Origin of the sequence: Variovorax sp. YR566 (assembly GCF_051992195.1) — a bacterium.
In the GTDB taxonomy this organism is placed as follows: Bacteria; Pseudomonadota; Gammaproteobacteria; order Burkholderiales; family Burkholderiaceae_C; genus Variovorax.
In genome coordinates this window covers 4738278-4795948 of the sequence record NZ_CP197092.1, presented here as the reverse complement: position 1 = coordinate 4795948, position 57671 = coordinate 4738278, and the positions used below count along the sequence as shown (strand labels likewise).

The 57671-nt window shown below is 67.2% G+C and carries 49 protein-coding genes (2 of these 49 cut by a window edge); 34 read left to right on the top strand and 15 right to left on the bottom strand.

What is annotated here, in order from left to right; genetic code table 11:
* From ACTG4X_RS22435 to ACTG4X_RS22420, 4 genes are all read right to left on the bottom strand, one after another.
* A protein-coding gene (locus tag ACTG4X_RS22435) for a transglutaminase family protein (RefSeq protein WP_093050830.1) crosses the window boundary here: on the bottom strand, positions 1-338 show its 5' portion. The gene continues 631 nt to the left of window position 1, outside the view; 338 of the gene's 969 nt are visible here — the first part of the coding sequence; its start codon is at positions 336-338; its stop codon lies beyond the left edge, outside the window.
* Between the two features lie 11 nt (positions 339-349).
* Complete coding sequence (locus ACTG4X_RS22430; protein WP_093050827.1) at positions 350-1171, bottom strand: basic amino acid ABC transporter substrate-binding protein; 822 nt, start codon at positions 1169-1171, stop codon at positions 350-352.
* 35 nt (positions 1172-1206) lie between these two features.
* Positions 1207-3957, bottom strand: coding sequence for a circularly permuted type 2 ATP-grasp protein (locus tag ACTG4X_RS22425; RefSeq protein WP_097198795.1), 2751 nt, complete (start codon positions 3955-3957; stop codon positions 1207-1209).
* A gap of 62 nt (positions 3958-4019) precedes the next feature.
* Positions 4020-7529 carry a transglutaminase family protein gene (locus tag ACTG4X_RS22420; RefSeq protein ID WP_097198796.1) on the bottom strand — a complete coding sequence of 1170 codons (3510 nt, stop codon included), beginning with the start codon at positions 7527-7529 and terminating at the stop codon, positions 4020-4022.
* A gap of 144 nt (positions 7530-7673) precedes the next feature.
* Between ACTG4X_RS22420 and ACTG4X_RS22415 the strand changes: the two genes are divergently transcribed.
* From ACTG4X_RS22415 to ACTG4X_RS22400, 4 genes are all read left to right on the top strand, one after another.
* A complete protein-coding gene (locus ACTG4X_RS22415) occupies positions 7674-10118 on the top strand; it encodes a DNA internalization-related competence protein ComEC/Rec2 (protein WP_440531958.1) in 2445 nt (814 codons plus the stop codon).
* Between the two features lie 145 nt (positions 10119-10263).
* Positions 10264-11112, top strand: coding sequence for an oxepin-CoA hydrolase, alternative type (locus ACTG4X_RS22410; protein ID WP_093050817.1), 849 nt, complete (start codon positions 10264-10266; stop codon positions 11110-11112).
* Between the two features lie 98 nt (positions 11113-11210).
* Positions 11211-12707: a circularly permuted type 2 ATP-grasp protein gene (locus ACTG4X_RS22405; RefSeq protein ID WP_093050814.1), complete on the top strand. Its 1497-nt coding sequence runs from the start codon at positions 11211-11213 to the stop codon at positions 12705-12707.
* Positions 12708-12721: 14 nt separating this feature from the next.
* The gene (locus ACTG4X_RS22400; protein WP_093050811.1) at positions 12722-13678 is read left to right on the top strand and encodes an alpha-E domain-containing protein; all 957 of its coding nucleotides are present in this window, start codon (positions 12722-12724) and stop codon (positions 13676-13678) included.
* 34 nt (positions 13679-13712) lie between these two features.
* Here the strand turns inward: ACTG4X_RS22400 and ACTG4X_RS22395 are convergent, their stop codons facing one another.
* Positions 13713-14135, bottom strand: a complete 423-nt coding sequence (locus tag ACTG4X_RS22395; RefSeq protein ID WP_093050809.1) for an Lrp/AsnC family transcriptional regulator — start codon at positions 14133-14135, stop codon at positions 13713-13715.
* A 146-nt stretch (positions 14136-14281) separates the two neighbouring features.
* Here ACTG4X_RS22395 and ACTG4X_RS22390 point away from each other — a divergent pair, with 146 nt between their 5' ends.
* Both ACTG4X_RS22390 and ctlX read left to right on the top strand, forming a co-directional pair.
* A complete protein-coding gene (locus ACTG4X_RS22390; RefSeq protein ID WP_097198798.1) occupies positions 14282-15331 on the top strand; it encodes an ornithine cyclodeaminase in 1050 nt (349 codons plus the stop codon).
* Positions 15331-16275 (top strand): citrulline utilization hydrolase CtlX, encoded by a 945-nt coding sequence (ctlX, locus tag ACTG4X_RS22385; RefSeq protein ID WP_440531957.1) that lies wholly within the window; start codon positions 15331-15333, stop codon positions 16273-16275. Before ACTG4X_RS22390 ends, ctlX begins: the two co-directional genes overlap by 1 nt.
* Here the strand turns inward: ctlX and ACTG4X_RS22380 are convergent.
* The 3 genes from ACTG4X_RS22380 to ACTG4X_RS22370 form a co-directional block, all read right to left on the bottom strand.
* On the bottom strand, positions 16272-17915 hold the full coding sequence (locus tag ACTG4X_RS22380) for a phosphoethanolamine transferase (protein WP_097198799.1): 1644 nt from the start codon (positions 17913-17915) through the stop codon (positions 16272-16274). The genes ctlX and ACTG4X_RS22380 overlap by 4 nt on opposite strands.
* A 95-nt stretch (positions 17916-18010) precedes the next feature.
* Positions 18011-19507, bottom strand: a complete 1497-nt coding sequence (glpK, locus tag ACTG4X_RS22375) for a glycerol kinase GlpK (RefSeq protein ID WP_097198800.1) — start codon at positions 19505-19507, stop codon at positions 18011-18013.
* Between the two features lie 19 nt (positions 19508-19526).
* Positions 19527-20297, bottom strand: a complete 771-nt coding sequence (locus ACTG4X_RS22370; RefSeq protein ID WP_093050798.1) for a DeoR/GlpR family DNA-binding transcription regulator — start codon at positions 20295-20297, stop codon at positions 19527-19529.
* A 122-nt stretch (positions 20298-20419) separates the two neighbouring features.
* Here ACTG4X_RS22370 and glpD point away from each other — a divergent pair, with 122 nt between their 5' ends.
* From glpD to ACTG4X_RS22290, 16 genes are all read left to right on the top strand, one after another.
* Positions 20420-22078, top strand: coding sequence for a glycerol-3-phosphate dehydrogenase (glpD, locus tag ACTG4X_RS22365; protein WP_097198801.1), 1659 nt, complete (start codon positions 20420-20422; stop codon positions 22076-22078).
* A gap of 25 nt (positions 22079-22103) precedes the next feature.
* Positions 22104-23177, top strand: a complete 1074-nt coding sequence (locus ACTG4X_RS22360; RefSeq protein WP_093080145.1) for an ABC transporter ATP-binding protein — start codon at positions 22104-22106, stop codon at positions 23175-23177.
* A gap of 2 nt (positions 23178-23179) precedes the next feature.
* On the top strand, positions 23180-24250 hold the full coding sequence (locus ACTG4X_RS22355) for an ABC transporter ATP-binding protein (protein WP_440531956.1): 1071 nt from the start codon (positions 23180-23182) through the stop codon (positions 24248-24250).
* Positions 24247-25137 carry a carbohydrate ABC transporter permease gene (locus ACTG4X_RS22350; RefSeq protein ID WP_093050786.1) on the top strand — a complete coding sequence of 297 codons (891 nt, stop codon included), beginning with the start codon at positions 24247-24249 and terminating at the stop codon, positions 25135-25137. Before ACTG4X_RS22355 ends, ACTG4X_RS22350 begins: the two co-directional genes overlap by 4 nt.
* Entirely contained in the window at positions 25134-25946 is an 813-nt protein-coding gene (locus ACTG4X_RS22345; protein WP_019656045.1) for a carbohydrate ABC transporter permease, read from the top strand. The genes ACTG4X_RS22350 and ACTG4X_RS22345 overlap by 4 nt, the downstream gene beginning before the upstream one ends.
* Before the next feature lie 12 nt (positions 25947-25958).
* Positions 25959-26267: a DUF2160 domain-containing protein gene (locus ACTG4X_RS22340; protein ID WP_093050783.1), complete on the top strand. Its 309-nt coding sequence runs from the start codon at positions 25959-25961 to the stop codon at positions 26265-26267.
* Between the two features lie 106 nt (positions 26268-26373).
* Positions 26374-28107, top strand: coding sequence for an ABC transporter substrate-binding protein (locus ACTG4X_RS22335; RefSeq protein ID WP_093050780.1), 1734 nt, complete (start codon positions 26374-26376; stop codon positions 28105-28107).
* A 184-nt stretch (positions 28108-28291) separates the two neighbouring features.
* A complete protein-coding gene (locus ACTG4X_RS22330; protein WP_440531955.1) occupies positions 28292-29272 on the top strand; it encodes a dialkylrecorsinol condensing enzyme in 981 nt (326 codons plus the stop codon).
* Entirely contained in the window at positions 29262-30395 is a 1134-nt protein-coding gene (locus ACTG4X_RS22325) for a beta-ketoacyl-ACP synthase III (RefSeq protein ID WP_093080153.1), read from the top strand. The genes ACTG4X_RS22330 and ACTG4X_RS22325 overlap by 11 nt, the downstream gene beginning before the upstream one ends.
* A 2-nt stretch (positions 30396-30397) precedes the next feature.
* Entirely contained in the window at positions 30398-30793 is a 396-nt protein-coding gene (locus ACTG4X_RS22320) for a hypothetical protein (RefSeq protein ID WP_093050769.1), read from the top strand.
* Positions 30790-31770, top strand: coding sequence for a BtrH N-terminal domain-containing protein (locus tag ACTG4X_RS22315; RefSeq protein WP_093080158.1), 981 nt, complete (start codon positions 30790-30792; stop codon positions 31768-31770). Before ACTG4X_RS22320 ends, ACTG4X_RS22315 begins: the two co-directional genes overlap by 4 nt.
* Positions 31770-32678, top strand: coding sequence for an ABC transporter ATP-binding protein (locus tag ACTG4X_RS22310; protein WP_440531954.1), 909 nt, complete (start codon positions 31770-31772; stop codon positions 32676-32678). The genes ACTG4X_RS22315 and ACTG4X_RS22310 overlap by 1 nt, the downstream gene beginning before the upstream one ends.
* Positions 32679-32683: 5 nt before the next feature.
* On the top strand, positions 32684-33841 hold the full coding sequence (locus tag ACTG4X_RS22305) for an ABC transporter permease (protein WP_440531953.1): 1158 nt from the start codon (positions 32684-32686) through the stop codon (positions 33839-33841).
* Positions 33838-34113, top strand: a complete 276-nt coding sequence (locus tag ACTG4X_RS22300; protein WP_256328860.1) for an acyl carrier protein — start codon at positions 33838-33840, stop codon at positions 34111-34113. The genes ACTG4X_RS22305 and ACTG4X_RS22300 overlap by 4 nt, the downstream gene beginning before the upstream one ends.
* On the top strand, positions 34110-35189 hold the full coding sequence (locus tag ACTG4X_RS22295; RefSeq protein ID WP_440531952.1) for a beta-ketoacyl synthase N-terminal-like domain-containing protein: 1080 nt from the start codon (positions 34110-34112) through the stop codon (positions 35187-35189). The genes ACTG4X_RS22300 and ACTG4X_RS22295 overlap by 4 nt, the downstream gene beginning before the upstream one ends.
* The gene (locus ACTG4X_RS22290) at positions 35186-35674 is read left to right on the top strand and encodes a hypothetical protein (RefSeq protein ID WP_093050754.1); all 489 of its coding nucleotides are present in this window, start codon (positions 35186-35188) and stop codon (positions 35672-35674) included. The genes ACTG4X_RS22295 and ACTG4X_RS22290 overlap by 4 nt, the downstream gene beginning before the upstream one ends.
* Positions 35675-35687: 13 nt before the next feature.
* On the opposite strand, the gene ACTG4X_RS22285 is transcribed toward ACTG4X_RS22290, so the two are convergent.
* The 5 genes from ACTG4X_RS22285 to ACTG4X_RS22265 are packed head-to-tail and all read right to left on the bottom strand — an operon-like array spanning position 35688 to position 41409.
* Positions 35688-36308, bottom strand: coding sequence for an HD domain-containing protein (locus tag ACTG4X_RS22285; protein ID WP_440531951.1), 621 nt, complete (start codon positions 36306-36308; stop codon positions 35688-35690).
* 5 nt (positions 36309-36313) lie between these two features.
* Positions 36314-37426 (bottom strand): lytic murein transglycosylase B, encoded by a 1113-nt coding sequence (gene mltB / locus ACTG4X_RS22280; RefSeq protein ID WP_307616747.1) that lies wholly within the window; start codon positions 37424-37426, stop codon positions 36314-36316.
* A gap of 53 nt (positions 37427-37479) precedes the next feature.
* Positions 37480-39501 carry a transglutaminase family protein gene (locus tag ACTG4X_RS22275; protein ID WP_440531950.1) on the bottom strand — a complete coding sequence of 674 codons (2022 nt, stop codon included), beginning with the start codon at positions 39499-39501 and terminating at the stop codon, positions 37480-37482.
* A 13-nt stretch (positions 39502-39514) separates the two neighbouring features.
* Positions 39515-40492 (bottom strand): DUF58 domain-containing protein, encoded by a 978-nt coding sequence (locus ACTG4X_RS22270; protein WP_093050743.1) that lies wholly within the window; start codon positions 40490-40492, stop codon positions 39515-39517.
* A complete protein-coding gene (locus tag ACTG4X_RS22265; RefSeq protein WP_093050740.1) occupies positions 40489-41409 on the bottom strand; it encodes an AAA family ATPase in 921 nt (306 codons plus the stop codon). Before ACTG4X_RS22265 ends, ACTG4X_RS22270 begins: the two co-directional genes overlap by 4 nt.
* Before the next feature lie 80 nt (positions 41410-41489).
* Between ACTG4X_RS22265 and ACTG4X_RS22260 the strand changes: the two genes are divergently transcribed.
* From ACTG4X_RS22260 to cydX, 12 genes are all read left to right on the top strand, one after another.
* Positions 41490-42443 (top strand): histone deacetylase family protein, encoded by a 954-nt coding sequence (locus ACTG4X_RS22260; RefSeq protein WP_093080179.1) that lies wholly within the window; start codon positions 41490-41492, stop codon positions 42441-42443.
* Positions 42444-42489: 46 nt separating this feature from the next.
* Positions 42490-43770, top strand: coding sequence for a mechanosensitive ion channel family protein (locus ACTG4X_RS22255; protein ID WP_440531949.1), 1281 nt, complete (start codon positions 42490-42492; stop codon positions 43768-43770).
* 135 nt (positions 43771-43905) lie between these two features.
* A complete protein-coding gene (locus ACTG4X_RS22250) occupies positions 43906-44655 on the top strand; it encodes an electron transfer flavoprotein subunit beta/FixA family protein (protein ID WP_093078509.1) in 750 nt (249 codons plus the stop codon).
* Between the two features lie 2 nt (positions 44656-44657).
* A complete protein-coding gene (locus ACTG4X_RS22245; protein WP_307616743.1) occupies positions 44658-45590 on the top strand; it encodes an electron transfer flavoprotein subunit alpha/FixB family protein in 933 nt (310 codons plus the stop codon).
* 74 nt (positions 45591-45664) lie between these two features.
* Positions 45665-47455: an acyl-CoA dehydrogenase gene (locus ACTG4X_RS22240; RefSeq protein WP_440531948.1), complete on the top strand. Its 1791-nt coding sequence runs from the start codon at positions 45665-45667 to the stop codon at positions 47453-47455.
* 79 nt (positions 47456-47534) lie between these two features.
* Entirely contained in the window at positions 47535-48497 is a 963-nt protein-coding gene (locus ACTG4X_RS22235; RefSeq protein ID WP_440531947.1) for an NAD(P)H-dependent flavin oxidoreductase, read from the top strand.
* 59 nt (positions 48498-48556) lie between these two features.
* Complete coding sequence (locus tag ACTG4X_RS22230) at positions 48557-49669, top strand: acyltransferase family protein (RefSeq protein WP_440534416.1); 1113 nt, start codon at positions 48557-48559, stop codon at positions 49667-49669.
* A 156-nt stretch (positions 49670-49825) separates the two neighbouring features.
* On the top strand, positions 49826-51514 hold the full coding sequence (gene cydD / locus ACTG4X_RS22225) for a thiol reductant ABC exporter subunit CydD (RefSeq protein WP_440531946.1): 1689 nt from the start codon (positions 49826-49828) through the stop codon (positions 51512-51514).
* A complete protein-coding gene (locus tag ACTG4X_RS22220; protein ID WP_440531945.1) occupies positions 51511-53223 on the top strand; it encodes an amino acid ABC transporter ATP-binding/permease protein in 1713 nt (570 codons plus the stop codon). The genes cydD and ACTG4X_RS22220 overlap by 4 nt, the downstream gene beginning before the upstream one ends.
* A gap of 44 nt (positions 53224-53267) precedes the next feature.
* Complete coding sequence (locus ACTG4X_RS22215; protein ID WP_093050710.1) at positions 53268-54887, top strand: cytochrome ubiquinol oxidase subunit I; 1620 nt, start codon at positions 53268-53270, stop codon at positions 54885-54887.
* Positions 54884-56038 (top strand): cytochrome d ubiquinol oxidase subunit II, encoded by a 1155-nt coding sequence (cydB, locus tag ACTG4X_RS22210; RefSeq protein ID WP_093050707.1) that lies wholly within the window; start codon positions 54884-54886, stop codon positions 56036-56038. Before ACTG4X_RS22215 ends, cydB begins: the two co-directional genes overlap by 4 nt.
* 20 nt (positions 56039-56058) lie before the next feature.
* Positions 56059-56208 (top strand): cytochrome bd-I oxidase subunit CydX, encoded by a 150-nt coding sequence (cydX, locus tag ACTG4X_RS22205; RefSeq protein WP_093050704.1) that lies wholly within the window; start codon positions 56059-56061, stop codon positions 56206-56208.
* An 11-nt stretch (positions 56209-56219) separates the two neighbouring features.
* Here cydX and ACTG4X_RS22200 read toward each other — a convergent pair whose 3' ends face one another.
* Complete coding sequence (locus tag ACTG4X_RS22200) at positions 56220-56801, bottom strand: GbsR/MarR family transcriptional regulator (protein WP_093050701.1); 582 nt, start codon at positions 56799-56801, stop codon at positions 56220-56222.
* A 49-nt stretch (positions 56802-56850) separates the two neighbouring features.
* On the bottom strand, positions 56851-57671 hold the 3' portion of the coding sequence (locus ACTG4X_RS22195; protein ID WP_440531944.1) for an AraC family transcriptional regulator. Its footprint extends 205 nt past the window's final position; 821 of the gene's 1026 nt are visible here — the last part of the coding sequence; its start codon lies beyond the right edge, outside the window; the stop codon is at positions 56851-56853.

The following is a 57671-nucleotide window of genomic DNA, read 5'->3' as shown; positions in this document are numbered from 1 at the left end:
AAGGTGGCGTCCTTGCGGAAGCGGAAGCGTTCGCGCACGCTCTCCCAGGGCAGCTCGCGCGCCACGGTGGCGGGCAGCACGGGCACCGAGGTTTCGACCACGCTCTCGGCCGTGACGACGAGCCGGTCGTGCGTGGCCTCCAGCGCGAAGAAGGCGCGCGTGTTGCCGTACAGGTCGGCCACTTCGCTGCGCTGCGCGGGCGCGGGCTCGATGGCGAGCTTGTGGCTCACGAGCCGCTGCGAGTCGGTGGCCAGCGGCTTCAGGTGGGCGAGGTGCTGCGCCGTCTCGACCGGCGGCGCGTACTCGTAGCGCGTTTCGTGGGTGACGTGTAGCAGCATGATGGGTTGGCCTACTTCGACTCGGCGCCGAAATGCGAAGCGTAGATCTTGGCGTAGGTGCCGTCGGCCCGGATGCCTTCGAGGCCCTGGTTGATCTTGGCGAGCAGTTCGGTGTTGCCCTTCTTCACGGCAATGCCGTACTTCTCGACCGGGAAGTTCGCATCGCTCACCGTCTTGAAGCCGCCTGCAGTGTTGTTGGCGATGTAGTGCACCACCACGCCGTTGTCGGCCACCACGGCCTGCACGCCGCCGGCTTCGAGTTCCTTGAGCGCGAGCGGCGTCGATTCGAAGCGCTTGATGGCGGTGCTCGATTTGCCCAGCAGCTTGCCCACGACCTCGTCGCCCGTGGTGCCGTTCTGCACGCCGACCTTCAGGGTCTTGATGTCATCGAACTTCGTGACGGGCGAGTCGTTCTTCACGGCGATCAGCTGCCTGGCGTCGAAATACGACTGCGAGAAATCCATCGTCTGGCGGCGCTCGTCGGTGATGGTGATGGCCGACACCAGCAGATCGCGGTCGCCCTGGTCGAGCGCGTTGAAGATGCCTTCCCACGGCGTGTTGACGAACTTCACCTCGATGCCGGCTTTCTGCGCGACCGCTTTCACCACGTCGATGTCGAAGCCCACGATCTCGCCCTTGTCGTTCTGCGATTCGAAGGGCGTGTAGGCGGCGTCTGTACCGACCACGAGCACGCGGGCGGCGGCCGGCGGGGGCGGTGCGCTGGCTGCGGCAGGCGCGGCAGGCTCCTGTTTGCTGCAGGCCGCGATGGCGAGCGCCGCGAGCATACCGGCGGCGGTGAGTGCGAAGCGGCGGTTGATGGCGATGCCTGACATGGATATGCCTCCTTGGAACTGTCTTTGTCTGGGAATCAGGCTCCGACCGAGCGCAGCGATTCGGATGTCAGCGTGAAGTAGCGTGTGCCGATCGCATCGGACACATGGTAGGCGGCCGTCTCGCAGTTGGCGAGCAGCTCGACGAGGGCCGGGTAGTTGGCTTCGGGCCCTGCGGCGCAGAGGTGTTCGAGCGTCCAGCCGGCCGGGTCGGGCAGTTCGTACGACAGCGCGGTCAGCTTGCCGGGCGCGCTGCCGGCCAGCCGTGCAATGCGCCCGCGCAGGGTCTGCGTGACCCATGCGAGCGAGCGCGGGTTCTCGGCGTCGAGCACCAGCAGGTCGACCATGGTGGCGACGTCGCGGCGCTGCTGGTAGCGGGCGTGGAAGGTGATGGTGCTGTCGAACAGCGCCACCATTGCCTCGAAGCCACTCACTTCGTGCACGGCGCCGTTGTCGAAGCCGGCCTCCAGCGCATTCGACAAGAAGCCCAGTCGCTCGATGTGGCGGCCGATGGACAGCAGCCGCCAGGCGTCGTCGCGCGTCATGCGGTCGGTCTGCGCGCCGGTCATGGCGGCCAGCGCTGTGCTGGCGGATTCGAGGGCGCGCAACGCGGCACTGCTGGCAAAGCTGCCCTCGCCAGCCTGCTCGGCCGCGCGGCGCAGGAAGTCGGTCTCGGCGCGCACGATCTGGTTCCAGTTGTCCTGCGACAGGCGCTCGCGCACGGCGGCGGCCGCTTGCCGGATGCACATCAGGCTGAAACCCACGCTGCCGCCGCGCTCCACATCGCCCAGTTCGGCGATGAGCGCGCGTTCGAACACGCGGCGCGATTGCGGCGCGCTCGGCACTTCGGCCGGCACCAGTGCATTTCGCAGCGCCATGCGGTGCAGCCATTCGAGCAACGGGCGCGAGGACTGGTCTTCGCTGCCCAGCAAGTTGAGCGTGAGGCGCGCAAGGCGCACGGCGTTTTCGGCGCGCTCGGTGTAGCGGCCGAGCCAGAACATGTTTTCCGCTGCGCGGCTGGTAACGGGCGCGCGGTGCCGCGCGAGCGATGCCGGCGTGGCGTGCGGCTGCAGCAGCGTGGTGCGGTCGACCTCGCCGTGGGTCTGCACCCACACGTCGGCGCTGCTGCCGCCGCGCTGCATCGACGCGATCTGCGCATCGGGCCCAGCGAGCCGGGCCAGGCCGCCGGGCAGCACGCGCCACGACTGCGCGCCGTCGCTCACCGCGAACACGCGCAGCAGCACGGCGCGCGGCGCGATGTGGCCCGGGCCCATGTCGTTGGCCCAGGTGGGCATCTGCGACAGCGGCTGGTAGCCCTGCACGGTGTGCACGTCGCCTTCTCGCACGATGCGGCCGGCCCATTCGTCGAGCTCGCGCCGGCCGAGCTGGCTGCCGAGCACGGCGTCGAAGCTGGCGCGGCCGTCGAAGCCGGGGTAGGTGGGCTTGATGGCGCAGTCGGCCAGCTGCGGCAGCACCGATTCGAGCGCGGCGCGCTCGCCGCACCACCAGGTGGGCAGCGCGGGCAGCTTGAGTTTTTCGCCGATCAGGCGGCGCGCCAGCCCCGGCAAGAAGCCGAGCAGCGCGGGCGATTCGAGGAACGCCGAGCCCGGCATGTTGGCCACCAGCACGTTGCCGGCACGAATGGCCTGCAGCAGGCCGGGCACGCCGAGCGTGGAATCGGGGCGCAGCTCCAGCGGGTCGAGGAACTGGTCGTCGAGCCGCTTGATGAGGCCGTGCACCGGGCGCAGGCCCTGCAGCGTCTTGAGGTAGAGCCGCTGATCGCGCACCGTGAGGTCGCTGCCTTCGACCAGCGTGATGCCCAGGTAGCGCGCGAGATACGCGTGCTCGAAGTAGGTTTCGTTGTACGGGCCGGGCGTGAGCAGCGCGATGTGCGGCGGCACGCCGGCCGGGCACATGCGCTGCAGGCCTTCCATCATGGCGCTGTAGGTGGCGGCCAGGCGTTGCACGTGCAGCGCTTCGAAGGCCTGAGGAAACTGCCGCGTGATGGCGAGGCGGTTTTCGAGCAGGTAGCCCAGGCCCGAGGGCGCCTGCGTGCGCTGCGAAACCACCCACCAGTTGCCGTCGGGGCCGCGCGCGAGGTCGAAGGCGGTGATGTGCAGCCAGGTGTCGCCCGGCGGCTTAACGCCGTGCAGCGCGCGTAGGTAGCCGGGGTGGCCGCGCACCAGTGCCGGGGGAATGAGCCCTTCGGCCAGCAGCTGCTGCGGGCCGTAGACGTCGGCCATCACCCGGTCGAGCACGCGCACGCGCTGCAGCACGCCGGCCTCGATCTGGCTCCAGCTTTCGGGCGAGACGATCAGCGGGAACAGGTCGAGCGACCAGGGGCGCTGCGGGCCATTGGCGTCGGCGTACACGTTGTAGGTGACGCCGTTGTCGCGGATCTGCCGTTCAAGGCTGGCCGCGCGTCGGGGCAGGTCGTTGAAACCGCCCGGGCCGAGCTGTTCGAAGAAGGCGTTCCAGGCGGGCGTGAGCGGCGGTTGTTCGCCGGAGGGGCCCTGTGTCTGCGTCTGGGATTGAGACTGCGACGACTGCGATTGGGACTGCGACTGCCCAGCGGCCGGTGGTCGTTCGACCGCGGCGTCGTACAGCAGCGGGGCGGGCGCAGGGGCTGGCGCAGCCCCCGGCACTGGCCGTACAGGCGCTACCGCGGTGGCCTGCCCACGCAGTTCATCGAAATGGCCGGGCATGGCCGGCGGGGCGAGCGCCGACGCCAGGGCCGCTGGAAACTCCAGTGCCTGGGCGTCGAACAGGGATTCGTTCAAAGGTTCCACAGGAGGGGGATTGTCACACTGCCTTCACGGGTATCCGTTTGGGCAGCGTGCTAAATGTCCCCTTATCGCCGCAGATCCAGCGTGAACGGGAATTCGCGGCTGCCCGGCAGCTCGATGGTTGCCGGGGGCGTGCGCATGAGTCCGGGCGTGTGGCCGGTGCGGGTAAAGCGCGAGTGGCGGCGGCTTTCCGCCTCGTAGGCGTTGACCGGGAAGGTGTCGTAATTGCGCCCGCCCGGGTGGGCGACGAAGTACTGGCAGCCGCCCAGGGAGCGCTTCATCCAGGTGTCGACCAGGTCGAAGGTCAGCGGCGCGTGGGCCGGGATGCTCGGGTGCAGGGCCGAAGGCGGGTTCCACGCCTTGTAGCGCACGCCGGCCACGAACTCGCCGACCACGCCGGTGGGCTGCAGCGGCAGCACCTTGCCGTTGACGGTGATGACGTGGCGGCTCTCGTTCAGGCCGGTCACGCGCACCTCGATGCGTTCGAGCGACGAATCGACATAGCGCACCGTGCCGCCGGCCGAACCTTCTTCGCCCATCACGTGCCAGGGTTCGAGCGCGTTGCGCAGCGAGAGCTCCACGCCCATCGCCTGCATCTGGCCCACCAGCGGGAAGCGGAACTCGAAGTGCGGCGCGAACCAGTCGGCATCGAAGGCGAAGCCGGCCTGGCGCATCTCGCTGATGACGTCGTCGAAGTCCATCTTGACGAAGGTCGGCAGCAGGAAGCGGTCGTGCAGCTCCGTGCCCCAGCGGGTAACGGGCGCCTTGTAGGGCTCGTCCCAGAAGCGGGCGACCAGTGCGCGAATGAGCAGTTGCTGCGCGATGCTCATGCGCGCATGCGGCGGCATTTCAAAAGCGCGCAGCTCCAGCAGGCCGAGGCGGCCAGTGCTCGAGTCGGGCGAGTAGAGCTTGTCGATGCAGAACTCGCTGCGGTGCGTGTTGCCCGACACGTCGATCAGGATGTTGCGCAGCGTGCGGTCGACCAGCCAGGCCGGCATGTTCTGGCCATAGATCTCGCGGTTCTTCGCGATTTCCTTCAGGGCAATTTCAAGCTCGTAGACCTGGTCGTTGCGGGCCTCGTCCACCCGCGGCGCCTGGCTCGTCGGGCCGATGAACATGCCCGAGAACAGATAGCTCAGCGACGGATGGTTGTGCCAGTAGAGCAGCAGGCTGGCCAGCAGCTCGGGCCGGCGCAGGAAGGGGCTGTCGGCGGGCGTGGCGCCGCCCATCACGAAGTGGTTGCCGCCGCCGGTGCCAGTGTGGCGGCCGTCGGTCATGAACTTCTCGGCCGACAGGCGGGTTTCGAACGCGGCGTTGTAGAGAAACTCGGTGTGGTCGACCAGTTCCTTCCAGTTGTGGGCCGGGTGGATGTTGACTTCGATCACGCCCGGGTCGGGGGTGACGGCCAGCATCTTCAGTCGCGGGTCGCGCGGCGGCGGGTAGCCTTCCATCACGATGCGCACGCCCAGGTCGCGCGCGGTGGCTTCGACTGCTGCGACCAGGTCGAGATAGTCCTCCAGGCGCGCGAGCGGCGGCATGAAGACGTAGAGCACGCCCGAGGCATTGCCCTTCTTCTCGGCGGAGGGGCCGTTGGCGCGGCGCGGGTCGCGCACTTCGACGCACAGCGCGGTGCGCGTGACCCAGTGGGCTGATTCGCCGCGCAGCGGCTGGCGGGTGGTCGATTTGTCGGTGGACTCATCGGCCGCTGCTGCAGCCGCCGTATCGCCGCTCGCCGCATCACCGGGGCTTTGCATGCGTAGCGACGCAGGCACCACTGGCGGCGTGCCGAAGGTGTAGGGCACGTCGCCGAGGCCTGCAGCACCGGCCACACCCGTGCTGTAGCGCGCACGGTAGTCGGCCGCGCTAGGCAGGGTTCCGCGTGGGGCGGTCGGGTCGCGCTCGATCAGGTAGGGGTAGTCGCCCTTGCTGGCCCACGGCTGCGAGTCGAGCGGCAGGCGGTAGCCCATGGGCGAGTCGCCGGGGATCAGGTAGAGCCGGTCGTCGCGCAGGAACCAGGGGCCGGTCTTCCAGGCCGGGCCGGAGAGCGCGGGGGCGTCGCCGTTCGCATTGCCGGGCTCGATGGGCAGCATGTAGCCGATCACCGCGTCGAGCTTCTGCGTGAACACGCGGCGCAGGCGCACGCGTTCGAGTTCGTCGTCGAGCTTCGACTCGAAGGGATCGACGTTCACCGGCAGGCGGCGTTCGCGCCAGAGGTAGTAGTAGATGTCTTCGTAGCCGGGCTGGATGTAGCGCTCGGTCAGGCCGAGCTTGTGGGCCAGCACGGTGGTGAAGCGGCGCGCGTCTTCGCTCGTGTAGTGCGTGGGAAAGCGCTCGTCGGCAAACAGCTCGGGGTCGTGCCACAGCGTCTGGCCGTCGGCGCGCCAGAAGATCGACAGCGCCCAGCGCGGCAGTTGCTCGCCCGGGTACCACTTGCCCTGGCCGAAATGCAGGAAGCCGCCCTTGCCGTACTCGGCGCGCAGCTTGTGCACGAGCTCGGTGGCGTAGCCGCGCTTCGTGGGGCCGAGGGCGTCGGTGTTCCATTCGGGCGCGTCGCGGTCGCTGGTGGCCACGTAGGTCGGCTCGCCGCCCATGGTGAGGCGCACGTCGCCGGCCTTAAGGCGCGCATCGACTGCGTCGCCCAGGGCCAGCACTTCGGACCACTGCTCTTCGGTGTAGGGCTTGGTGACGCGCGGCGATTCGTAGATGCGCGTGACCTTCATCTCATGGCCGAACTCGACCTCGGATTCGTCGACGCCGCCCTCGATGGGCGCCGCGCTCGAAGGCGTGGGCGTGCAGGCCAGCGGAATGTGGCCCTCGCCAGCCAGCAGGCCCGAGGTGGCGTCGAGGCCGATCCAGCCTGCGCCCGGCAGGAACACTTCGCACCAGGCGTGCAGGTCGGTGAAGTCGACCGTAGTGCCGCTCGGGCCGTCGAGCGCCTTCACGTCGGGCGTGAGCTGGATGAGGTAGCCCGAGACGAAACGCGCGGCCAGCCCGCAGTGGCGCAGCAGTTGCACCAGCAGCCAGCCCGAGTCGCGGCATGAGCCGCTGCCGCTGGTGAGCGTTTCTTCCGGCGTCTGCACACCGGGCTCCATGCGGATCAGGTAGTTGACGTCTTGCTGGACCTGCTGGTTGATGCCGACCAGGAAGTCGATGGTGCGCTGCTCCTTGCGATCGATCTTGTCGAGGTAGGCCTGCAGCAGCGGCGTGGGCGCTTCGGTGACGAGGTAGGGCGCGAGCTCTTCGGCCTGCGAGGCCGTGTACTTGAACGGGAAGTTCTCGGCCTGTGGCTCGAGGAAGAAGTCGAAGGGGTTGTAGACCGCCATCTCGACCACGAGGTCGACCGTGACCTTGAATTCGCGCGTCTTCTCGGGGAACACGAGCCGCGCCTGGTAGTTGGCGAACGGGTCCTGCATCCAGTTGACGAAGTGCTCGGCGGGCTCGACCCGCAGCGAATACGAGATGACGTTGCTGCGGCAATGCGGCGCGGGACGCAAGCGCACGACCTGTGGGCCCAACTGCACCAGGCGGTCGTATTTGTAGTGGGTGACGTGGTGGAGAGCGGCGTGAATGGACATGCGTTTTTGTGTGCAGTACTGCGAGATTGCATCGAAAAGATGTCTCTTGTGAGACGCATACTAGCCCAGATGCCAAGCAATTAACGCGCCACTGAGCGTGACTTTGGGGAGGGTTTGCATCATGGGTTCGGGAGTTTTTCGTTGATGCCGTTTCGTGCGTCCGGTGGTGCCATGGGTGGAGCGGGGGCGTTCGTGGCGCTGGGTGGCTCGCTGCTGGGAGCGGCCTTGCAGTTGCAGCAGGCGGTGCTTTGGCCGGCGTGGGCCTACGCCGGCTTGCTGTTCGTGGCAGTGGCCGGCCTGTGTTGGCGACGCATGCCGGGCAGGGGCCTGATGCTTGTCGCCTTGCTATGCGGCGCGATGGCCGGCGCAGGGCTCGCGGGATGGCGCGCGGCGGTCTATGCGAGCGGCGCGCTCGACCCGGCGCTCGAAGGGCGCGACCTGCAGGTCACGGGCGTTGTGTCGGAGATGCCCCAGCGAAACGAAGCTGGAACGCAGTTCCGGCTGGATGTCGAGTCCGCGGGTTGGGCTGATCCGGATGCGCAGGGGCGGCCCGCGGTGCCCGATCGCATTGCACTCGGCTGGTATGCCGAAGGCTCGAGCCTGTGGAGCCGTGCTTCCGAAAGCCGCACGCCCTTTGCCAGCACAGTCGGCTCCCTGCACGCCGGCGAGCGATGGCGGCTGACGGTGCGTCTGAAGGCGCCGCACGGCAGCCGCAATCCCCATGGCTTCGACAGCGAACTCTGGATGTGGGAGCAGGGCCTGCATGCCAGCGGCTATGTGCGAACCGGCGCGCGCGATGCGGCGCCAATGCTGGTGGCAAGCACGTGGTGGCACCCCATCGAGCGCGCACGCGAAGCCGTGCGCGATGCCGTCTTCGAGCGCGTGCCCGACCGCGCGCAGGCGGGCGTGATCGCGGCCCTGGTCACCGGCGACCAGAGCGCCATCGACCGCTCGGGCTGGGACGTGTTCCGCGCCACGGGCGTGGCACACCTGATGTCGATCTCCGGCCTCCACGTCACGATGTTTGCCTGGCTGGCCGCGCACATCGTCGGTCTGCTCTGGCGGCGCAGCGCGCGGCTGATGCTGCGCTTGCCGGCGCAGCAGGCAGCGTTGATAGGCGGCGTGCTGCTGGCCACGCTCTACGCGCTCTTCAGCGGCTGGGGTGTGCCCTCGCAGCGCACTGTGTGGATGCTGGCGACGGTCGCGCTGCTGCGCCTCACGGGCCGGCGCTGGCCTTGGCCGCATGTGTGGCTGCTGACGGCGGCCGTGGTGGTCGCGCTCGATCCGTGGGCCTTGATGCAGGCCGGCTTCTGGCTGAGCTTCGTGGCGGTGGGCGTGTTGTTTGCCACGGACGCCGCGGTGCCGGGCGAGCGGAAGACCGGTGCCGCTTCCCGCCTGTTGCTGTTCTTTCGCGAGCAATGGGTCATCACGCTGGCGATCACGCCGCTGAGCCTGCTGCTGTTCCAGCAGGTGTCGCTGATCGGCCTGCTGGCCAATGCGGTGGCGATCCCCTGGGTCACGCTCGTGATCACGCCGTTGGCCATGCTGGGCGTGGCCGTGGCGCCGCTTTGGGACCTCGCAGCCCGGGCCGTGCAGGTGCTGGCGCTGCTGCTGCAATGGCTGGCCGGGCTGCCGTATGCCACGCTGTCGATGGCCGCGCCGCCTTTGTGGATGGCCGCTTGCGGCGTGGCCGGCGGTGCATTGCTGGCCATGCGGCTATCTTGGTCGCTGCGCGCCCTTGGCATTCCGCTGCTGCTGCCAGTGTTGCTGTGGCAGGCGCCCCGGCCGGCGGCCGGCGAATTCGAGTTGCTCGCCGCCGACATCGGCCAAGGCAACGCGGTGCTCGTGCGCACCGCCACGCACAGCCTGCTCTATGACGCCGGCCCGCGCTACAGCCTTGAAAGCGATGCCGGCCATCGCGTGCTCGTGCCGCTGCTGCGGGCCTACGGCGAGCGCCTCGACACGCTGGTGCTGAGCCATCGCGACACCGATCACACCGGCGGTGCGCCCGCGGTGCTCGCGATGCAGCCGCGGGCCGAGCTGCTGAGTTCCCTCGAAGCCACGCATCCGCTGCAGGCGACGCTGGCGGCACGGCGTTGCGAGGCGGGGCAGGCCTGGACCTGGGACGGCGTGCGCTTCGAGGTGCTGCATCCGTTCGACACCGACTACCGCGGCTTCACCAAGCCCAATGCCGTGTCGTGCGTGCTGCGTATCGGCAACGGGCGCGCGGCGGCGCTGCTGGCCGGCGACATCGAGCGGCTGCAGGAGGCCGCGCTCGTCGTTCGCACGCCGCAGCTGCTGCGCGCCGACGTGCTGCTGGCGCCGCACCACGGCAGCAAGACTTCGTCGAGCCCGGCCTTCCTCGATGCGGTGCAGCCGGGCATTGCCTTTGTCCAGGCGGGGTATCGCAACCGCTTCGGCCATCCGGCGCAGGAGGTGGCGGCGCGCTACCGGGACCGCGGCGTGCGGCTGGTCGAAAACACCCGCTGCGGCGCCGCGCACTGGACCAGCACACGCCCCGCCGACGTGGCCTGCGAGCGCGAGCGCCATGCGCGGTACTGGCAGCACAGCCCTGAAATCGTGAACTAATTGTCAAAAGTAGTCCGAAAGGCCACTTGTCAGCGTGCTCGTACTGGCGTCCCATGCGTTGTATCGTTTGGCTACAACTCAGAAGAGGGGACAGCATGAGCAACCGTCAAGGCCTTCGGTGGGACCTGTTTTCCGGGCATACGCCGTGACGGCCGCTGTTCCGGCCATCACCAGCACGAGCGCCGCGGCCGCACCCGGCGCGCGGCTCAAGATGCACCGCGAAGGCCCGGTGCTGGTGCTGACGCTGAGCAACCCCGCGGCGCGCAATGCGCTCAATCCGTCGGTCTACCGCGCGGCCGCCAAGGCGATGCGCGCCACCTCGGGTTTTCGCACCGTGCGTGCCATCGTGTTGTGCGGGGAGGGCGATCATTTCAGCGGCGGCGGCGACCTGCGACGCCTAGCCCGGCAACGCAAGCTGCCGGCCGCCGAGCAGCATGGCCACATCGATGCGCTGCACGAATGGATCATGGCGATCCAGGAGGCTCCCCAGCCCGTCATTGCCGCCGTCGAGGGCGCGGCCATGGGTGGGGGCTTTTCGCTGTGCCTGGCCTGCGACCTGATCGTGGCCGCGGAAGACGCGAAGTTCGCCATGTCCTATGTGAATGTGGGCCTCACGCCCGACGGCGGCGGCACCGATTCGCTGGTGCGCGCGCTACCGCCGCAGGCTGCCCTCGAAATGCTGCTCGACGGCACGCCCAGCACCGCGAAGCGGCTGCACGAACTGGGCGTGGTCAACAAGGTCGTGCCGCATGGGGAGGCCGGTGCCACCGCGCTCGCCTGGGCGCAGCAGCTCGCGCGCGGCCCGTTCGAGGTGCAGGCGCGCATCAAGCAACTCGTGTATTCGGCGCGTGGGCGCAGCCGGCGTGAGCAGCTCGACGCCGAGCGCGAATCCTTCCTGGCCAGCCTCTACAGCGACGAGAGCGGGGAGCGCATCAAGGGATTTCTCTCGCCCCGCAAGAAGCTGACGGCCAGCGAGGAAGGGCCTGAGCGCTGAGCGAAGAAAAAGTCTTCCGGCCCGTCTCCGGCCTTGGCATAAGGGGTTCTACTGGCCCTGAACTTGCTAAGCTATAGCTCAAGGAGATTGGTCGTTCCATGCACAAATTTGACGAGATGTATGAGCAGTTGCCCTATGCGGGGGCTGCAATCCGACAGCACTACAAGCGCTACGACCAATGGCTCGCGAAGCAACCCGGTGAGGTGATGCGTTCGCGGCGCGAAGAGGCGGAATTGATTTTCCGCCGGGTCGGCATCACCTTCGCGGTGTATGGCGCCAAGGACGAGGACGGCTCCGGCACCGAGCGGCTCATCCCGTTCGACCTGCTGCCTCGCATCATTCCCGCCCACGAGTGGGACAGCATGGAAAAAGGGCTGGTGCAGCGCGTCACGGCGCTCAACCGCTTTCTTCACGATGTCTACCATGACCAGGAAATCATCAAGGCCGGCATCATCCCGGCCGAGCAGATCCTGAACAACGCCCAGTTCCGTCCCGAGATGATGGGCGTGAACGTGCCGCACAACGTCTACTCGAACATCTCGGGCATCGACATCGTTCGTGCCCCCGATGCCGACGGCAACGGCGAGTACTACGTGCTCGAAGACAACCTGCGCGTGCCCAGCGGCGTGAGCTACATGCTCGAAAACCGCAAGATGATGATGCGGCTCTTCCCCGAGCTGTTCAACCAGAACCGCATCGCACCGGTCGCGCACTACCCTGACCTGCTGCTCGAAACCCTGCGCGCCAGCGCGCCGCCGGCCACGGCCGAGCCCACGGTGGTGGTGCTCACGCCCGGCATGTACAACAGCGCCTACTTCGAGCATGCCTTCCTCGCCCAGCAGATGGGCGTGGAACTGGTCGAGGGCCAGGACCTGTTCGTCAAGGACAACTTCGTCTACATGCGCACCACGCGCGGACCGCGCCGCGTCGACGTGATCTACCGTCGCGTGGACGACGACTTCCTCGACCCCGAGGTGTTCCGCCCCACGTCCACGCTCGGTACCGCCGGCCTGATGCGCGCCTACCGCGAAGGCAACGTCGTCATCTGCAATGCAGTGGGCACCGGCGTGGCCGACGACAAGTCGATCTACCCCTACGTGCCGAAGATGGTCGAGTTCTACCTCGGCGAAAAGCCGATCCTGAAGAACGTGCCCACCTACATGTGCCGCAACAAGGACGAGCTGCAGTACACGCTCGACAACATGAAGGACCTGGTCGTCAAGGAAGTGCACGGCGCCGGTGGCTACGGCATGCTGATCGGCCCGGCCGCCACGCAGGCCGAGATCGAAGACTTCAAGAAGGCCGTGATCGCCAAGCCCGACGGCTACATCGCCCAGCCCACCCTGAGCCTGTCGACCTCGCCCACCTTCGTCGACGCCGGCATCGCGCCGCGCCACATCGACCTGCGCCCCTTCGTGCTCTCGGGCAGCGAGGTGCAGATGGTGCCCGGCGGCCTCACGCGCGTGGCGCTGAAGGAAGGCTCGCTGGTGGTCAACTCGTCGCAGGGCGGTGGCACCAAGGACACCTGGATTCTCGAAGCCGACCGCGCTCCCAAGCCCAAGGCGGCGCCCGCGCAGTCGCAAAGCCAATCGTAGTAGGAGCACAACCGATGCTGTCTCGCACCGCCGACCATCTCTACTGGATGTCCCGCTACACCGAGCGCGCCGAGAACACGGCGCGCATGCTGGACGTCAACTACCAGACCTCCCTGCTGCCGCAGTCCGCCGAAGTGGCCAAGTACGGCTGGCAGGGCGTGCTGTCCATCAGCGAGCTGCTGCCCTGGTACAACAAGAAGTACGACCAGATCACGCCACACGACGTGATGGAGTTCATGGTCAAGGATGAGAGCAATGCCTCTTCGATCGTCTCCTGCCTGAAGGCCGCTCGCGAGAACGCGCGCGCTGTGCGCGGTGCGCTCACCACTGAAGCCTGGGAAACGCAGAACACCACCTGGCTCGAAGTCAACCGCATGCTCCGCGCAGGCGATTTCGAGCGCGACCCTGGCCAGTTCTTCGAATGGGTCAAGTTCCGCTCGCACCTGTCGCGCGGCGTCACGCTGGGCACCATGCTGCAGGACGAGGCCTTCTACTTCTCGCGCCTGGGCACCTTCCTGGAACGTGCCGACAACACCGCGCGGCTGGTGGACGTGAAGTTCCATGCGCTCAACAGCGAGTTCTTCGGCGCCGCCACCGAGGAAGACCAGGAGTACGACTTCTATCACTGGAGCGCGATCCTGCGCAGCGTTTCGGCCTTCGAGGTCTACCGCAAGGTGTACCGCGACGTGATCAAGCCCGAGCGCGTGGCCGAGCTGCTGATTCTTCGTGCCGACATGCCGCGCTCGCTGCACGCGAGCCTGGTCGAGGTGGTGAACAACCTCGCGAAGGTGCAGAACGAGCAGAGCGCTGAAACCCAGCGCCGCGCCGGCAAGCTGCTGGCCGACCTGCAATACGCGCGGGTCGACGAGATCCTCGCGACCGGCCTGCATGCCTACCTCACGCAGTTCCTCGACCGCGTGAACGAGCTGGGCGGGCGCATCAGCCAGGACTTCCTGGTTCCCGCGCACTGAGCGGTAGAGAGCCGGTGCGCCGCTGGCGCCCGGCTCAGAGCTTGTGCGTTGACAGCAGGATGCTCGTCTCGGTGCTCGAGATGCCTTCGATCTGCCGGATGGCATTGAGCACCTTGTCGAAGGCTTCGAGCGAGTCGGCGCGCAGATCGGCCATCAGGTCCCAGCGGCCGTTGGTCGAGTGCAAGGCCACGACGTTAGGGTGACCGCGCAGAACTTGGCTCACGCGCTCGGCGCGGTGCCCTTCGATCTCGATGCTCATGATCGCGCGGATGCGGTGCGCTTCCGCTTCGGGCTTCAGCCGCACGGTGTAGCCGACGATGGTTCCGTCGTTCTCCAGCTTGGCAATCCGGTTCTGCACGGTCGCCCGCGCCACGCGGAGCTTCTGGGCCAGTGCCACCACCGGCATGCGCGCGTCGTCGCGCAGCAGGGCAATGAGTTGTCGGTCGATGTCGTCCATTGCCATTTGTCAAATTGCTAATCAGATCGAGCGAAATGTAAGGTTCAAGGGCTAACTTGACAAGTTGAAGGGTTCAGTCTGGCACGTCTCCCCGGAACAATCGAAAGACGGCTGCGCGATGCGGCCGGACCGTTCAGGAGACCCCCATGACCCGCTTCATCGACGTTCCCGCCATGTCCCGCCTCGTGCAGGAGATTGGCGTGGCCCCCTTCATCGGCGCATTGGCCGACACCATCCGGGAAGACTTCATCCGCTGGCCTGATTTCGACAAATCGGCCCGTGTGGCAAATCACTCGGACATCGGCGTCATCGAGCTGATGCCTGTGTCGAACGCCTCGCGCTACGCCTTCAAGTACGTCAACGGCCACCCGGCCAACACCAGCCGCGGCCTCTACACGGTGATGGCCTTCGGCGTGCTCGCCGATGTCGAAACCGGCTACCCCGTGCTGTTGTCTGAACTGACCCTTGCCACTGCGCTTCGCACGAGCGCGACCTCGCTGACGGCGGCGCGCGCATTGGCTCGGCCCGGCGCGCGGCGCATGGCGCTCATCGGCAACGGCGCGCAGAGCGAGTTCCAGGCATTGGCCTTTCACTGCCACTTGGGCATCGAGGAAATCGCTGTGTACGACATCGACGCCCGGGCCACCGACAAGCTGGTGCGCAACCTCTCGGCCTTTCCGTCGCTCAAGATCATTCGTGCCGACTCCACGGCGCAGGCCGTGCGCGGCGCCGACATCGTGACGACCGTGACTGCCGACAAGGCCTGCGCCACCATCATCACGCCGGACATGATCGAGCCGGGCATGCACCTGAACGCCGTCGGCGGCGATTGCCCCGGCAAGACCGAACTGCATGCCGACGTGCTGCGCGGCGCGCGCGTGTTCGTCGAATACGAGCCGCAGACGCGCATCGAGGGCGACATCCAGCGGTTGCCAAAAGACTCCCCCGTGGTCGACCTGTGGCGCGTGCTGGCCGGCACGGCAACGGGGCGCGAAAGCGCTGAACAAGTCACGGTGTTCGATTCGGTCGGCTTCGCGCTCGAGGACTACGCCACCTTGCGCTATGTGCACGAACAGGCCGAGCGTCGCAACCTCGGCGTGGACGTCGAGCTGGTGCCCCGGGCCGATGACCCGAAGGACCTGTTCCGCCACACTCGCAGCGGCGCCTCGCGCGCTGTCATCCGAAGGGTGGCTTGATGATGTCGGCCGCGATCCGCTCCGTTCAGGCGCCGGCCGCCGTGGTCATGGTCCGTCCGCACAGGTTCACGCCGAACCCGGAGACTGCTGCCGACAACGCGTTCCAGACCGCAGCCGTCAAGGAGGCCGCGCAAGCCGTGGCCGACGCCGCCTATCGCGAGGTAACGGCAGCCGTCGAGCAGCTCGAAGCCGAAGGCGTGCGCGTGCATCTGTTCGAAGACCGGGGCGAGCACGACACGCCGGACTCGGTCTTTCCCAACAACTGGTTCTCCACCCACCCGGGCGGGCACGTTGCCATCTACCCGATGCATTCACCGAGCCGCCGCCGCGAGCGGCGCAGCGACGTGATCGAGATGCTCAAGGCCAACTACCGGGTGCAGGACGTCATCGACTATTCCGGCCTCGAGCACGACGGCCTGTTCCTGGAGGGCACCGGTGCGATGGTGCTCGACCACCTGGCGCGCGTGGCCTACACGGCTCGCTCCAACCGGGCCGATCCGGTGGCGCTGGAGCGCTTCAGCACGCACTTCAATTTCGAGCCGATGCTGGTGGACACGGCCGATAAAGCCGGCCGGCCGATCTATCACACCAATGTGCTGATGTGCGTGGCCACGGCCTTCGCGTTGGTCGGCTTCGACATGATCCCGGATGCGCGTCGTGCAGCCGAGGTGCGCGCCCGGCTGGAGGAATCGGGGCGCGAGGTCATTGCGCTCACCGCAGGGCAGATCGCTGAGTTCGCAGGCAATGCAATCGAGCTGTCAGGCCTCGATGGCCGCGTGCTCGCGCTGTCGCAGCGCGCCTGCAACAGCCTGAGCAGCCAGCAGAAGGCTGTCATCGAACGGTCCGCGCGGCTGCTTCCGCTGCCGGTTCCGACGATCGAGATGGCGGGCGGATCGGTGCGCTGCATGATTGCCGGCATTCATCTGTCGCCCCGGCACGGCTAGCGCGAAAACGATTCGACCGCCACCGGAATCGTGGGCGCCTGCCAGCGGTAGGCATCCTGCAGCACATCGCGTTCCGGCTTCTGCCCGTTCCACTGGATGTGGAGCAGGTCCATCAGCGTCCAGCCCGACCAGTCTGCGCGAAACGGGTGCTGCTGCGCCGCAGCCGACGGCAGCGGCTGCTGGTTGCGCCACACGACGGCCGGAATGCGATAGCCCGAGGCGGTCGCCGGGCTGTGCCCCGCGCGGTCGCTCACGTGGCCTACCTCCTGCCCGTGGTCCGACAGGTACATCCAGGCACGGTAGTCGCCCGGCTTGCCCGCGCTGCGCGTCTGCTGCAGCAGCTCGGACACCACGAAGTCGTGATACAGCAGCGCGGCGTCGTATTCCTGGCGGAAGCGGCGCACCCAGGCCGAGCGGCCGTCTTTCACGAGGCCGTTCTCGACCGCATCCACATCGTCGTCGAAGGGGTTGGCGTTGGCCGGAAAGCGCAGGCTGTAGTGCGGATGCGCGCCCATCAGATGGACCACGATCAGCTTGCGGTCGGTGCTCGTATCGGCCAGCGCCTCCTGCACGCAGTCGAGGATCTCGCCGTCCAGCGAGGCGCTGGCGCGGCCGGGCGTGCGGTTGACCATGTCGACCACGTCGGCGAGGCGCGCATGCTGCTGCTCGATGGCGAGGTCGTCATGGTTGCTGATCCACCAGACCTTGTAGCCGGCGGCGCGTGCCAGCGCCAGCAGGTGCGGCGGGTTCTCGCTCTCGGGCAGGCCGAAGTGGAACATGTTGCGCAGCGCGGGCAAGGTGCTTGCGTCGACGGACCAGGCGTTCTTCAGCACCGCCATCTGGTCGCCGGTCTGCGCCTTGTGCGCCAGCAGGCGGGGCGTGGTCGGGCGGCCGTAGCCGTACAGCGCCATGTTGTCGCGGTTGATGCTGTCGGTGATGACCAGCACCACCGTGGAAGGGCCGGTCTGCGAAATCACGGGTGCGATGCCTTTGGCTTGCGCCATCAGGCGGTCGCGCTGCTTCTGCTGGTCGGCCCAGGCGGTGCGCAGCGTGTGAACGGAATTCGCCCACTGCGTCCAGAAGACCGCGGGATGCAGCCGGCGCCAGGGCTTGCTCGCATAGGCCACGCATGCGACGAGAAGCAGCAGCGCGACAAGCGCCACGGCCCATCGCGCGGGCCGGGCGGGCGGAGCCGCCGCATCGGCTACAGCGCCGCGCCGCGCGAACATGCCCACGAGCACACCCGCCACGACCAGCGCGGCACACCATACCGCAGCGGAGCGCCAATGCATCCACAGGTATTCGGAGCCTTCGCGCGCATTGGTGTTGGCCGCTGCGCCCAGCACCATCGCACCGTCGGGCGCGGCCTGGTAGGCGTCGAGCAGATAGGCGCGCACCGCGCCGTCGAGTGCGAAGCCCATGGCCCAGAGCCAGACCAGCAGCGTGCGTATGCGCCGCATCCGCGCGCTGCGCAGCGGCCACGCAAGCCACAGCACCATCGGCATTGCCAGCACCGCGAGCTGCGCCATGCGGCGGCCGTCATGGCCGAGCGCGATGAGCGCCAGCAGCGTCGCGCCCACCACGCCGCAGGCGAGCAGCGCGTTGCGCGATGGAGAAACTTCGTTGGTTGGAGTGGTCAAACAGGCAGCGCGGCAAGTCGGGGGCGGCCGAATTCTGCCCCGGGGCTCGTGCAGCGGACCTCAGTGCCCCGATGGTGGCGAGGTCTTTTGGATCATCAGGTCGCAGTGGCCTGGCGCACCGCGCGCTCCCAGCGCGCCATCGATTCCTCGGCCTGCGCGCGGCCCATGGTCGGCATGAAGCGGCGCTCGATCTTCCACAGCTTCGAGAGTTGGCGCGCGTCGGTGTAGACCCCGGTCGACAAACCTGCGAGGTACGCGGCGCCCAGCGCGGTGGTCTCGATCACTTCGGGCCGTACCACCGGAATGCCCAGCAGGTCGGCCTGGAACTGCATGAGCAGGTCGTTCACGCTCGCGCCGCCGTCCACGCGCAGCTCGGCAACGGGCTTGCCGCCGGCGGCCACCGCGTCGCGGCTCATGGCCTGCAGCAGCGCGGCGCTCTGGTAGGCGATGCTTTCGAGCGCGGCGCGCGCAATGTGCGCAACCGTGGTGCCGCGCGTGAGGCCGGTGATGGTGCCTCGCGCATCAGCATCCCAGTAGGGCGCGCCGAGGCCGGTGAAGGCCGGCACCATCATCACGCCGCCGGCATCGGGCACGCTCTCGGCCAGCGACTGCACTTCGGCGCTGCCCTTGATGGCCTTGAGGCCGTCGCGCAGCCACTGCACCACGGCACCGCCGACGAACACGCTGCCTTCCATGGCGTACTGCGGCGTTGCATCGGTCTGCGCGGCGCTGGTCACGAGCAGGCCGTTGTGCGAGGGCTGGAACGCGCCACCCGTGTGCATCAACAGGAAGCAGCCGGTGCCGTAGGTGTTCTTCGCCATGCCGGCCTCGAAGCAGGCCTGGCCGAAAAGGGCGCTCTGCTGGTCGCCGGCCACGCCGCCGATGGGCAGCGTGCGGCCCAGCAGCGCCGCATCGGTGTCGGCGAAGTGCGAGCTCGAGGGCTGCACCTTGGGCATCAGCGCGGCGGGAATGTCGAGTGCCTTCAGCAGGTCGGCATCCCACTCGTTGCTGTGCACGTTGAAGAGCATGGTGCGCGAGGCGTTGCTCACGTCGGTCACGTGTACCTTGCCGCCGGTGAGCTGCCACATGAGCCAGCTGTCGACCGTGCCGAAGGCGAGTTCGCCGCGCTCGGCCTGCGCACGCGCGCCGGGCACGTTGTCGAGCAGCCAGCGCAGCTTGGTGCCGGAGAAGTACGCGTCGATCACCAGACCGGTTTTCTCGCGGATGGTGTCGGTCATGCCCTCGTCGCGCAGCCTGGCGCACAAGGGCTCGGCGCGGCGGTCCTGCCAGACGATGGCGTGGTGCACTGGCTGGCCCGTGGCACGGTTCCACAGCACGGTGGTTTCGCGCTGGTTGGTGATGCCGATGGCGTGGATGTCTGTGGGCTTGAGCTTCGCCTTGGCGAGCACTTCGCGCGCGGTGGCGAGCTGGCTGCGCCAGATTTCCATCGGGTCATGCTCGACCCAGCCCGGCTGCGGGTAGATCTGCGTCAGCTCTTTCTGCGCGATGGCGACGATGTGGCCTTCGCGGTCGAACACGATGCTGCGGGAGCTCGAAGTGCCCTGGTCGAGGGCGAGCAGGTAGGTGGTCATTCGTTCGTGTTCTTTCTTGTCAGTTCTCGCGCGCGATCTCGAGGCGCACCTGGGCGGTGTGCAGCAGGTCGGCGAATGGCGCCGGCGGCTCGGCATCGGTGAACAGCCGGTCGATCTGCGAGAGCGTGCCGAGCTGAATCATCGCCGGCCGGTTGAACTTGCTCGCATCTGCCGCGAGCCACACCTCGCGCGCCTGCGCGATGATGGTCTGCGCCACCTTCACCTCGCGCAGGTCGAAGTCGCGCAGCGACCCGTCGGCCTCGATGCTCGACACGCCGATCAGCGCGATGTCGACCTTGAACTGGCGGATGAAGTCGATGGTTGCCTCGCCCACGATGGCGCGGTCGCGTTGGCGCACCGAGCCGCCCGCCACGATCACTTCGCACGAGGTGTTGCCGCTCAGGATAGTGGCCACGTTCAGGTTGTTGGTGATCACGCGCAGGCCCGTGTGGCGCAGCAGCGCCTTGGCGATGGCCTCGGTGGTGGTGCCGATGTTGAGGATCAGCGAGCAGTCGTTGGGCACCAGCTCCGCCACGCGGCGGGCGATGCGCGCCTTGCCTTCAGCGTGCAGGGTCTCGCGCTGCTGGTAGCCGATGTTTTCCGTGGTCGAGCTGGGCACGCGCACGCCGCCGTGAAAGCGCGTGAGCAGGCCTTCGTCAGCCAGCCGCTGCACATCGCGCCGCACGGTCTGCAGGGTGACACCGAGCATGTCGGCCAGCTGCTCGACGGTGACGGAGCCGCGCGCGCGCACGGTGTCCAGGAGGTTGATCTGGCGCGGGTTGGAGTTCACAGGGGCGTCGTGGAAAGCAGGAAGACTGCGACCGAGGGTACAGAGCGCGCCACTTTAAAGCGAAAGAAAACGAAGCCATCTAAGGGAAAACTCGTAGGAAAATCGCGCCAAAAGGAATCCAAATGAAAAGACGCGAAAATACAATGGCCGCCGTTAGTGACCAAAGTCACGCTTCAACGGACCCAATTTCTGTGAGCGATTTCTCTTCCATTTCGCCCGCGCCGGCCACCGACTGCGACGTGCTCATCGTCGGCGGCGGCATCAACGGCTGCGGCATCGCGCGCGACCTCGCGGGCCGCGGCTGGCGCGTGGTGCTGTGCGAAAAGGACGATCTCGCCTCGCACACATCGTCTTCCTCCACCAAGCTGATCCACGGCGGGCTGCGCTACCTCGAGTACTACGAGTTCTCGCTGGTGCGCAAGGCGCTGCAGGAGCGCGAGGTGCTGCTCAAGAGCGCGCCGCACATCATGTGGCCGCTGCGCTTCGTGATGCCGCACGACCCGTCGATGCGCCCGGCCTGGATGATCCGCATCGGCCTGTTCATGTATGACCACCTTGCCAAACGCGAGGTGCTGCCGGCTTCGCACAGCGTCGATCTGCGCCGCCACGCCGCGGGCAAGCCGCTGAAGGACCAGTACAAGCGCGGCTTCATCTATTCGGACGGCTGGGTCGACGATGCGCGCCTCGTGGTGCTCAACGCGCTCGACGCACAGGCGCGCGGCGCCGAAGTGCTGACCCGCACCCGCTGCGTGCACGCCCAGCGAGCCGCCGACGGATGGACTGCCACGCTGCAAGGCGCCGACGGCAACAAGCGCACGCTGCGCGCCAGGGCGGTGGTCAATGCCGCGGGGCCGTGGGCCGAATCATTCCTGCGCGGCGTCGCGCAGTCGGCCAAGGGCGAGGCGCTGGCCACCAAGAGCCTGCGGCTCGTGAAGGGCAGCCACATCGTGGTGCCGCGCCTGTTCGAGCACGACCACGCCTACATCTTCCAGAACCCCGACAAGCGGATCATCTTCGCCATTCCCTACCAGGACGAGTTCACGCTGATCGGCACCACCGACATCGAACTCACCGGCGACGACCCCGGCGCCGCGCGCATCGCGCAGGAAGAAATCGACTACCTCTGCACCCAGGCCAGCCGCTACTTCGAGAAGCCCATCGTGCCGGCCGACGTGGTGTGGACCTACTCGGGCGTGCGCCCGTTGCTCGACGACGACTCGGGCGACCCATCGGCCGTCACGCGCGACTACATGCTCGAATCGAACACCACCGCAGCGCCGCTGCTGTCGGTGTGGGGCGGCAAGATCACCACCTTCCGCAAGCTGGCCGAGGACGCGGCCGACGAGGTGGGCAGGATGCTGGGCCAGTCGAGCGCGCAGCGCCCGGCCTGGACCGACGGCGCCTTTCTCGCGGGCGGCGACCTGTCGGCATGGATCGGCGCTGCGAAGCGGCCCGACGACGATTTCGAACGCTTCGTGTCGGCTGTGCAAACCAAATATCCGTGGCTCTACGGCCACCTGGCGCGTCGCCTCGCGCGGGGCTACGGCGCCCGCATCGCGGAGTTGCTGGGCGAAGCAAAGTCCTTTGCCGACCTGGGCGACGAAGTGGCGCCCGGCCTGTACGAGCGCGAACTGCGCTTCCTGCAGGACCGCGAATGGGCCGTGAGCGCGGAAGACGTGCTCTGGCGGCGTTCCAAGCTGGGGCTGCACTACACGCCCGAAGAGCGCGAGCAGGTCGCGCGCTGGCTGTTGCAGCAGCAGGTCCGCGTCAAAAACAACTAGACCGAACACAAGGGAAAGAGCGCCAATGCAATTGACACTGGAGCGCGTCACCAAGAAGGTGGGTGCGCAGACATGGCTCTACGAGCAGAGCATCGCGCCCAGGAGCGGCGCGGTCACCGTGCTGCTGGGCGCAACGCAGGCCGGCAAGACCAGCCTCATGCGGCTGATGGCGGGGCTCGACACGCCCACCGAAGGCAAGGTGCTGGTCGACGGCAAGGACGTGACCGGCATGCCCGTGCGCGAACGCAATGTCGCGATGGTCTACCAGCAGTTCATCAACTATCCGTCGCTCAAGGTTGCGGACAACATTGCCTCGCCGCTCAAGCTGCGCGGTGAGTCGAACATCGATGCACGCGTAAAGGCGCTGGCCGACAAGCTGCACATCGGCATGTTCCTCGACCGCTATCCGGCCGAACTCTCGGGCGGCCAGCAGCAGCGCGTGGCGCTGGCGCGCGCGCTCGCCAAGAACGCACCGCTGATGCTGCTCGACGAGCCGCTGGTCAACCTCGACTACAAGCTGCGCGAAGGCCTGCGCGAAGAGCTCACGCAACTCTTCGCCACTGGCGATTCGACCGTGATCTACGCGACCACCGAGCCCGGCGAAGCGTTGCTGCTTGGCGGCTACACGGCCGTGATGGATGCCGGCGAGCTGCTGCAGTACGGCCCGACGGCCGAAGTGTTCCACGCGCCGCAGTCGCTGCGAGTGGCACGGGCCTTCAGCGATCCGCCGATGAACCTGCTGGCCGGCACCGCGACCGCCGGCAAGGTGCAACTGGCTGGTGGTCCCGCGCTGGCTCTGGCTGTGCCTGAAAGCGTTGCAGGCGCCGTCACGGTCGGCCTGCGCGCGAGCGCACTGAACGTGGATGCGGGGCAGGGCGACATCGCCTTGCCCGGCAAGGTGGAGCTGGCCGAAATCTCGGGCTCCGACACCTTCGTGCACGTCGAGACAGCGGTGGGCGAACTGGTGGCACAGCTCACCGGTGTGCACCGCTTCGAGCTGGGCGCCTCGATCACGCTGTATTTCAGCGCGTCGCAAGCCTATGTGTTCGATGCCAGCGAAAAGCTGGCGCTGGCGCCGGCATGGCGCAAAGGAAACTAGTCATGGCACGCATCGACCTCGACCTGGCCCACGCCTATCGCCCCAACCCGACGCAGGACAGCGACTATGCGCTGCTGCCGCTGAAGATGAGCTTTCGCGACGGCGGGGCGTATGCCTTGCTCGGCCCCTCGGGCTGCGGCAAGACGACCATGCTGAACATCATCTCGGGCCTGCTCGTGCCCTCGCAGGGAACGGTCACCTTCGATGGCCGCGACATGACGCGCGCCACGCCGCAAGAACGCAACATCGCGCAGGTGTTCCAGTTCCCGGTGATCTACGACACCATGACCGTGGCCGAGAACCTCGCGTTCCCGCTGCGCAACCGCAAGGTGCCGGCCGACCAGATCAAGAAGCGCGTGGGCGAGATTGCCGAGATGCTCGACATGAGCGGGCAACTCAACCAGCGCGCCGCCGGCCTCGCGGCCGACGCCAAGCAGAAGATCTCCCTCGGGCGCGGGCTGGTGCGCAGCGACGTGTCGGCGGTGCTTTTCGACGAGCCGCTCACCGTGATCGACCCGCACCTGAAGTGGCAGCTGCGCCGCAAGCTCAAGCAGATTCACCGCGAGCTGAAGCTCACGCTCATCTACGTGACGCACGATCAGGTCGAGGCGCTCACCTTCGCCGAAGAGGTGGTGGTGATGACGCGCGGCAAGGCCGTGCAGGTGGGCAGCGCCGAAGCACTGTTCGAGCGGCCGGCCCACACCTTCGTCGGGCATTTCATCGGCTCGCCGGGCATGAACTTCCTGTCCGCGAAGAGCGCGAACGGCACCATCGAGGTTGCGGGCACGCCATTGGTGCCCACGCGCGAGTTGCCGCAGGGGCCTCTGAAGATCGGCATCCGCCCCGAGTACCTGCGCCTGTCCAACGCGGGCGCCGCCGGTGCGGTGCCGGCCGTGGTGAAGCAGGTGCAGGACGTGGGCACGCACGTGATGCTGAGCGTGGAGGCCGACGGCAGCGTGCTGAAGGTGCGGCTGCACTCCGACGACCAGCCGCCGGCAGCGGGAGGCACGGTGTGGGTGCGAGTGTTGGATACGCACACCTGCTATTACAAAGACGAGGAACTGGTCGTATGAACGCAACCAACAAACCGATCAACCAGAAGGCGTGGTGGCTGGTGCTGCCAGTGCTCATCTGCGTTGCGTTCTCGGCCATCGTGCCGCTCATGACGGTGGTCAACTACTCGGTGCAGGACATCATCTCGCCCGAGCGCCGAGTCTTCGTCGGCACCGAGTGGTTCGCCTCGGTGATGCGCGACGACGAGCTGCACGAGGCGCTGTGGCGCCAGCTGGGCTTCTCGCTGTCGGTGCTGCTGGTCGAGATTCCGCTGGGCATCGGCCTGGCGCTGTCGATGCCGGCCAAGGGCTGGAAGTCTTCAGCGGTGCTGGTGGTGGTGGCGCTGTCGCTGCTGATTCCATGGAACGTGGTCGGCACCATCTGGCAGATCTACGGCCGCGCCGACATCGGCCTGCTGGGCCATGCGCTGCAGACGATGGGCATCGAATACAACTACACCGGCAGCGCCACAGACGCGTGGCTCACCGTGCTGGTCATGGATGTGTGGCATTGGACGCCGCTGGTGGCGCTGCTGTGCTACGCGGGCCTGCGCTCGATTCCCGATGCCTACTACCAGGCCGCGCGCATCGATGGCGCGAGCAAGTTCGCGGTGTTCCGCTTCATCCAGCTGCCCAAGATGCGCGGCGTGCTGATGATCGCGGTGCTGCTGCGATTCATGGACAGCTTCATGATCTACACCGAGCCCTTCGTGCTGACGGGCGGCGGGCCGGGCAACGCAACCACCTTCCTGAGCCAATACCTCACGCAGAAGGCAGTGGGGCAGTTCGACCTGGGGCCTGCAGCGGCGTTCTCGCTGATCTATTTCCTCATCATCCTGCTGTTCTGCTTCGTGCTCTACAACTGGATGCAGCGGGTCGGTACGCAGGAAGCGGAGGTGGAGAAATGAACGAGAAGAGATTTCACAAGCGCAGCATCTTCCTGGTGCTGTACATCCTGTTCGCGCTGTTGCCCATCTACTGGATGATCAACATGAGCTTCAAGACGAACGAGGAGATCCTGTCGAGCTTCTCGTTCTTTCCGCAGCAGCTCACCTGGGCCAACTACGCGCGCATCTTCACCGATGAGTCGTGGTACTCGGGCTACATCAACAGCCTGATCTACGTGGCCATCAACACGGTGATCTCGCTCACCGTGGCGCTGCCAGCGGCCTATGCGTTCTCGCGCTATTCGTTCCTGGGTGACAAGCATGTGTTCTTCTGGCTGCTGACCAACCGCATGACGCCGCCCGCGGTGTTCCTGCTGCCGTTCTTCCAGCTGTACAGCACGGTCGGCCTGATGGACACGCACCTGGGCGTGGCGCTCGCGCATTTGCTGTTCAACGTGCCGCTGGCGGTGTGGATCCTGGAAGGTTTCATGAGCGGCATTCCGCGCGAGATCGACGAGACGGCGTACATCGACGGCTATTCGTTCCCGCGCTTCTTCCTCACTATCTTCCTGCCGCTCATCAAGGCCGGCGTGGGCGTGGCGGCGTTCTTCTGCTTCATGTTCAGCTGGGTTGAGCTGCTGCTGGCGCGCACGCTCACGAGCGTGAACGCCAAGCCCATCGTGGCGACGATGACGCGCACGGTGAGCGCCTCGGGCATGGACTGGGCAACACTGGCGGCTGCCGGGGTGCTGACCATCGTTCCGGGCGCCATCGTCATCTGGTTCGTGCGCCATTACATCGCGAAGGGTTTCGCGATGGGTCGTGTTTAAGGAGGCCGAGAGATGTTCGACTGGATGGTCTGGACCACCCCGGTGGCCGTGTTCTTCATCTGCATCGCGCTCATGCTGGTCGGCATGACGGTGTGGGAGTTCAAGTCGCCCACCACGCTGCGGCGCGGCTGGCTGCCGATGGCCACCACGCGTGGCGACCGGCTCTTCATCGGGCTGCTGTCGGCGGCGTACCTGAACCTGGTCTTCATCGGCCTGGCCGGCAAGTTCCAGGAGTGGTTCAGCCTGGAGGCCGAGCCTTCGATCTGGATCAGCTTCGTGCTGTCGATGGGCCTGCTTGCGCTCGTGATGCGCAAGGGCTGAGCGGGCACGGCTCTTAGCGTTCAACCAAATGCGTTCCGGCTCTCCGCCTCCCCGGAGCCGTGATCGAACACAACACCGGGGAAGCAACAACCGAGGAGACAACTTCATGAAGATGCGCTACACGGCATTGGCACTGGCAGCGGCGATGTTCGCCGCGCACGGTGCGGCAACGGCCGGCGAGGCTGAAGCCAAGAAATGGATCGACAGCGAGTTCCAGCCATCTACCTTGTCCAAGGACAAGCAGATGGAGGAAATGAAATGGTTCATCGATGCGGCCAAGAAGCTGCAGGCCAAGGGCGTGAAGGAGGTGTCCGTCGTCTCCGAAACCCTGACCACCCACGAGTACGAATCGAAGACGCTGGCCAAGGCCTTCGAGGAAATCACCGGCATCAAGGTCAAGCATGACCTGATCCAGGAAGGCGACGTGGTCGAGAAGCTGCAGACCTCGATGCAGTCGGGCAAGTCGATCTATGACGGCTGGGTGTCCGACTCCGACCTGATCGGCACGCACTACCGCTACGGCAAGATCATGTCGCTGACCGAGTACATGGGCGGCGCGGGCAAGGAGTTCACCAACCCCGGCCTCGACCTGAAGGATTTCATCGGCACCAGCTTCACCACTGCTCCCGACGGCCAGCTCTACCAGCTGCCCGACCAGCAGTTCGCCAACCTGTACTGGTTCCGCGCCGACCTGTTCGCACGCAAGGACCTGCAGGACAAGTTCAAGGCCAAGTACGGCTACAACCTGGGCGTGCCGCTCAACTGGAGCGCCTACGAAGACATCGCCGAGTTCTTCAGCGTCGACGTGAAGACCATCGACGGCAAGCCGATCTACGGCCACATGGACTACGGCAAGAAGGACCCGTCGCTGGGCTGGCGCTTCACCGATGCGTGGCTGTCGATGGCCGGCTCCGCCGACAAGGGCATTCCCAACGGCATGCCGATCGACGAATGGGGCATTCGCGTGGCCGCCGACAAGTGCACGCCCACCGGCGCCTCGGTGTCGCGTGGCGGCGCCACCAACTCGCCGGCTGCCGTGTACGCGCTCACCAAGTACATCGACTGGATGAAGAAGTACGCGCCCAAGGAGGCCATGGGCATGACCTTCGGCGAATCCGGCCCCGTGCCGGCGCAGGGCCAGATCGCCCAGCAGATCTTCTGGTACACGGCCTTCACCGCCGACATGACCAAGAAGGGCCTGCCCGTGGTGAACGACGACGGCTCGCCGAAGTGGCGCATGGCCCCCGGCCCGAACGGTCCGTACTGGAAGCAGGGCATGCAGAACGGCTACCAGGACGTGGGTTCGTGGACCTTCTTCAAGGGCCATGACGCCAACAAGACGGCAGCAGCCTGGCTCTACGCGCAGTTCATCACTGCCAAGACCACCTCGCTGAAGAAGTCGATCACCGGCCTGACCTTCATCCGCGACAGCGACATCCGCTCGGACTACTTCACGCAGAACGCCAACAAGTACGGCGGCCTGATCGAGTTCTACCGCAGCCCGGCGCGCGTGGCCTGGACCCCGACCGGCACCAACGTGCCCGACTATCCGAAGCTCGCGCAGCTCTGGTGGAAGAACGTGGCCGAGGCCGTCACGGGCGAGAAGACTCCGCAGAAGGCAATGGACAACCTGGCCGACGAGATGGACAACGTGATGGCCCGCCTCGAGCGCGCCGGCATGGCCCATTGCGCGCCCAAGCTCAACCCCAAGGGCGACCCGGCCAAGTACCTGAGCGACGACCACGCCCCGTGGAAGAAGCTGGCCAACGAGAAGCCGAAGGGCGAGACCATCGACTACAACAAGCTGCTGACCGCCTGGAAGGAAGGCAAGGTGCGCTGAGCTTCCCTCGCGCACCACGACAGGGGCCGTGCCGCAAGGTGCGGCCCTTTTTTCTTGTTCTTTTTCCGCATCGCCGGCCATTTGACCGATTCGACCGTCTGATTGCCGCGACGCCATGACCATTGGCAGATGCGCTCGCTACAGGCATCGCGTACATTCGACGGCCCCCGAAACGCCACCGCCAGTGACTTCCAGCCCCTCCAGCCCCCCTCGAAGCGTCAAGCGCGTCCTCGTTCTTCGCTATTCGCAATCCGGCCAGCTCGACGAGGTTGCAGACCGGATCGTGGCGCCGCTGCGCGCCGACCCGTCGATCGAGGTGCACGAGGAAACGCTGCGCCCACTTGCGCCGTATCCCTTTCCCTGGCCCTTCCTGAGCTTCTTCGACGCTTTCCCGGAGTCGGCCCACATGAAGCCGCAGCCGCTGGCGCCGCTGTCGCTCACGGGCCAGGAAGACTTCGACCTCGTCATCCTGCCGTACCAGGTGTGGTTCCTGGCGCCTTCACAGCCCGTGGCGGCCTTCCTCAAGCACCCGGTGGCGGCGCGGCTGCTCAAGGGCAAGCCGGTGGTCACGGTCATCGCCTGCCGCAACATGTGGCTTCTGGCCCACGAAAAACTCAAGGGCATGCTCGACGACGTCGGCGCGAGGCTGATCGACAACGTGGTGCTGACCGACCCCGGCCCCACGCTCGCCACCTTCTTCACCACGCCGGCCTGGCTGATCTGGGGCCGCAAGCGCGGCTTCTGGGGCATGCCCGATGCCGGGCTCAGTGCCGAACAGATCGACGGTACAGGCCGCTTCGGCCGTGCCCTGCGTGATGCCCTGCACAACGACCTGGAGCGCGGCAAGCAGCCGCTGCTGGCCGGCCTCGGGGCGGTGCAGGCCAATGCCAGGCTGCTCATCAGCGAGAAGGCCGGCACGCGCAGCTTCTACCTGTGGGGCAAGCTCATCATGGCCGCCGGCGGGCCCGGCGCGTGGCAGCGCAAGCCGCTGCTGCTGCTGTACGTGCTGTTTCTGCTGGTACTGATCATTACGGTGGTGCCCGTGAGCCTGAGCCTGCAGGCACTCCTGCGACCTTTGTTCAGAGGGTGGCTGACTAAAATGACAGCCCAATTCGAGTGCCCGTCGGGCTCTGCCACGGACCGCACCCCCCTCTATGACGACTGATGTCTTCCTGACCCGCACCGCCGCCTTTCTGCCCTTTTCCCCGGTCAGCAATGAAGACATCGAAGACGTCCTCGGTCGCATCGGCGGCAAGGCGTCTCGCGCGCGGCGGCTGATCCTGCGCAGCAACGGCATCCAGTCGCGCCACTACGCCATCGACCGCGCCACGGGCGAACTGGCGATGACCAACGCGCAGCTCACTGCATCCGCGATCCGCGCGCTGGGCGACGTGGGGCCGGTCGACTGCCTCGTCACCGGCACTTCGCTGCCCGACCAGCTCATGCCCAACCACGCGGTGATGGTGCACGGCGAACTCGGCTGGCCGCGGCTCGAAGTAGTGGCCTGCGCGGGCATCTGCCTGGCTGGTGCCACCGCGTTGAAGCATGCATGGCTCTCGGTGCGCGCGGGCGATGCCCGGCGCGCGGTGGCCACGGGTTCGGAGCTCGCCTCGGCCGTGATGCGCGGCTCGCGCTTCGAGGCCGAGCTCGAGCACAAGCTCGAAGCATTGGAAGCGCGGCCCGAACTGGCCTTCGAGAAAGACTTTCTGCGCTGGATGCTGTCCGACGGCGCGGGTGCAGTGCTGCTGGAGCGCGAGCCACGCGGGCCGCTGTCGCTGCGCATCGACTGGATCGACCTGTCGTCCGCCGCGCACGAGCTGCCGGTGTGCATGTACGCCGGTGCCGAGAAGAATGCCGAAGGCGGCCTCGACGGCTGGGGACGCAAGTCGCCCGAAGACTGGCGGCGCGAGTCGACCTTCGCCGTCAAGCAGGACGTGCGCCTGCTCAACGACAACATCGTGCGCGCCACGCTGGGCGAGCCGCTGGCGGCCATCATCGAGCGGCGCGGGCTGAAGACGGCGGACATCGACTGGTTCCTGCCGCACCTGTCGTCGCAGTACTTCGTCGAGCCGGTGAGCCAGTGCCTCGAATCGCTGGGCCTGCCGATTCCGCGCGAGCGCTGGTTCAGCAATCTTGCGAGCAAGGGCAATACGGGTTCGGCGTCGCCTTACATCATGCTCGACGAGCTGTTCCGCTCGGGCCGCATCAAGCCCGGCCAGAAGCTGCTGATGTTCGTGCCCGAAAGTGGCCGCTTCTCCAGCGGCTTCATCTACATGGAAGCGGTGTAGCCATGGATCTCGACGCGGTACCGCAGGAGGGCAATGCGACCCTCGACGGCCACTCCAAGCTGATGTACGCCCGCGATGCGCAGGGCCGCGTCGTCACCACCACTTCGCGCGGCTGGGAGGCGGAAGAGATCGTCACCAGCCATGCGGTCGACGTGCTCGTCGAGCAGGCGCAGGCCGCGAAGGAGCGCGTGAAAGCGGGGCAGGCTTCGCCGCTCGAATACTGGATGTACGAGCGCCGCATGGACGTGGCGCTGCTCTCGCAGACCAGCGGCTTCTGGCAGTGGCGCGTGCGGCGCCACCTGCAGCCGCGCCATTTCGCCGCGCTGTCGCCGGCGCAACTCGCACGCTACAGCGAAGCGCTGGGCCTGCCCGTTTCCACCTTGCAAGGCCTGCCGTGAACTTTCAACACCAACAGGCGGCGCATTGCGAAAGCGGCGTCATCTCCAGCCTGATGCGCCACCACGGCGCGCCGATGAGCGAGAGCATGGCGCTGGGCCTGTCGTCCGCGATTTCGTTCGCGTACCTTCCCTTCATCAAGCTGTCGGGCCTGCCGCTGATCTCGTACCGCATGCCGCCCAAGGCCATCATCAAGGGCCTGCTGGCGCCGATGGCCGCGCGCTTCCGCTTCGAGACCTTCCGCAGCGCCGAGGCGGGGCAGCAGAGGCTCGACGCGCTGCTGGCCGATGGCCAGCTGGTGGGGCTGCAAACGTCGGTGTACTGGCTGCCGTACTTTCCGCCGAACATGCGCTTTCACTTCAATGCGCACAACCTGCTGGTGTACGGCAAGGACGGCGACGACTACCTGATCAGCGACCCGGTGTTCGAGGAGCCCGTGCGTTGCGCGAGCAGCGACCTGGCACGTGCCCGCTTCGCCAAGGGCGTGCTGGCCCCGAAGGGACTCATGTACTACCCGCAGGCCATCGACCGCAAGGTCGTCGATGCGGCCTCGGTGGTCAAGGCCATCCGCAAGACAGTGCGCAACATGCTCGCGCCCATTCCCATCGTCGGTGTGCGCGGCATGCACACGCTGGCCAAGCGCATGCAGAAGCTGTCGCCGGCCGATCCGCGCAGCGTCGACTTCATCGGCCACGTGGTGCGCATGCAGGAAGAAATCGGCACGGGCGGGGCGGGCTTCCGCTTCATCTACGCGGGCTTTCTGCAGGAGGCGGCCCAGTTGCTCGACAAGCCGCAGCTGCAGCAGATGTCGGAGCGGCTCATCGCCATCGGCGACGGCTGGCGTGCGTTCGCGCTCAAAGCCGCGCGCATGGTGAAGGGGCGTGAGGCGGTCGACCCGGCTGCGCTGGCTGCGAAGCTGCGGGAGCAGGCGCAGCAGGAGGAAAGCTTCTTTCGCGACCTGAAGGCAGCTGTCGCCTGATGTTAGAGCTGCGCCAGCTCAGCTACCGCTACCTGCATGCCGACGCGCCCGCGCTGGCCGACGTATCGCTCGCGGTGCCAAAGGGCTGCGTACTGGGTTTGCTGGGACCGAACGGCGCAGGCAAGACCACGCTGATCTCGCATCTGTCGGGCGCGCTTGCCGTGCAGTCGGGCGAGATCCGCATCGACGACCAGCCGCTGCAGCAGGTGCGCGCGAAGACGCCAACGCGCATTGCCGTGGCGCCACAGGAGCAGGCCTTCTATCCGATGCTGACCGTGGCCGAGAACCTTGCCTGCTTTGCCGCGGCTGGAGGCCTGTCGGGCGCGCGAAAGAAGGAGCGCATCGCGGCCTGTACGCAGTTTGCGCAGCTGGAGCAGTTCGCGGGCGTGCGCGCCGAGCGGCTGTCGGGCGGACTCAAGCGCCGGCTCAACCTGGCCATTGCCCTGCTGCCCGAACCCGAGCTGATGCTGTTCGACGAACCCACCGTGGGTGTCGATCCGCAATCGCGCGCCTTCATCCTCGACGCCATCAAGAGCCTCGCGCAGCAGGGCGCGGCGGTGATCTACGCCTCGCACTACATGGAAGAGATCGAGGCGATCGCTGACCGTGTCGCCATCCTCGACCGCGGCCATGTGCTGCGCGAAGGCTCGCTCGACGAACTGCTGTCGAAGAACGCGATGCTGCTCACGCTGGCTGCTGACGGGCTAGATGCCGACATGCTCTCGCGCTTCGGCACGGTGGAGCAGGGGGGAGTGCACTGGCGCATTCACCTGAACGCCGGCAGCGGCCCGGGGCCTGTGCTGGCCGCGCTCGAAGCTGCGGGCATCGAAGTGCGCCATGCCGAGTTCGGCCGCCATGACCTCGAGCAGCTTTTCATGGCGCTCACCCATCGCTCGCTGCGCGACTGACCCCCATGCTCCTCGCGCTCATCAAGAAAGAACTGCTCGCCCTCGTGCGCGACATGCATGGCCTTGCCGCGCTGTTCCTGATGCCGATGGTCTTCATCGTGCTGATGTCGCTCACGCTGAAGGATATCTATCGCCCGCCACTGGCCGAGCTGACTTATGCCATCGACATGCGCGACACGGCCACGCCGGCCAAATGGCTGCAGCAGCTCTGGCAGCGCAGCCATGGTGCACCGCAGCCGCTGGGCAGCGACTGGCAGGCGCGGCTGCGCAACGGCTCGCTCAAGTACGTGATCGTGATGGAGCCGGGCCTGTCTGAAGAACTGGAATCTGCCGCGCTGTCGACGCAGGCACGCATCCATCTGCTGACCGAGCCCGGCATCGACGCCAACCTGTTCAATGCGCTGCGTGCCGAACTCATCGGCGCATCGGGCGAGCTCAAGGCGCGCCTCGCGCTGGCGGTGCCCGGCACGGCCAGTCCTGCGCCAGAGGCTTCCATCGAGGCGATGGTGCATGCCGAGCGCTTCTCCACCGCCGGCCCGCGGCCGACCTCGGTGCAGCAGAACGTGCCGGCATGGCTGGTGTTCGGCATGTTCTTCGTGGTGGCCTCGCTCTCCAGCCTGTTCGTGCAGGAGCGCAGCTCGGGCGCGCTCGGCCGGCTGCAGAGCCTGGGCGTGTCGCGCATCATGCTGCTCGCGTCGAAGGCGTTGCCGTACCTGGGCGTGAACGCGCTGCAGGCTGTGCTGATGCTCGCGGCCGGTATCTGGTTCATGCCGCTGATCGGCGGTGATGCGCTGTCGCTTGCAGGCGTCCATTGGGGGGCGCTGCTGCTGTCGCTGGCGGCGGTGAGCCTGGCGGCGGTGAGCCTGTCGCTCGCGCTGGCTTGCCTGGTGCGCAGCCATGCGCAGGCCGCCACCATCGGGCCGATGGTCAACGTGCTGATGGCGGCGGCGGGCGGCATCATGGTGCCCAAGTTCGTCATGCCGGGCTTCATGCAGCGGCTGGTCGAGATCTCTCCGATGAACTGGGGGCTCGAGGCGCTGCTGACCGTGCTGCTGCGCGGCGGCGGCGTGGCCGATGCCCTGCCGCAGATCGGCCGGCTGGTCGTGTTCGCGGCGCTGATGTTTCTTCTGGCCGTTTTCCTGTTTCGCAGGCGCGCACCGTGAGCACCACCGTCACCCCTGAATTCATCGCCAGCCTCAAGGCGATGGTGCTCGAAGCCGTCGAGAAAGATGCGCCCCCGGGCGGCCTCGGCGACGACGAGCCGCTGTTCGGCCCCGAGGCCCGGCTCGACCTCGATTCGCTCGACGCCCTGCAGGTGTCGATGACGATCCAGCAGCGCTTTGGCGTGCGTATGCCCGACAGCAAGGAAACGCGCCGGGCGATGACTTCCATCGCCCATCTCGCGGAGCATCTGGCGCAAGCGGGCAAGGCATGAACGATGTCTACCTGGCCGGCATGGGCCTGGCCTGTGTGCTGGGTGACGACATGCCGTCCGTGCTGGCCTCATTGCGACATGGTTGCGTGCCCCCGACGCCGGTGGCCGTGGCGGACGGAATCAGCTGGCCGGTCTACGCGCTGGCGTCGAGAGAAGGCGACTGGACGCAGCGCCTGTGCAGCACCGTGCGCAGCGTGGTTGCGCAGACTGACAAGACCGGTGATTTGGGACCACGCACCGCGCCGCTGTTCGTGGCCTCGTCGTCGCTCGACATCGGCTTCATGGAATACGAGAAACAGGATCTGCGGCTAGGCGGTGATCTGCAGGACTTTGCCGGTGTCGTGGCCCGCGCGCTGGACTGGCAGGGGCCGGTGTTCACCGTCTCGACCGCCTGCACCTCGGCGCTGAACGCCGTGCTGGCCGCCGCCGACCTGATCCGAAGCGCGGAGGCCGACGAAGCGCTTGTGCTCGGCGTCGAGATGGACAACCGCTTCACCGTGGCCGGCTTCGGCGCAATGCAACTGCTGGCGCCAGACAGCGCGCAGCCCTTCGGTGCGCAGCGCAAGGGGCTGGTGCTCGGCGAAGCGGTGGCTGCATTGCGCCTGACATCGCAGCCCGCGCGATGGCAGATCACGGGCGGCGCCAATGTGGTCGATGGGCGCAACCCCTCTGGCACCGAAGCCTCGGCCGTGCTCGCGATGTGTCGCGGCGCGCTGACGCAGGGCGGCCTGCAGCCCGGCGACATTGACCTGATCAAGGTGCAGGCGGCTGGCAGCCCCGTCAACGATGCCATCGAGGTGGAAGCGCTGAAGCAGGTGTTCGATCCGCTGCCGCCGCTGGTGTCGCTCAAGTCGGCGATCGGCCACACGCTGGGCGCGGCGGGGGCGGCGGAATTGGCCCTGCTGGTTGGCTGCATCGAAGGTGGCGTCTGGCCCACCGTGGACTATCCGCTCGATGCCTCGCTCGGCATTGCGCTGAGCAAGGAGGCGCCGCAGAGGCTGCGCAACATCCTGCTCAACGTGGTCGGCTTCGGCGGCGGGCATGCCTCGCTGGTGTTGAAGGATGTCGGCTCATGAGCACCTGGCGCACCGCAGCGCATTTCGTCGCGCATCCGCCGCCCGCCGACTGGCGCGACGACCTGGCCCGCCGCATCGGCCGCCGGCCGCGCCGCGTCGGCCTGTGGACCGAACTGGCGATGTACGGCGCGCGCTGCTGCCTCGACGCCGCTGGCGAGGCAGCGCTGCCGGCCGGCGCGCGCATCCGCGTTGCCAGCATGCGCGGTGCATGGGGCGCCACGCATGCGGGGCTGACCCAGCTCGATGCGGGCCTGCCGATGCCCTTCACCTTCATGCAGAGTCAGCCTGCGCTGATGCTGGCCGAAGTCGGCCGGTGCCTTGAATGGCAGGGCGATGCCAGCTTCGCGCTGTGCCGCGATGCGGCGCGGACGCTACAACTGGCGAAGATGGGTGCGTCGCGTGATGGACTGCTGTTCGGCATCGTTGAAGAGGAGCGCAACGGCGAACTGCCGCGCTCCGAGTGGTGGCGGCTGATGCCCGACTGACGGGCAAGGCCAGTCAGCCGGCGATGGAGCGTTGCAGGTTGGCGCGCGCCTGTGCTTCGAGCTGCGCGTGCATCCGCGGTGTTGCGTAGATCGCCTGGCGGTCGAGAAAGCGCTGAAGGATCGCGCGGCGGCGCGGCAGGCGCACTTCATCCGGAACGAAGGCGTACTCGGCATGCACCTGGCGCTCGTACTCGTCGAAGCGCGTGCGTTCGGCGCCGAGGATCGACAGGTCGATGTCGATCAGCAGTTCGGCATCGCGGCCTTCGGGCACAGCGTCGTGGCGCGTGGCCATGACGAGCGCGTGAACCCGTTCGGCTGCTGCTTCGTCCACGCCGGCTTCAAGCAGGGCCTGGCGCGCCCAGTCGGCGCTGCGAGCTTCGTTGTCGTGGGCGTGTACGTCGTAGATCGCGTCATGGAACCACAGCGCAAGCGCCACTTCTCCAGGGCGCTCGGCCGATGTCTTCTCGCGCTCGAACCACGCGAGGCATTCGCCCAGGTGCTGCATCGTGTGGTAGTGGCGCTGCGGCTCGCCGTAGCGGCGCTGCAGCTCGGTGCAGAGCGCTTCGCCGGGCGACTCGACGCCCAGCGCACGCCATGCGTCGGTCCAGTTCGCGCGCAGCGCATCGGGTGTCATGGTGCCTATTGCTCCATCGCCGCCTTGACCTCTTGCCCCAGGTCGAGCACGGACATGGCGTAGTAGCTGCTCCAGTTGTAGCGCGTGATCACGTAGAAGTTGCGCGTGCCCGCCACGTAGGTCGGCGGTGCATCGGCACCGTTCTGCAGCTCGATCAATGCGAGCAGGCCCTTGTGCTTGATGCCTTCACCCTCGGGCACCGCACCGGCGGCCACGAAGCTGTCGGCGCTGAAGGTCGGCAGGATGTCGGGCGCCAGCAGCAGCGCCTTCTGCAGCCGCGCTTCCTCGAAATGCACGGGGTAGATGGCCGGCATGCCGGGTGTCCAGCCGAAGGACTTGAAGTAGTTGGCGACCGAGCCGATCACGTCGGCGGGGTTGTTGACGAGGTCGATGCGGCTGTCGCCGTCGAAGTCGACCGCGTACTTGGCCATGCTGCTGGGCATGAACTGCGGCATGCCCATGGCGCCGGCATAGCTGCCCAGGGGCGTGAGCGGATCGTCGGCGGTGCGGCTCTCGGTGCTCAGGAAGCTTTCGAGTTCGCCGCGGAAGAATGCCTGGCGCTCGGCCGCGCGTGGGTGGCCGTCGGGGAAGTCGAATGAGAGCGTGGCCAGCGCGTCGATCACGCGGAAGTTGCCCATGTTGCGGCCGTAGATGGTTTCCACGCCGATGATGCCGACGATGATTTCAGGCGGCACGCCGTACACCTGCTCGGCGCGCGCCAGCGTGTCGGCGTTGGCGCGCCAGAAGCGCACGCCGGCCGCTATGCGCACCGGGTCGATGAAGCGGCTGCGATAGGTCTGCCAGTTCTTCACGGTGCCGACCGGGCCCGGCAGCATCAGGCGCGGCACGTTGGGCAGGAACCGCGCGCTGCCGATGGTGGCGCGCACCCAGTCGCGGTCGAGTCCTCGGCGCTCGGCCACGTCGTCGGCGAATTGCATCGCGTCGTCGCGCGTGGCGTAGGGCGTGCTGCCGCGCACCGGGCTGGCGGCTGCATTCCGGCCATTGGAAGGGCCGTTGGAAGATTTCTGGGCCATGGCCCCCGTGGACCAGGCGCAGCATGCGGCGAGAAGAGCGGCTGCCGCAGCGGCGCGCGAAGGCGTAGGGAGAAAAAATCGCATCGGCCGATTGTGCCGTCCGCCCGCGCCGCCCCTCTTCAGGGACACATGTGGTTTCAGCCGCGTGCGTTGGCGCTGGGCCAGGCGAGGTGGCGGAACTCCGAGCGCAGGGTGGAGAGCGAGTCTGGCGTGGCCGGCGCGTAGCGCTGCGCTTCGAGCTTCAGCAGCCAGTCGCGCACGGCCTGCGCGGCAGGGCCGAAACGCGCGTCGGCTGCCTGGGCCATCTGGCGGGGCGGGGCGGTGTCGGGCAGTTGCAGGCCGGCCTTGGCGAGGCGCGCGCGCGCCTGGCCCAGCAGGCGCAGCCACGGATCGTGCCGGCTGCGCTCCCACAGCGTCCAGGCGGCACCGGCCAGGCTCGCGCCCACCAGCAGGTAGAGCAGCACGTAGGCCAGGTCTTCGAGGCTCGGCGCTTCGAAGCCGATGTTCTTCAGCAGGTTGAGCTGGCGGCTCTGCGTGTAGTTGAGCACCCACTGGTTCCAGCCGTTGTTCACGGCCTCCCAGGCGGCACGGATGTTCTGGGCGAGCGTGGGGCTCATCGAGCCGATGGCGCCCGCGAACAGGCCCGGTTGCGGCACGAGCCGTTGCGTCTGGCCGATGCGCCCCGGGGCGACGGAGCCTGTCGGGTCCACGCGCGTCCAGCCGGTGCCTTCCTGCCAGATCTCGGCCCACGCGTGGGCATCGCTCTGTCGCACGATCCAGTAGTTGTCTACGCTGTTGAGTTCTCCGCCCTGATAGCCCGTCACGATGCGCGCCGGAATGCCGAGGTTGCGCATCAGCACCACGAAGGCCGAGGCGATGTGCTCGCAGAAGCCTTCTTTGCGGTCGAACCAGAACTCGTCGGCGGTGTTGTCGCCATAGACGCCCGGCTCCAGCGTGTAGGTGTAGCCGCCGGTGCGAAGGCGCCGCAGGGCGGCCTGCACGAATGCCTGTGCATTGGCGTTGGCCAGCGCGGGATCGGCGCGCATCTCGGCGGCGAGGGCGGCGGTGCGCGGGTTGGTGCCAGGCGGCAGGGCCAGGTAGGCCTGGAGCTGGCCGCCCGTACGCTTCACCGGGCCGCTCTGGAACTGCGTGTAGCTCTCGGCGCGGTAGCGCACCAGATCGGTGACGGGGCGGTTAGCGAACCATTGCAGGTCGGGCGTGCCGGTGACTTCGAATCCGGCCCCCTCGGGGGGGCGCTGCGAGGCGTCGAGGGTCAGCAGCCAGGGGCGGTTGTTGGCTTCGAGCGTGATTTCGTAGCGCACGGGCTCGCCGCTCACGCGCAGGTTGGCGGACCACTGCGCGCCGCGCGCCCATGACGGGAGCGCGGTCCATTCGCGGCCGTCGAACTGCGCCAGCACCGGCCCGCGAAAGTAGAGCTGGCTTTGCGGCGGCGCGCGGTCGCCATCGAACTTGATGCGCGCGGCGATGCTGTCGTCGAGCGCCAGTTCGGCGATGGTGCCCACGCGCATGGTGTTCGACAGGCCGGTGCGGCCCGCCATGGCGTCGCTGGGGGTGCCCCACAGCGGTGCGAAGCGCGGGAACAGCAGGAACAGCGCGAGCATGATCGGTGCGCCGGCAAGCGCCATCCATCCCGCGGTGCGCGCGGCCTGCATCAGCGGAGGCCGGCCCACGGGCATGTGCGCGTTGACCAGTGCCGTCAGCAGGCCCAGCAGCGCCAGCAGCATGGTGAAGGCGGTCAGCAGCGATTGCGAATAGAAGAAGTTCGTGAGCATCGTGAAGAAGCCCAGGAAGAAGACGACGAAGGCGTCTCGCCGCGCGCGCAGTTCCAGCGTCTTGAGTGCGAGCAGGCTGACGATCAGCGTGACGCCCGCGTCCCGGCCCAGCAGCGTGCGGTGGGTGGCGTAGGTGGCGCCGATCGTCAGCATCAGCAGCGCAAGGCGCCACCACTTGCTGGGAAGGGGGCGTGCCTGCACGGCCAGCGAGGCGCGCCAGAGCAGCACCATTGCCGTGATGGCCGTGCACCACCAGGGCAGGTTCTCGACCTGCGGCAAGAGGATCAGGCCGATGACGCAGAGAAGGAAAAGGGTGTCCCTGGCATCGCGGGGAAGCGAGGCGAGTTCGCGTGCAACTCTGTTCATTCGACGGTCTCGTTCAGCACAGGGCCAATGCCTCCAGGCAGGCCCGCCGGTGGGCTTCGCCCTGGGACGGTTTCACGACCCGGCCCGCCACCCGCACGCCGTAGTCCACGCCCAGCCGGTCTGACATCAGCACCCAGGCGCACAAGCGCGAGATGCGGGCCTCGGTGTCCGCGAGGCCGGTGGCCTGTGCATCGAGCCAGAGTTCTTCGCGCTGGGTCTGCTGCGTGTCTCGGCTGACGAGGTCTTCCGACCCGGCTGCCTGCGCCCGCGCGGCCTTCTTCCAGACCACGAGCTTCAGCGGATCGCCGCGCCGGTAGGCCCGCACGCCGTCGTATTCGCCGGCGTTGTGCGCCCGCAGCGCGGCGGACACTGCCGCTGGCCCCGACAGGGGCTCGCCCGGCGGGAGCGGCGGCGGATGCGCTTCTGGCGTGGGGTACACCAGCATCTGCGCGGCCGGCCGCCAGACCGTCCACACGCGGAACGTGCCGAGCGGGAAGCGTGTTTCCGCCGTCAGCGGCGGCACCGGGTGCAGCCCGCGCCGCTCGGGCTTGAATGCGATCTCGACGGTCGACGTGCCCTCGGCCGGCACGTCGGTCCAGGCCCATTGCCCGCTGCCGCGCACGGCCATGCCGATGCCGTAGCGCACGCTGCGGCGCGTGTTGTGCAGCACCACCCGGAAGACGGCGGCGGCGCCTGCGTAGTGGGCGTCGGGCGCCACCATGTGCATGGCCAGTCCGCGCAGCGTGCCGTGGCAAACGTGCATGCCCACGGCCACGCTGCCGGCGAGCAGGAAGGTCAGCAGGTAGCCCAGGTTGAGCTGGTAGTTGATCGAGGCGATCAGCAGCACCAGCAGCGTCGCGGCCAGCGTCCATCCGGCCCGCGTGGGCACGATGTAGACATTGCGCTGCGTCAGCTCCAGTGTGTCCGACGGCGGACGGCGCGACAGGAACCAGCCGTCGATGCGCGAGCGGAGGGCGCCTGCAGGGCTCACGGCAGCGGCACTGCGGCGATCATGGCGCGCACCTGCTCGACGGCGCCGCGGCCTGCGTCGCCAACCGGCGTGAGGCGGTGCGCGATCGTCTGCGGCAGCACGGCCTGCACGTCATCGGGTGCGACGTAATTGCGGTTGGCCAGCAGCGCCTGCGCCTTGGCCGCGCGCAGCACCGCGATGCCGGCGCGCGGCGACAGGCCCTGCAAAAACCAGCGGCCCGAGCGCGTGGCCGCGATAAGGTCTTGCACGTAGTTGAGCAGCGGATCGGCCGCATGCACCTGCTGCACGCGCTGCTGCAGGGCGGTCAGCTCGCCGGCGGTCAGCATCGCGGGCAGGGAGGCCAGCATTTCTCGGCGGTCGACGCCCGAGAGCAGCTGGCGCTCGGCGGCGCGGTCGGGGTAGCCGAGCGAGATGCGCATCAGGAAACGGTCGAGCTGCGACTCGGGCAGGGCGAAGGTGCCGAGCTGGTCCTGCGGGTTCTGCGTGGCGATCACGAAGAAGGGCGTGGGCAGGGGACGGGTCTCGCCTTCGACGGTGACCTGCTTTTCTTCCATCGCCTCGAGCAGCGCACTCTGGGTCTTGGGGCTGGCGCGGTTGATTTCGTCGGCCAGCAGCACCTGCGCGAAGATCGGCCCGGGGTGGAACACGAAGGCCTGCTGGCCCCGGTCGTAGATTGCCACGCCCGACAGGTCGCCCGGCATCAGGTCGGCGGTGAATTGCACCCGGGAGAACTGCAGCCCGAAGGTGTGCGACAGCGCGTGGGCGAGGGTGGTCTTGCCGACCCCCGGCACGTCCTCGATCAGCAGGTGCCCGCCCGCCAGCAGACAGGCAACGCAGTCGCGCACTTGGGCCTCTTTGCCCACGATCACCGTGTTAAGCTGAGTTAACAAAGTGGCTAGCTTTGCAGCAACGTCCATATTTGTATCCATATGCAAACGATACCGTAAGACCTGCCGGCCCCATGCCGCGTGAGGTCTAGACGTGGCGACAGAGACACATGGGCAAGACAGGCTACTTCACACATCGCGACTTCTGGAAGCACGACATGGGCGGGGGGCATCCCGAATGTCCCGGGCGCCTGGATGCCATCGAAGACCGCCTGCTGCTTACCGGCGTGGGTGACGCACTGGAGCACTGCGAGGTGCCGCTGGCCACCCTGGAGCAGCTCACCCGGGCGCACAGCACGGAGCACGTCGAGTACCTCGAGGAACTGCATCAGCGCCTGGTGGCCGACGAGCCCGCCGGCGGCCCCGACCACGCGCAGGTCGATCCCGACACGATGCTCACCCGCTTCACCCTGCTGGCCGCGCGCCGCGCCGCTGGCGCCGCGATTGCCGCGACCGACGCGGTGATTGCCGGCGATCTGGAAAACGCCTTCTGCTCGGTGCGCCCGCCCGGCCACCATGCCTGCCGCGAGCAGGCGATGGGTTTCTGCTTCTTCAACAACATTGCCATTGCCGCGCGGCACGCCATCGACGTGCACGGCCTGGAGCGCGTGGCCATCGTCGACTTCGACGTGCACCACGGCAACGGCACCGAGAACATCCTGTCGAACGACCCGAACGTGCTGATGGTCGGCTTCTTCCAGCATCCGTTCTATCCGTACAGCGGCACGGTGCATCCGGCATCGAACATGCTGAACCTGCCGATCCCGGCCTACACCCGGGGCATGGACGTGCGTGAGCTGATCGAGGCGATCTGGATGCCGCGGCTGGAAGAATTCAAGCCGCAGATGATCTTCATCAGCGCCGGCTTCGACGCCCACCGCGAGGACGACCTGGGCCAGCTTGGCCTCAACGAGAACGACTTCGCCTGGATCACGGGCCGCATACAGGATGTTGCCAGGCGCCATGCGAAGGGCCGTATCGTCTCGATGCTCGAAGGCGGCTACAACCTCGATGCGCTGGCGCGCAGCGTGGAAGCCCACATCCGCGTTCTCGCGGACCTGTAACGCAGCCGGCGCGAATGGCGCCCACGCTTCCGTTTTCTTTCAATAGATGAATTTCAACGATTTCACCCAACGCCTCGCCCAGGTCGATGCGCGCGGCATCGGCGTCGAATTGGTTGCGCTGGTGGCCTGCGTGGCGCTGGCCTGGGCCGTGAGTAAATGGTTCGGCCGCGACCAGCCCAAGGACTCGATCTGGTTCGGCGAAAGCACCTTCGACGGGCTGCTGTTCCCGCTGCTGGCGCTGGTGCTCACCGATCTCGCCCGGCGCGTGGTGATCGATTTTCAGACCGTGCTGGTGCTGCGCATCGCGGTGCCAGTGTTTCTGTCGCTGGCGGTCATCCGGCTGTTTGCGCGAGTGCTGCGGGCGGTGTTTCCGGCGTCCAACGTCGTGCGGCTGATCGAGCGCACGATTTCGTGGCTGGCCTGGATCGCGGCGGTGCTCTGGATCGTCGGGCTGCTGCCGCCAGTGCTGACCGAACTCGACCAGATCACCCTGGCCTTCGGCAAGACGCGCGTGAGCCTGCAGACGATCTTCCAGGGCGTGCTGTCGGCGGGGCTGGTGCTGGTGATCTCGCTGTGGATCTCGAGCACCATCGAAAAACGCATCCTGCGCGAGGCCGTCACCGACCTGTCGATGCGCAAGGTGGCATCGAACGCGGTGCGTGCCTTCCTGCTGCTGGTTGGGCTGCTGTTCGCGTTGTCGGCAGTGGGGGTGGACCTCACGGCGCTGTCCGTGCTGGGTGGCGCGCTCGGCGTGGGCCTTGGCTTCGGGCTGCAGAAGCTGGCGGCCAATTACGTGAGCGGCTTCGTGATCCTGCTCGAGCGCTCGATCCGCATCGGCGACAACGTGAAGGTCGACACCTTCGAAGGCCGCATCACGGATATCAAGACCCGCTACACCCTCATTCGCGCGGGCAACGGACGCGAGGCCATCGTGCCGAACGAATCGCTCATCACCAGCCGGGTGGAAAACCTGTCGCTGGCCGACCGCAAGTTCAACATCACGACCACCATCGTGGTCGGCTACGAGAGCAACGTGGCGCAGGTGCAGACCATCCTGTGCGATGCGGCCAAGGCCCAGCCGCGCGTGATGACCGACCCGGAGCCCGTGGCTTTCCTCATGAACTTCGCGCCCGACGGCCTGGAGTTCACGCTGAACTTCTGGGTGGCCGACCCCGACAAGGGCAAGGACAACCTGCGCTCGGCCATCAACATCGCCATCCTCGACGGGCTGCGCGGCGCGGGCATCGACATTCCCTATCCGCAGCGGGTGGTGCGTGTGGAGTCTTTACCGGATGGACTCGCCCAGCCGCCCAACGCTGTTTTATAATCACGGAAAAGCACGATCGTTCTTTTTTCTTGGCGCCTGCGCCGATGGGAAGAACGGAGAGGCCGCAAAGGTCGCGTCCTAGAATGACCGGCTGCCCTCGAAGCCCCCTTTTTGCAATCCAATGGAGTCAAGTCAATGAAGGTTCTTGTACCTGTCAAACGGGTCGTCGACTACAACGTGAAAGTGCGCGTCAAGAGCGACGGCACCGGAGTGGACATTGCCAACGTCAAGATGAGCATGAACCCCTTCGACGAGATCGCCGTTGAAGAAGCCGTGCGCCTGAAGGAAAAGGGCGTGGTCACTGAAGTGATCGCAGTCTCCTGCGGTGATGCCAAGTGCCAGGAAACCCTGCGCACCGCCATGGCCATCGGCGCCGATCGCGGCATCCTCGTGGAAACCACCGAAGAACTGCAGCCCCTGGCCGTGGCCAAGCTGCTCAAGGCGCTGGTCGACAAGGAGCAGCCGTCGCTCATCATCCTGGGCAAGCAAGCCATCGACGACGATGCCAACCAGACCGGCCAGATGCTGGCTGCCCTGGCTGACCTGCCTCAAGCCACCTTCGCCTCCAAGGTTGACCTGGCGGCCGACAAGGTCACCGTGGCACGCGAAGTCGACGGCGGCATGGAAACGCTGACGCTCACGCTGCCGGCCGTCATCACCACCGACCTGCGCCTGAACGAGCCGCGCTACGTCACCTTGCCCAACATCATGAAGGCCAAGAAGAAGACGCTCGACGTCTTCAAACCCGAAGACCTGGGCGTGGACGTCAAGCCGCGCCTGAAGACCCTGAAGGTCTCGGAACCTCCGAAGCGCGGTGCCGGCATCAAGGTGCCCGATGTTGCAACGCTGGTGGACAAACTGAAGAACGAAGCGAAGGTGATCTGAACATGACCGCACTTGTTATTGCCGAACACGACCACGCGACCGTCAAGCCCGCGACCCTGAACACCGTGACCGCTGCGCTGGCTTGCGGTGGCGATGTCCACGTGCTGGTGGCCGGCGCCAATGCGGCCGAAGCCGGCAAGGCCGCCGCGCAAATCGCCGGAGTCTCCAAAGTCATCGTGGCCGACAGCCCCAGCCTCGCTGAAAACCTGGCAGAGAACGTCGCCGCTCAAGTCCTGGCCATCGCCGGCAACTACAGCCACATCCTGTTCCCCTCGACCGCCAACGGCAAGAACGTCGCGCCTCGCGTGGCTGCCAAGCTCGATGTGGCCCAAATCTCCGACATCACCAAGGTGGACAGCCCCGACACCTTCGAGCGCCCGATCTATGCCGGCAACGCCATTGCCACCGTGCAGAGCAGTGACGCTACCAAGGTGATCACGGTTCGCACGACCGGCTTCGATGCTGCAGCCGCCACGGGTGGCAGTGCAACCGTCGAAACGGCCGAAGGCGTCGCAGACAGCGGCAAATCGAGCTTCGTGGGCCGTGAAGTCACCAAGAGCGAACGCCCGGAACTGACAGCCGCCAAGATCATCGTCTCGGGTGGCCGTGCCCTGGGCAGCGCCGAGAAGTTCACCGAGGTGATGGCCCCGCTGGCCGACAAGCTCAACGCGGGCCTTGGCGCCAGCCGCGCAGCCGTCGACGCGGGCTACGCCCCGAACGACTGGCAAGTGGGCCAGACCGGCAAGATCGTCGCCCCGCAGCTGTACATCGCAGCAGGCATCTCGGGTGCGATCCAGCATCTGGCCGGCATGAAGGACTCCAAGGTGATCGTGGCGATCAACAAGGACGAAGAAGCCCCGATCTTCTCGGTGGCCGACTACGGCCTCGTGGCCGACCTGTTCACGGCCGTGCCGGAACTGGTGAAGGCGCTCTGATCGCACTGCTGCACTGAGCCAGAGGGCATCGTTCGCGATGCCCTTTTCGTATCCGCTGTATCTGGAGACAAGACATGAGCTACACCGCCCCCATCAAGGACATGCTGTTCGACATCGAGCACCTGGCCAACATCGGCGAGATCGCGAAGCTGCCGGGCTTCGAAGACGCCGGCCTCGAAACTGCGCAGGCCGTCCTCGAGGAATGCGCGCGCTTCAACCAGGACGTGGTCGCGCCGCTGAACGTGGCGGGCGACCGCAATCCCTCGTCGTTCAAGGACGGTGCCGTCACTACCACGCCGGGCTTCAAGGAGGCCTTTGCGCAGTACGTGTCGGGTGGCTGGCAGGGCCTTCAGCATCCGGCGGACTTCGGCGGCCAGGGCCTGCCCAAGACCATCGGCGCGGCTTGCGGCGAGATGCTCAATTCGGCCAACATGAGCTTCGCGCTGTGCCCGCTGCTGAGCGACGGCGCCATCGAGGCGCTGCTCACGGCCGGCTCCGACGAGCTCAAGGCGGTGTACCTCGAAAAGCTTGTGAGCGGCCAGTGGACCGGCACGATGAACCTCACCGAGCCGCAGGCCGGCAGCGACCTCGCCATGGTGCGCAGCCGCGCCGAGCCGCAGCCTGACGGCACCTACAAGGTGTTCGGCACCAAGATCTTCATCACCTACGGTGAGCACGACATGGCCGAGAACATCGTGCACCTCGTGCTGGCCCGCGTGACTGGCGCGCCCGAGGGCGTGAAGGGCATCAGCCTGTTCGTGGTGCCGAAGTTCCTCGTCGGCAAGGACGGCTCGCTGGGCGAACGCAACGACGTGCACTGCGTGAGCATCGAGCACAAGATGGGCATCAAGGCCTCGCCCACTGCCGTGCTGCAGTACGGTGACCACGGCGGCGCAGTGGGCTACATCGTCGGCCAGGAGAACCGCGGCCTCGAATACATGTTCATCATGATGAACTCGGCCCGCTATGCGGTGGGCATGCAGGGCATCGCGATTGCCGAGCGCGCCTACCAGCACGCCGTGGCCTACGCAAAAGACCGCGTGCAGAGCCGCCCGGTCGATGGATCCATCAATGCCAGCGCGCCCATCATTCATCACCCCGACGTCAAGCGCATGCTGATGACGATGCGCGCCTACACCGAAGGCTGCCGCGCGATGGCCAGCGTGGCCGCTGCCGCCTACGACGCCGCGCACCATCATCCCGACGCGGATGCGCGCAAGCAGAACCAGGCCTTCTACGAATTCATGGTGCCGCTGGTCAAGGGCTACAGCACCGAGATGAGCCTCGAAGTGGCCTCGCTCGGCGTGCAGGTGCACGGCGGCATGGGCTTCATCGAGGAGACCGGCGCGGCGCAGTACTACCGCGACGCCAAGATCCTGACGATCTACGAAGGCACCACCGCCATCCAGGCCAACGACCTCGTGGGCCGCAAGACCGCGCGCGACGGTGGCCAGACCGCAAAGGCGATTGCCGCGCAGATCGAGAAGACCGAAGCCGAACTCGCCAAGAGCGACAGCCCCGCGGCGGCCGCCGTGCTCAAGCGCCTGAAGGCCGCGCGCCTTGCGTTCATCGACGTGGTCGATTTCGTGGCCGGCCAGACCAAGGCGTCGCCCAATGCAGTGTTCGCCGGCAGCGTGCCCTACCTGATGCTCGCGGGCAACCTCGTGGCAGGCTGGCAGCTCGCGCGTTCGCTGATCATTGCGCAGGACCTCGCTTCGCGCAGCTTCGACACCGACTTCATGCTGGCGAAGATTGCCACCGCGCGCTTCTATGCCGAGCACATCCTCAACAAGGTGCCGGGCATCCGCGACAGCATCGTCGACGGCTCCGAGAGCGTCACGGCGATGGCGCTCGACGCCTTCTGACGCACCGCCGCTGTCGCCCATCTGACGGGCGATGGCGGCTTCTCTCTCTTATAAAACCGAACCCATCTCCGGAGACGACATGTCCAAGCTGCCCCCCGTACTCGCGAACCTGCCGCTGCCGATCATCGGCTCGCCGCTGTTCATCATCAGCAACCCGAAGCTCGTGATTGCGCAATGCAAGGCGGGCGTGGTCGGCTCGATGCCGGCGCTCAACGCGCGCCCCGCGGCGCAGCTCGAAGAGTGGCTGATCGAGATCACCGAAGAGCTCGCGGCCTACAACAAGGCCAACCCCGACAAGCCTGCCGCCCCGTTCGCCATCAACCAGATCGTGCACAAGAGCAATGACCGGCTCGAGCACGACATGGAGATGGTCGTGAAGTACAAGGTGCCGATCGTCATCACCTCGCTGGGCGCGCGCACCGACGTGAACGACGCGGTGCACAGCTACGGCGGCGTGACGCTGCACGACATCATCAACAACAAGTTCGCGCAGAAGGCGATCGAGAAGGGCGCTGACGGCATCATCGCCGTGGCGGCCGGCGCTGGCGGCCACGCGGGCGTGAAGAGCCCGTTCGCGCTGGTGCAGGAGATTCGCCAGTGGTTCGACGGCCCCATCGCGCTGTCGGGCTCCATCGCCACCGGCGGTGCGGTGCTTGCCGCGCAGGCCATGGGCGCCGACTTTGCCTACATCGGCACGGCCTTCATCGCGACCGAGGAAGCGCGCGCGAGCGACGACTACAAGCAGGCCATCGTCGACGGTAGTTCGGACGACATCGTCTATTCGAGCCTCTTCACGGGCGTGCACGGCAACTACCTCGCGCCCAGCATCGTCAAGGCCGGCATGGACCCGGCCAACCTGCCCGAGGGCGACGTGAAGACCATGAACTTCGGCGGCGGCGAAGGCAGCAAGGCCAAGGCCTGGAAGGACATCTGGGGCTCGGGCCAGGGCATTGGCGCCGTGACCGAAGTGGCCAGCGCCTCGGCCTTCATCGAAAAGCTCAAGCGCGAATACCAGGAAGCAAGGCAACGGCTCGCGCTTTGACTGCCACTGCGAACGGCGCCGCGCCTGCTGCCGGCGCGCCGCCATCATCGCTGGGGCGCATGCCGCTGCTCGACGCGGCGAAGGGCATCGCCTGTGCGGTGATCGTCGGACACCATCTCTCGCGCTATGGCCCGATGCCGGCAGGCGCGTACGCGCTCGCGCCTGACTTTTTCTCGTGGCTGGCCAACGAAGGCCGGCTGGCGGTGCAGGTGTTTCTCGTCATCGCCGGCTTTCTTGCGGCCGCCAGCCTTGCGCCCGACGGCGTGCTGCGCGTGGAGCGGCCGGTGACGCGCATCCTGCAGCGCTATGGGCGGCTGGTCATGCCGTACCTCGCCGCGCTCACTGTGTGCGTGCTGGTCGCGGCGGTGGTGCGGCCGTGGCTCGATGAAGAGGTTGTGCCTGCGTCGCCGACCTTCGGGCAACTGGTCGCCCATGGATTGCTGCTGCAGGACTTGTTGGGCTACGAGTCGCTGTCGACGGGCGTCTGGTACGTGGCCATCGACTTCCAGCTGTTCGCGCTGGCGCTGGCACTGGTGGGCCTGCCCACGATGCTGCAGCGCTCCAGCGGCTCGCCACCGCTGAGCGCACAGGCGCGCTGGATGCCCGTGGCGCTGGTGCTCGGGCTGGCCGTGGCTTCGCTGGCGCTCTTCAATCGCAATGCCGGGCTGGACGACACAGCCTTCTATTTCTTCGGCACCTACGGCCTGGGCATGCTGGTGTTCTGGATCGGGCGCGCCACGCGGTCAAGCACCTGGCAGAGCGCGATCGCATTGCTTGCGCTGGTGGGGGCGGGCGCGCTGGCTATCGACTGGCGCAGCCGTATCGCCACGGCGCTGTTCACGGCACTGCTGATTGCCATTGCGCAGCGCCGCAACTGGCTGTCGCCTAAGCACTGGCCTGCCGTGGCCCTGCCTTTGCTGCGGCTGGGGCGTATGTCGTACTCGCTGTTCCTGATCCACTTCCCGGTGCTGCTTGCCATGAATGCGGCGGTTGCGAATTCTGGGCCGCACGGTGCGTGGTTCGACGCGGTCGGCCTCGTGGCGACCTTCGGCTTGTCGGTGGCCGCGGCGGCGCTGCTGTACCGCTGGGTGGAGGCGCGCCCGGCCTCGTGGCGCGCGGTGTTCACGTTTTTTGCTGCGCTGCTGGTTACCGGGCTAGTCGTTTCTCATTAAGGACAGGGGCGCCCACGCAGGCGCACTGGCCGAATCTTCCTGAACCCGGTTGCGCTCGAGCGCCGGAGCGTGCAGTCTGCGGGCTCGTCAGTCGCTCGCATCTTCGGTATGATTGTGGAGATTTCAGTAATTACTGAAAATACACGAAACCAAGGAATGACCAAGCACTCGCCATCCCGATCGCCGCTGCGGGCTTTCGCGTCGCCTGACGTCGGCGGGGTGGTGCAGGGTGCCGCGGCGCTGTTCTGGCTGCCGCAGGCGGCGCTGCTGGCGATGGCGGTGCAGGGACTGGCTTCCGGGCGCGGTTTCGCTGCCGTGATCTGGCCTGCCGGCGCGATCCTGCTGCTTGGGCTGCTGCGGGCGGGTTGCGAGGCCTGGGGCGCTCGCCGGACCTTTACTCGTGCACGTGCACGACTCACGGCGCTGCGCGAGCAAACGGCCGCTGCACTGGCCGGCAGCTCGCCGCTGGACCGCAGCCGCGCGCCTTCCGGGCTCGCCGCCAGCGTGCTCGCCGAGCAGGCCGAGGCTCTGGTGCCGTACCTCGTGCGCTACCAGCCCGCGCGTTGGCGCGCGACGGTGGTGCCGATCTTCATCCTGTGCGCGGTGGCCGCCTTTTCATGGGTGGCCGCGCTGGTGCTGCTGTTCGCGGCGCCGCTCATTCCGGTCTTCATGGCCATCGTCGGCTGGCGCGCCAAGGCTGCGAGCGAAGCGCAGATGGTGGAGATGGGCGGCATGAACGCCTTCCTGCTCGACCGGCTTCGCGGGCTGGCGACACTGCGTGCGCTAGATGCGGTGGAGACCACGGCGCAGCGGCTGGGCGATGCAGCGCAATCCCTGCGCCGACGGACGATGGCGGTGCTGCGCATCGCGTTTCTCTCGTCAGCCGTGCTGGAGCTTTTCTCGGCGCTGGGCGTGGCGATGGTGGCCGCGTACGTCGGCTTTCACCTGCTGGGCTCCCTCGGCTTCGGCGCTTGGGGCCGGACGCTGAGCCTGGGCGAGGGGCTGTTCGTGCTGCTGCTGGCACCGGCGTTCTTCGAGCCGCTGAGGGAGCTGTCGGCGGTCTGGCATGACCGGGCTGCGGGCGAAGCGGTGCTGGAGGCGCTCGACCGCTTGCAGTGCAACGACCTGCCGCTGCCTGGTGCGAGCGCCTCGCTGACGCGCGCCGCGACGAGCGTGCCAGGCGGCGCGCCGACCATCGTCATCCACAACCTGCATTTCTCCTGGCCCGGCGAGCAGCAAGAGGTCTTCGAAGGCTACGAGCTTCGCATCGCGGCCGGTGAACACATTGCGCTGATGGGCCCCAGCGGCTCTGGCAAGACTGCATTGCTCTCAATACTCGCAGGCCTCGTGCCCGCCACGCGCGGCGAGATCTCGATCGGCGGCGTGGCGCTCACGGACCACACCGTGGCGGCGCTGCGCCAGCGCATGGCGTGGATGGGCCAGGCGTCGCACGTCTTCGCCGGCTCGGTCGAAACCAACGTCGCATTGGGGCGCGTGGGCGTGGACACCCCACAGGTCGCCGAAGCCATGCGCTTCGCATCGCTCGAAGCCGTGACGCAGGCGCATCCCGGCGTGACGCTAGGCGAGGGTGGCCATGGCCTGTCTGGTGGAGAAGCCGTGCGACTTGCCCTCGCGCGCGTCGCGGTGCACCCGCACGCCGACCTGCTGCTGGTAGACGAACCGACAGCGCACCTCGACACCGAAACCGCTGAGCGCGTTGCCGACGCTCTGGTGGCACTGGCGCGCGGCAAGACCCTCGTCGTCGCCACGCACGACCCGGTGCTGGCGGCTCGCATGGACCGCGCGGTGAACCTCGGCGCAGAAGCGCTGGAGAAGGCCGCATGAAGGCGACGCCAATCCACGCCACAAATTGGCGCGATCTGCGCCTGGTCCTGCGCCCCTTCCTTGCCGCGCAGCCACGTCCTCTTCTGCTCGGCTGCCTGCTCGCCGCAGTCACCGTGCTCGCAGGAATGGCGCTACTCGGCCTCTCGGGCTGGTTCATCACCGCGACCGCATTGGCCGGCCTGCACGCGGCCACCGCCTTCACCTTCGACGTGTTCATGCCCTCCGCCGGCATCCGCCTGCTGGCACTCGGTCGTACGGCATCGCGCTATGGCGAGCGACTTGTGACGCACGACGCGACCTTCGCCGTGCTCGCAGCGCTGCGCGTTCGCCTGTTCCGTGGTTGGGCAAAGGCGGAGGCGGCGCGCGAGTTGCTGATGCGCCCGGCCCGCCTGCTGTTTCGTTTGACGGCGGACATCGACGCGCTGGAATCGCTCTACCTTCGCCTGCTCGTGCCAGCCGCCGCAGCGCTGGGTGCGGCATTGCTGGCCGGCGTGGTGCTCGGCTTCATGCATGTCGCCATGGGCCTCGCGCTGATGCTCTGGCTCGTGACCGTCGGCTGGGGCATCGCGTTCGTCGTCGCAAGGCGAGCACGCCGGCCGGCCGTGCAGCGGGCGCATGCCATCGAGGCGCTGCGCGCACGCGCAGTCGATCTGGTGGCGGGGCAGACCGATCTGGTGATGGCCGGCCGCATCGGCGCGCAGCGCCAGGCGTTGATGAACGCCGACATGCATCTCGCAAAGGCCGACCTGGCATTGAACAAGCTCGAAGCGGCGGCCGGTTTCGCCTATGGCAGCGCGGGCACCCTGACCCTCGTCGGCGTGCTGCTTGCCATCGGCCTGCTGGTGGGCGAGGGCGTCATCGGCGCGCCGGCGGCGGCACTGGCGCTGCTGGTGGCGCTCACTGCCACCGAGCCCTTCGCGGCCTTGCGCCGCGGTGCGCTCGATGCGGGCCGCACGTGGCTGGCGGTGCGGCGTCTTGCACCGCGCATGAGCGAAGAGTCCGCCTCAACGTCAACGGCGAACGAACCCGATGCGACGCTCGCATTGCAACTGAAGCGCGTCACCGTGGTCCACGATGGCAGCCGCACACCCGTCCTGAGCGACGTGACCTTGACCCTGAACGCAGGCGAGCGCGTCGCATTGATCGGCGCGAGCGGCGCAGGCAAGTCGACGCTGCTCGCCGCCATCGCAGGCGAAATCACGCCGCAGTCCGGCAGCAAGAGCGCACAGCCCGCATGCCTTCTGACCCAACGCACCGAACTCTTCCAGGACAGCTTGCGCGACAACCTCCGCCTCGCCGCGCCCAACGCCACCGACGGCCAACTGCACGCCGTACTGCACGCAGCAGGCCTCGAAGACGAAGTGCGCGCACTGGCCACGGGCCACGACACCCGGCTCGGCGAAGGCGGCCTGGGCCTCTCCGGCGGCCAGTCGCGCCGCCTTGCGCTGGCCCGCCTGCTGCTGCGCCCGGTGCCCCTCTGGCTGCTCGACGAACCCACCGAAGCGCTCGACGCCGCCACCGCACACGACGTGCTGCAACGCCTCGCCCGACACGCAGGCCCACGCACCTTGCTGATCGCCACTCACCTGCGCCGCGAAGCCGCGCTCGCCGACCGCCTCGTGTGCATGCGCCAGGGCTGCATCGTCGCCGACCTGCGGCGCGGCACTGAAGCCTTCGACGCCGCACTGCGCAGCCTGCGCCCCGACTGAACACTTACAAAGAAAAAACAGGCAACCCAAAAGGAAGAACCCCCATGGACCTCGACATCGTCGCGCTATCGCGCCTGCAGTTCGCCGTCACGGCGCTGTACCACTTCCTGTTCGTGCCGCTGACGCTCGGGCTTTCGATCATCCTCGCCATCATGGAGACGGTCTACGTGATGACCGGCCGCGTGATCTGGCGCGACATGACGAAATTCTGGGGCGTGCTGTTCGGCATCAACTTCGCGATGGGCGTTGCCACCGGCATCGTGATGGAGTTCCAGTTCGGCATGAACTGGAGCTACTACAGCCACTACGTCGGCGACATCTTCGGCGCGCCGCTGGCCATCGAGGGGCTGATGGCCTTCTTCATGGAGGCCACCTTCGTCGGGCTGTTCTTCTTCGGCTGGGACAAGCTCTCCAAGGTGGGCCACCTGATCTCGACATGGGCCGTGGCCATCGGCTCCAACTTCTCGGCGCTGTGGATCCTCATTGCCAACGGCTGGATGCAGAACCCCGTGGGCGCGGCCTTCAACCCGCAGACCATGCGCATGGAAGTGACCGACTTCTTCGCGGTGCTGACCAACCCGGTGGCGCAGGCCAAGTTCGTGCACACCGTGTCGGCGGGGTACGTGTGCGCCGCCGTGTTCGTGCTGGGCGTGTCGGCCTGGTATGTGCTCAAGGGCCGTCACCTCGAACTGGCCAAGCGCTCGATGACGGTCGCGGCCTCGTTCGGCCTGGCCGCCGCGCTGTCGGTGGCCGTGCTCGGCGACGAGAGCGGCTATCTCTCGGGCGAACACCAGAAGATGAAGCTGGCCGCCATCGAAGCCATGTGGGAAACGCAACCCGCGCCTGCCGCCTTCACCGTCATCGGCTTCCCCGACCAGGAGGCGCGCGAGACGCACTACGCCATCCACATCCCCGCGGTGATGGGCCTGATCGGCACGCGCTCGCTCAACACAGTGATGCCCGGCATCGACGAGCTCGTGAAGCGCGCTGAAGCCCGCATCCGAGAAGGCCTCAAGGCGTACGACGCGCTGCAGAAGATCCGTGAGGCAGGCGGCACCGGCAAGGTGACGCAGGGCGTGCGCGGGGACTTCGAGGACAACGGCATCAACATGGGCTACGCGCTGCTGCTCAAGCGCTACGTGGACGATCCGCGCACAGCGACGGACGAGCAGATCACCAAGGCCGCATGGGACACCGTGCCGCAGGTGGCGCCGCTGTTCTGGCTGTTCCGCGTGATGGTGGGCATCGGCATGCTGCTGATCCTGCTGACGGGCACCTTCTTCGTGCTCTCCGCGCGCCGCAAGCTCGACAGCTACCGCTGGCTGCTGAAGCTCGCCGTGTTCGCGATCCCGCTGCCGTGGATCGCCATCGAGTCGGGCTGGCTGGTTGCTGAGTTCGGCCGCCAGCCGTGGGTGATCGAAGGCGTGCTGCCGACGGCTGTAGCTGTGTCGAACCTCGGCGTGAAGACGCTGCTGCTCACGCTCGCTGGCTTCATCGCGATCTACACCACGCTGCTCATCATCGAGATGAAGCTGATGCTCAAGGCCATCCGCAAGGGGCCTGAAGCCGAGCATGCGCCGGACGAGGGCGACACGCTCTCGCACATTCCGCCGGCCCACGCAGGCGCGGCCATTCCTTCTCCTTCCACCGGGAGCGCAGCATGATCCTCCACACACTCCTCGACTACGACACCCTGCGCATCATCTGGTGGCTGCTGATCGGCGTGCTGCTGGTGGGCTTTGCAGTGACCGACGGCTTCGACCTGGGCAGCGGCATGCTGCTGCCCTTTGCCGCGCGCAACGACATCGAACGCCGCGTCGTCATCAACAGCGTGGGCCCGGTGTGGGAGGGCAACCAGGTGTGGCTGATCCTCGGCGGCGGCGCGATCTTCGCGGCGTGGCCGCAGTTGTACGCCGTGTCTTTCTCGGGCTTCTACCTTGCGATGTTCGTGATTCTCACGGCGCTGATCCTGCGGCCCGTGGCCTTCAAGTTCCGCAGCAAGCGCGAGTCGCCGCAGTGGCGCGCGCGCTGGGACTGGGTGCTGTTCTTCAGCGGCTTCGTGCCCGCGCTGATCTGCGGCGTGGCCGTGGGCAACGTGCTGCAGGGCGTGCCGTTCCGCTTCAGTGCCGACATGCACATCTTCTACGACGGCAGCTTCTTCGGCCTGCTGAATCCGTTCGCGATCCTGTGCGGTCTGGTGTCGGTGGCAATGCTCGTGATGCACGGCGCGGCATGGCTGCTGCTGAAGACTGCCGGGCCGGTGGCCGAGCGTGCACGCACCTACGGCATGGTTGCCGCCGTGCTCACCATCGCGCTGTACGCACTGGCCGGTGTGCTGCTGGCGACGAGCATCGGCGGCTACCGCATCAGCAGCGTGGTCGATGCGGTGGGGCCGTCGAATCCGATGCTGAAGACAGTCGAGCTGCATGCTGGCGCATGGACCGTCAACTACGCGGCGCACTCGTGGACGCTCGCCGCACCGGCGGCCGGCTTCGTCGGCGCGCTGGGTGCTTTGCTCGGGCTCGCGCTGCGCCGCCCGGTGCTCGCGCTGCTGACCGCGGCGCTCGGCATCGCCGGCATCATCCTCAGCGTGGGAGCGTCGATGTTCCCGTTCATCCTGCCGTCGTCGATCGATCCGCGCGCCAGCCTCACGGTGTGGGACTCGTCGTCGAGCCACCTCACGCTGTTCATCATGCTGGTGGTCACGGCCTTCTTCATTCCGCTGATCGTGGCCTACACCAGCTGGGTCTATCACGTGCTGTGGGGCAAGGTCGACGAGCAGGCCATCCGCGACGAGAGCGGCCACGCCTACTGAACGAACAGAGGAGAAAAAAGATGTGGTACTTCGCCTGGATCCTCGGCCTGCCGCTGGCAGCCGCTTTCGCCGTACTCAATGCGATGTGGTACGAACTCATGGACGACGAGGCCGTGCGCAAGGCCAAGCTCGGAACGCCCGAGCCGCCGGCGGGGCAGGAGCGGCTCTAGAGGCTGCAGGCCTATTCGGCGGCCTTCTTCTTCGACGCTGCGCCGCCGGTGATGCGGTCCTTGAGCGTCAGCACCTTCGTCACGGTCGCGCCCATGCCCATGAGCTTCATGGCGGTCTCGGGCGCGAGCCGCTGCACGTCGTCGAACCACTTCATCAGCCGGTCGATCAGGTCGTGCATTTCGCGCATGCGCTCCTGCGCGTGGCGCTCGGCGTCGCTCGTGGGCGATTCGAGCAGGGCGTTGCGCAGCATCGAGAGCGTGGGCTCGATCTCGCGGCGGCGGCGCTCCTCGGCCAGCACGCGAAAGATTTCCCACACGTCCGAAGGCGCCTCGAAGTATTCGCGCCGGTCGCCCGGGTGATGCCGCAGGTGCACCAGCCGCCAAGCCTGCAGCTCCTTCAGGCCCATGCTGACGTTCGAGCGCGAGAACTCGAGCAGCTCGGCGATCTCGTCGGCGTTGAGCGCGCGCTCCGACAAAAAGATCAGCGCGTAGATCTGCCCGACGGTGCGGTTGATGCCCCACTTGCTGCCCATCTCGCCGAAATGGGCGACGAACTGGCGGTTGAGGGGAGGGAGATCGGAGGAAGTTGCCATGCGCCGGATTGTCGCGTGGATGGCTGTAATTTCGGAAAGTCCTGAAAACTCAATCCACTGGCGCGCGCCGCCGGTACGACCCCGGTGCACCACCAGTCCATGCCTTGAAGGCCCGCTGGAACGCCGCGCTGTCGGCAAAGCCCAGCTCCTCCGCCAGCACCGCGAGCGGCACGGTGCTGGTGTTGAGCCGCACGATGGCGAGGTCGCGCCGCAACTGGTCTTTCAGCGCCTGGAACGAGGTGCCCTCGGTCGCCAGGTGCCGCTGCAGCGTGCTGACCGACATGTGCAGCACGCTCGCCGTTGTCGCGAGGTCGGCCCATGCCGGGCGGTGCTGCTGCAGCACCGCCCGCACCCGCGCGCTCACGGCCTGCTCGGCGAGCCGGGGCAGGATCACGTTGGCCGGCGCGGCCGCCAGAAAAACCTGCATCTCCTGTGCGTCGCGGTGCACCGGCGTGTCGAGCGCGCTGGCGTCGAACCACATGGCCGACAGCGGCTGGCCGAACTGCAGCGGCCCCGGGAACACCTTGGCGTAGCCGTCCGCATAGGGCGGCAGCTCGAAGCCGAAGTCGAAGCGGCGCGCCACCAGCCGGCCGCCGTGCAGCCATGCGAAAAGCCGCCAGTACACCCGCAGCATCAGCTCGTGCAGAAAGTTCTGGTGCGTGGCGGGCTGGATGTTCAGCCTCACGCCGAAGCCCGCGAGCGGGCCTTCGTGCAGCAGCACCAGCGACAGGTCGTCCTGCAGCAGGCTGAAGGTGTGGGCCACGCGGCGCAGCGCCACCTCGAAGGTGCGCGCGCCCAGCGTGGAGCGCGTCATCAGCGCAAAGCTGCCGCGGCGCAGGCGCCGGGTGAGAAAGCCCAGTGCCTCGTCGT

Coding starts and splice junctions, on each gene's coding strand:
- ACTG4X_RS22265 (WP_093050740.1), bottom strand. CDS start 41,409: ATGGACGTTGCTGCAAAGCTAGCCACTTTGTTAACTCAGCTTAACACG.
- ACTG4X_RS22250 (WP_093078509.1), top strand. CDS start 43,906: ATGAAGGTTCTTGTACCTGTCAAACGGGTCGTCGACTACAACGTGAAA.
- mltB (WP_307616747.1), bottom strand. CDS start 37,426: ATGCGATTTTTTCTCCCTACGCCTTCGCGCGCCGCTGCGGCAGCCGCT.
- ACTG4X_RS22285 (WP_440531951.1), bottom strand. CDS start 36,308: ATGACACCCGATGCGCTGCGCGCGAACTGGACCGACGCATGGCGTGCG.
- ACTG4X_RS22200 (WP_093050701.1), bottom strand. CDS start 56,801: ATGGCAACTTCCTCCGATCTCCCTCCCCTCAACCGCCAGTTCGTCGCC.
- ACTG4X_RS22275 (WP_440531950.1), bottom strand. CDS start 39,501: ATGAACAGAGTTGCACGCGAACTCGCCTCGCTTCCCCGCGATGCCAGG.
- ctlX (WP_440531957.1), top strand. CDS start 15,331: ATGATGTCGGCCGCGATCCGCTCCGTTCAGGCGCCGGCCGCCGTGGTC.
- ACTG4X_RS22230 (WP_440534416.1), top strand. CDS start 48,557: ATGCCGCTGCTCGACGCGGCGAAGGGCATCGCCTGTGCGGTGATCGTC.
- cydD (WP_440531946.1), top strand. CDS start 49,826: ATGACCAAGCACTCGCCATCCCGATCGCCGCTGCGGGCTTTCGCGTCG.
- ACTG4X_RS22335 (WP_093050780.1), top strand. CDS start 26,374: ATGAAGATGCGCTACACGGCATTGGCACTGGCAGCGGCGATGTTCGCC.
- ACTG4X_RS22295 (WP_440531952.1), top strand. CDS start 34,110: ATGAACGATGTCTACCTGGCCGGCATGGGCCTGGCCTGTGTGCTGGGT.
- ACTG4X_RS22235 (WP_440531947.1), top strand. CDS start 47,535: ATGTCCAAGCTGCCCCCCGTACTCGCGAACCTGCCGCTGCCGATCATC.
- glpK (WP_097198800.1), bottom strand. CDS start 19,507: ATGACCACCTACCTGCTCGCCCTCGACCAGGGCACTTCGAGCTCCCGC.
- ACTG4X_RS22215 (WP_093050710.1), top strand. CDS start 53,268: ATGGACCTCGACATCGTCGCGCTATCGCGCCTGCAGTTCGCCGTCACG.
- ACTG4X_RS22430 (WP_093050827.1), bottom strand. CDS start 1,171: ATGTCAGGCATCGCCATCAACCGCCGCTTCGCACTCACCGCCGCCGGT.
- cydX (WP_093050704.1), top strand. CDS start 56,059: ATGTGGTACTTCGCCTGGATCCTCGGCCTGCCGCTGGCAGCCGCTTTC.
- ACTG4X_RS22305 (WP_440531953.1), top strand. CDS start 32,684: ATGCTCCTCGCGCTCATCAAGAAAGAACTGCTCGCCCTCGTGCGCGAC.
- ACTG4X_RS22355 (WP_440531956.1), top strand. CDS start 23,180: ATGGCACGCATCGACCTCGACCTGGCCCACGCCTATCGCCCCAACCCG.
- ACTG4X_RS22390 (WP_097198798.1), top strand. CDS start 14,282: ATGACCCGCTTCATCGACGTTCCCGCCATGTCCCGCCTCGTGCAGGAG.
- ACTG4X_RS22405 (WP_093050814.1), top strand. CDS start 11,211: ATGCACAAATTTGACGAGATGTATGAGCAGTTGCCCTATGCGGGGGCT.
- ACTG4X_RS22350 (WP_093050786.1), top strand. CDS start 24,247: ATGAACGCAACCAACAAACCGATCAACCAGAAGGCGTGGTGGCTGGTG.
- ACTG4X_RS22395 (WP_093050809.1), bottom strand. CDS start 14,135: ATGGACGACATCGACCGACAACTCATTGCCCTGCTGCGCGACGACGCG.
- ACTG4X_RS22220 (WP_440531945.1), top strand. CDS start 51,511: ATGAAGGCGACGCCAATCCACGCCACAAATTGGCGCGATCTGCGCCTG.
- ACTG4X_RS22320 (WP_093050769.1), top strand. CDS start 30,398: ATGGATCTCGACGCGGTACCGCAGGAGGGCAATGCGACCCTCGACGGC.
- glpD (WP_097198801.1), top strand. CDS start 20,420: ATGAAAAGACGCGAAAATACAATGGCCGCCGTTAGTGACCAAAGTCAC.
- cydB (WP_093050707.1), top strand. CDS start 54,884: ATGATCCTCCACACACTCCTCGACTACGACACCCTGCGCATCATCTGG.
- ACTG4X_RS22420 (WP_097198796.1), bottom strand. CDS start 7,529: ATGTCCATTCACGCCGCTCTCCACCACGTCACCCACTACAAATACGAC.
- ACTG4X_RS22290 (WP_093050754.1), top strand. CDS start 35,186: ATGAGCACCTGGCGCACCGCAGCGCATTTCGTCGCGCATCCGCCGCCC.
- ACTG4X_RS22345 (WP_019656045.1), top strand. CDS start 25,134: ATGAACGAGAAGAGATTTCACAAGCGCAGCATCTTCCTGGTGCTGTAC.
- ACTG4X_RS22245 (WP_307616743.1), top strand. CDS start 44,658: ATGACCGCACTTGTTATTGCCGAACACGACCACGCGACCGTCAAGCCC.
- ACTG4X_RS22310 (WP_440531954.1), top strand. CDS start 31,770: ATGTTAGAGCTGCGCCAGCTCAGCTACCGCTACCTGCATGCCGACGCG.
- ACTG4X_RS22360 (WP_093080145.1), top strand. CDS start 22,104: ATGCAATTGACACTGGAGCGCGTCACCAAGAAGGTGGGTGCGCAGACA.
- ACTG4X_RS22400 (WP_093050811.1), top strand. CDS start 12,722: ATGCTGTCTCGCACCGCCGACCATCTCTACTGGATGTCCCGCTACACC.
- ACTG4X_RS22260 (WP_093080179.1), top strand. CDS start 41,490: ATGGGCAAGACAGGCTACTTCACACATCGCGACTTCTGGAAGCACGAC.
- ACTG4X_RS22255 (WP_440531949.1), top strand. CDS start 42,490: ATGAATTTCAACGATTTCACCCAACGCCTCGCCCAGGTCGATGCGCGC.
- ACTG4X_RS22325 (WP_093080153.1), top strand. CDS start 29,262: ATGACGACTGATGTCTTCCTGACCCGCACCGCCGCCTTTCTGCCCTTT.
- ACTG4X_RS22415 (WP_440531958.1), top strand. CDS start 7,674: ATGCCGTTTCGTGCGTCCGGTGGTGCCATGGGTGGAGCGGGGGCGTTC.
- ACTG4X_RS22240 (WP_440531948.1), top strand. CDS start 45,665: ATGAGCTACACCGCCCCCATCAAGGACATGCTGTTCGACATCGAGCAC.
- ACTG4X_RS22340 (WP_093050783.1), top strand. CDS start 25,959: ATGTTCGACTGGATGGTCTGGACCACCCCGGTGGCCGTGTTCTTCATC.